The 49,468-nt window shown below is 72.7% G+C and carries 44 protein-coding genes and 1 tRNA gene; 37 read left to right on the top strand and 8 right to left on the bottom strand.

What is annotated here, in order from left to right; translation table 11 throughout:
- Window positions 1-1,971 (bottom strand): hypothetical protein (locus IE321_RS23820; protein ID WP_190224446.1); only part of this gene is annotated, 1,971 nt, incomplete at its 3' end.
- A gap of 80 nt (window positions 1,972-2,051) precedes the next feature.
- Here IE321_RS23820 and IE321_RS23815 point away from each other — a divergent pair.
- The gene (locus IE321_RS23815) at window positions 2,052-2,498 is read left to right on the top strand and encodes an SRPBCC family protein (protein ID WP_190224445.1); all 447 of its coding nucleotides are present in this window, start codon (window positions 2,052-2,054) and stop codon (window positions 2,496-2,498) included.
- A gap of 45 nt (window positions 2,499-2,543) precedes the next feature.
- A tRNA-Val gene (locus IE321_RS23810) sits at window positions 2,544-2,615 on the top strand.
- A 58-nt stretch (window positions 2,616-2,673) separates the two neighbouring features.
- Here the strand turns inward: IE321_RS23810 and IE321_RS23805 are convergent.
- Window positions 2,674-3,402, bottom strand: a complete 729-nt coding sequence (locus IE321_RS23805) for a 3'-5' exonuclease (protein WP_043228036.1) — start codon at window positions 3,400-3,402, stop codon at window positions 2,674-2,676.
- 120 nt (window positions 3,403-3,522) lie between these two features.
- Here IE321_RS23805 and IE321_RS23800 point away from each other — a divergent pair, with 120 nt between their 5' ends.
- The 3 genes from IE321_RS23800 (at window position 3,523) to thrS (ending at window position 7,466) form a co-directional block, all read left to right on the top strand.
- A complete protein-coding gene (locus IE321_RS23800) occupies window positions 3,523-4,089 on the top strand; it encodes a DUF4365 domain-containing protein (RefSeq protein ID WP_043228037.1) in 567 nt (188 codons plus the stop codon).
- Window positions 4,089-5,378: a hypothetical protein gene (locus tag IE321_RS23795; protein WP_190224444.1), complete on the top strand. Its 1,290-nt coding sequence runs from the start codon at window positions 4,089-4,091 to the stop codon at window positions 5,376-5,378. Before IE321_RS23800 ends, IE321_RS23795 begins: the two co-directional genes overlap by 1 nt.
- A 111-nt stretch (window positions 5,379-5,489) precedes the next feature.
- Complete coding sequence (gene thrS, locus IE321_RS23790; protein WP_043228039.1) at window positions 5,490-7,466, top strand: threonine--tRNA ligase; 1,977 nt, start codon at window positions 5,490-5,492, stop codon at window positions 7,464-7,466.
- Between the two features lie 14 nt (window positions 7,467-7,480).
- Here thrS and IE321_RS23785 read toward each other — a convergent pair whose 3' ends face one another.
- Window positions 7,481-8,185, bottom strand: coding sequence for a potassium channel family protein (locus tag IE321_RS23785; protein WP_190224443.1), 705 nt, complete (start codon window positions 8,183-8,185; stop codon window positions 7,481-7,483).
- A gap of 65 nt (window positions 8,186-8,250) precedes the next feature.
- Here IE321_RS23785 and IE321_RS23780 point away from each other — a divergent pair, with 65 nt between their 5' ends.
- Window positions 8,251-8,814: an HIT family protein gene (locus tag IE321_RS23780; RefSeq protein WP_043228041.1), complete on the top strand. Its 564-nt coding sequence runs from the start codon at window positions 8,251-8,253 to the stop codon at window positions 8,812-8,814.
- A gap of 50 nt (window positions 8,815-8,864) precedes the next feature.
- On the opposite strand, the gene IE321_RS23775 is transcribed toward IE321_RS23780, so the two are convergent.
- Both IE321_RS23775 and IE321_RS23770 read right to left on the bottom strand, forming a co-directional pair.
- Window positions 8,865-10,511 carry an AbeC-like domain-containing protein gene (locus tag IE321_RS23775; protein WP_491590491.1) on the bottom strand — a complete coding sequence of 549 codons (1,647 nt, stop codon included), beginning with the start codon at window positions 10,509-10,511 and terminating at the stop codon, window positions 8,865-8,867.
- A 188-nt stretch (window positions 10,512-10,699) separates the two neighbouring features.
- Window positions 10,700-12,907, bottom strand: a complete 2,208-nt coding sequence (locus IE321_RS23770) for an elongation factor G-like protein EF-G2 (protein ID WP_190224441.1) — start codon at window positions 12,905-12,907, stop codon at window positions 10,700-10,702.
- A 264-nt stretch (window positions 12,908-13,171) separates the two neighbouring features.
- Here IE321_RS23770 and pgsA point away from each other — a divergent pair, with 264 nt between their 5' ends.
- From pgsA to IE321_RS23690, 16 genes are all read left to right on the top strand, one after another.
- A complete protein-coding gene (gene pgsA, locus IE321_RS23765) occupies window positions 13,172-13,837 on the top strand; it encodes a phosphatidylinositol phosphate synthase (RefSeq protein WP_043228045.1) in 666 nt (221 codons plus the stop codon).
- Complete coding sequence (locus IE321_RS23760; protein ID WP_043228047.1) at window positions 13,834-14,739, top strand: phosphatidylinositol mannoside acyltransferase; 906 nt, start codon at window positions 13,834-13,836, stop codon at window positions 14,737-14,739. Before pgsA ends, IE321_RS23760 begins: the two co-directional genes overlap by 4 nt.
- On the top strand, window positions 14,736-15,890 hold the full coding sequence (locus IE321_RS23755) for a glycosyltransferase family 4 protein (protein WP_043228048.1): 1,155 nt from the start codon (window positions 14,736-14,738) through the stop codon (window positions 15,888-15,890). Before IE321_RS23760 ends, IE321_RS23755 begins: the two co-directional genes overlap by 4 nt.
- Before the next feature lie 229 nt (window positions 15,891-16,119).
- Window positions 16,120-16,755 (top strand): MBL fold metallo-hydrolase, encoded by a 636-nt coding sequence (locus tag IE321_RS23750; RefSeq protein ID WP_190224440.1) that lies wholly within the window; start codon window positions 16,120-16,122, stop codon window positions 16,753-16,755.
- Window positions 16,756-16,766: 11 nt separating this feature from the next.
- Window positions 16,767-17,309, top strand: a complete 543-nt coding sequence (locus IE321_RS23745; protein ID WP_043228051.1) for a hypothetical protein — start codon at window positions 16,767-16,769, stop codon at window positions 17,307-17,309.
- 135 nt (window positions 17,310-17,444) lie between these two features.
- Window positions 17,445-18,353, top strand: coding sequence for a pyridoxal 5'-phosphate synthase lyase subunit PdxS (gene pdxS, locus IE321_RS23740; protein WP_043228052.1), 909 nt, complete (start codon window positions 17,445-17,447; stop codon window positions 18,351-18,353).
- A 6-nt stretch (window positions 18,354-18,359) separates the two neighbouring features.
- Window positions 18,360-18,950 (top strand): pyridoxal 5'-phosphate synthase glutaminase subunit PdxT, encoded by a 591-nt coding sequence (pdxT, locus tag IE321_RS23735; RefSeq protein WP_190224439.1) that lies wholly within the window; start codon window positions 18,360-18,362, stop codon window positions 18,948-18,950.
- Window positions 18,951-19,013: 63 nt separating this feature from the next.
- A complete protein-coding gene (locus IE321_RS23730) occupies window positions 19,014-19,766 on the top strand; it encodes a YebC/PmpR family DNA-binding transcriptional regulator (protein WP_043228054.1) in 753 nt (250 codons plus the stop codon).
- Between the two features lie 108 nt (window positions 19,767-19,874).
- Window positions 19,875-20,432, top strand: a complete 558-nt coding sequence (ruvC, locus tag IE321_RS23725; protein ID WP_190224438.1) for a crossover junction endodeoxyribonuclease RuvC — start codon at window positions 19,875-19,877, stop codon at window positions 20,430-20,432.
- Window positions 20,429-21,061 carry a Holliday junction branch migration protein RuvA gene (ruvA, locus tag IE321_RS23720; protein WP_043228056.1) on the top strand — a complete coding sequence of 211 codons (633 nt, stop codon included), beginning with the start codon at window positions 20,429-20,431 and terminating at the stop codon, window positions 21,059-21,061. The genes ruvC and ruvA overlap by 4 nt, the downstream gene beginning before the upstream one ends.
- Window positions 21,062-21,099: 38 nt before the next feature.
- A complete protein-coding gene (gene ruvB / locus IE321_RS23715) occupies window positions 21,100-22,179 on the top strand; it encodes a Holliday junction branch migration DNA helicase RuvB (protein WP_043228057.1) in 1,080 nt (359 codons plus the stop codon).
- A 202-nt stretch (window positions 22,180-22,381) separates the two neighbouring features.
- Window positions 22,382-22,822 (top strand): preprotein translocase subunit YajC, encoded by a 441-nt coding sequence (yajC, locus tag IE321_RS23710; protein WP_043228059.1) that lies wholly within the window; start codon window positions 22,382-22,384, stop codon window positions 22,820-22,822.
- A 147-nt stretch (window positions 22,823-22,969) separates the two neighbouring features.
- The gene (secD, locus tag IE321_RS23705; protein WP_079022307.1) at window positions 22,970-24,754 is read left to right on the top strand and encodes a protein translocase subunit SecD; all 1,785 of its coding nucleotides are present in this window, start codon (window positions 22,970-22,972) and stop codon (window positions 24,752-24,754) included.
- 1 nt (window position 24,755) lies between these two features.
- Window positions 24,756-25,829, top strand: coding sequence for a protein translocase subunit SecF (secF, locus tag IE321_RS23700; protein WP_043228060.1), 1,074 nt, complete (start codon window positions 24,756-24,758; stop codon window positions 25,827-25,829).
- Window positions 25,826-26,377 carry an adenine phosphoribosyltransferase gene (locus tag IE321_RS23695; RefSeq protein ID WP_043228061.1) on the top strand — a complete coding sequence of 184 codons (552 nt, stop codon included), beginning with the start codon at window positions 25,826-25,828 and terminating at the stop codon, window positions 26,375-26,377. Before secF ends, IE321_RS23695 begins: the two co-directional genes overlap by 4 nt.
- 242 nt (window positions 26,378-26,619) lie before the next feature.
- The gene (locus tag IE321_RS23690; RefSeq protein WP_043228062.1) at window positions 26,620-29,070 is read left to right on the top strand and encodes a RelA/SpoT family protein; all 2,451 of its coding nucleotides are present in this window, start codon (window positions 26,620-26,622) and stop codon (window positions 29,068-29,070) included.
- Window positions 29,071-29,140: 70 nt separating this feature from the next.
- Here IE321_RS23690 and IE321_RS23685 read toward each other — a convergent pair whose 3' ends face one another.
- Both IE321_RS23685 and IE321_RS23680 read right to left on the bottom strand, forming a co-directional pair.
- Entirely contained in the window at window positions 29,141-30,370 is a 1,230-nt protein-coding gene (locus IE321_RS23685; protein ID WP_190224437.1) for a DUF349 domain-containing protein, read from the bottom strand.
- A 225-nt stretch (window positions 30,371-30,595) separates the two neighbouring features.
- Window positions 30,596-31,345, bottom strand: coding sequence for a peptidylprolyl isomerase (locus IE321_RS23680; RefSeq protein WP_043228064.1), 750 nt, complete (start codon window positions 31,343-31,345; stop codon window positions 30,596-30,598).
- Window positions 31,346-31,499: 154 nt separating this feature from the next.
- Here IE321_RS23680 and IE321_RS23675 point away from each other — a divergent pair, with 154 nt between their 5' ends.
- From IE321_RS23675 to rpsD, 5 genes are all read left to right on the top strand, one after another.
- Window positions 31,500-32,210 carry an MBL fold metallo-hydrolase gene (locus IE321_RS23675; protein WP_043228065.1) on the top strand — a complete coding sequence of 237 codons (711 nt, stop codon included), beginning with the start codon at window positions 31,500-31,502 and terminating at the stop codon, window positions 32,208-32,210.
- A gap of 10 nt (window positions 32,211-32,220) precedes the next feature.
- Window positions 32,221-33,483: a histidine--tRNA ligase gene (gene hisS / locus IE321_RS23670; RefSeq protein ID WP_043228067.1), complete on the top strand. Its 1,263-nt coding sequence runs from the start codon at window positions 32,221-32,223 to the stop codon at window positions 33,481-33,483.
- Window positions 33,484-33,621: 138 nt separating this feature from the next.
- Entirely contained in the window at window positions 33,622-34,236 is a 615-nt protein-coding gene (locus tag IE321_RS23665; protein WP_043228068.1) for a vitamin K epoxide reductase family protein, read from the top strand.
- Window positions 34,237-34,287: 51 nt separating this feature from the next.
- Entirely contained in the window at window positions 34,288-35,640 is a 1,353-nt protein-coding gene (locus tag IE321_RS23660) for a replication-associated recombination protein A (protein WP_190224447.1), read from the top strand.
- Window positions 35,641-35,995: 355 nt separating this feature from the next.
- The gene (gene rpsD / locus IE321_RS23655; protein WP_043228069.1) at window positions 35,996-36,610 is read left to right on the top strand and encodes a 30S ribosomal protein S4; all 615 of its coding nucleotides are present in this window, start codon (window positions 35,996-35,998) and stop codon (window positions 36,608-36,610) included.
- A 60-nt stretch (window positions 36,611-36,670) separates the two neighbouring features.
- Here the strand turns inward: rpsD and IE321_RS23650 are convergent, their stop codons facing one another.
- Window positions 36,671-38,830 carry an ATP-binding protein gene (locus IE321_RS23650; RefSeq protein WP_190224436.1) on the bottom strand — a complete coding sequence of 720 codons (2,160 nt, stop codon included), beginning with the start codon at window positions 38,828-38,830 and terminating at the stop codon, window positions 36,671-36,673.
- Window positions 38,831-38,998: 168 nt separating this feature from the next.
- On the opposite strand from IE321_RS23650, the gene IE321_RS23645 reads away from it, so the two are divergent.
- The 10 genes from IE321_RS23645 (at window position 38,999) to aroQ (ending at window position 49,089) form a co-directional block, all read left to right on the top strand.
- Window positions 38,999-39,442, top strand: coding sequence for a DUF948 domain-containing protein (locus IE321_RS23645; RefSeq protein WP_043228071.1), 444 nt, complete (start codon window positions 38,999-39,001; stop codon window positions 39,440-39,442).
- 5 nt (window positions 39,443-39,447) lie between these two features.
- Window positions 39,448-39,804: a DUF6167 family protein gene (locus IE321_RS23640; protein WP_190224435.1), complete on the top strand. Its 357-nt coding sequence runs from the start codon at window positions 39,448-39,450 to the stop codon at window positions 39,802-39,804.
- Window positions 39,804-42,473, top strand: coding sequence for an alanine--tRNA ligase (alaS, locus tag IE321_RS23635; RefSeq protein WP_043228075.1), 2,670 nt, complete (start codon window positions 39,804-39,806; stop codon window positions 42,471-42,473). The genes IE321_RS23640 and alaS overlap by 1 nt, the downstream gene beginning before the upstream one ends.
- Before the next feature lie 2 nt (window positions 42,474-42,475).
- Entirely contained in the window at window positions 42,476-42,940 is a 465-nt protein-coding gene (gene ruvX, locus IE321_RS23630) for a Holliday junction resolvase RuvX (protein ID WP_063766091.1), read from the top strand.
- 101 nt (window positions 42,941-43,041) lie between these two features.
- Entirely contained in the window at window positions 43,042-44,838 is a 1,797-nt protein-coding gene (gene mltG / locus IE321_RS23625; protein WP_190224434.1) for an endolytic transglycosylase MltG, read from the top strand.
- On the top strand, window positions 44,835-45,662 hold the full coding sequence (locus IE321_RS23620; RefSeq protein WP_190224433.1) for a shikimate dehydrogenase: 828 nt from the start codon (window positions 44,835-44,837) through the stop codon (window positions 45,660-45,662). Before mltG ends, IE321_RS23620 begins: the two co-directional genes overlap by 4 nt.
- A gap of 178 nt (window positions 45,663-45,840) precedes the next feature.
- Window positions 45,841-47,025 carry a chorismate synthase gene (gene aroC, locus IE321_RS23615; protein ID WP_190224432.1) on the top strand — a complete coding sequence of 395 codons (1,185 nt, stop codon included), beginning with the start codon at window positions 45,841-45,843 and terminating at the stop codon, window positions 47,023-47,025.
- The gene (locus IE321_RS23610; RefSeq protein ID WP_043228080.1) at window positions 47,022-47,540 is read left to right on the top strand and encodes a shikimate kinase; all 519 of its coding nucleotides are present in this window, start codon (window positions 47,022-47,024) and stop codon (window positions 47,538-47,540) included. The genes aroC and IE321_RS23610 overlap by 4 nt, the downstream gene beginning before the upstream one ends.
- A complete protein-coding gene (gene aroB / locus IE321_RS23605) occupies window positions 47,537-48,634 on the top strand; it encodes a 3-dehydroquinate synthase (protein ID WP_043228081.1) in 1,098 nt (365 codons plus the stop codon). Before IE321_RS23610 ends, aroB begins: the two co-directional genes overlap by 4 nt.
- On the top strand, window positions 48,631-49,089 hold the full coding sequence (gene aroQ / locus IE321_RS23600) for a type II 3-dehydroquinate dehydratase (protein ID WP_043228082.1): 459 nt from the start codon (window positions 48,631-48,633) through the stop codon (window positions 49,087-49,089). The genes aroB and aroQ overlap by 4 nt, the downstream gene beginning before the upstream one ends.
- Window positions 49,090-49,468: the final 379 nt, after the last annotated feature.

The following is a 49,468-nucleotide window of genomic DNA, read 5'->3' as shown; positions in this document are numbered from 1 at the left end:
GCCCGCCGTCCACGAGGCCGCCCGCCGCCGCTCCGCCCGCAGCGCCGCCGCCGCCGCGATCACCCCGCCCAGCGCCAGCGCCAGGGCGAGCGCCGCCGGACGCGGCACCGTGAGCGCCAGAGCCAGGGCGCCCACCGCCACCCCCGTCACCTCCGCCGCGACCGACCGGACCCGGACCGCCAGGGCCGCCGTCGCCGCCGGGACGATCAGCAGCGCCAGTCCCGCCGCGGCGCCGGACAGCCCGGCCGCCGCGGCCCCGGCCCCCACCAGGCCCGCCGCCGCGAGCAGCGACGCGACCGCCGCCGTCTCGCGGACCGCCCCGCCGCCGAAGACCGACACCGCCGTGAACAGCGCGAGCAGCAGGCCCAGCACCCCGAAGGTCGCCGCCCGCACGTCCAGGGCCAGGAGCAGCGCCGACACCGCCGAGGCCGTACCGGCCGCCGACCCCGTCCACGCGAGCAGCGCACCCGGCGCCACCGGCACCACCGGCCCGGCGGTCACCGCCGTCCAGGACGCGCCCCAGGCACCCTCCGGGCCCGCCGGCACCGGCACCGGCACCGGCACCGGCACCGGCACCGGCTCGGGCTCCGGCCGGTCGTGCGCGGGCCCGCCGGGCCGCACCGCGAGCCCGAGCGCCGCCGCCGTCGCCACCAGCCGGACGGCGATCCCCGCCGCGTACGGCAGCTCCAGGGCGACCGGCAGCGCCATCAGCAGCGACCACCCGAGCACCACCGCGCCCCAGCGGCCCCACGGCCCTCCCGCCGTCGCCGCCGCGACCGCGCCGAGCAGCAGCACCAGGGCCGCCGTCGCCGGATGGTCCGCCAGTACCGGCGCCGCGTGCGTCCCGGACCAGAGCCCGGCGCTCCGGTCCGCCGGCCCCAGCAGCCCCGCCAGTACCGGCGGCAGCGCCCACAGCACGCCCAGGCCCGCGACCACGCCCCCGGCGAGCCCGAACCCGCCCCGTACCGCCTCCGGGATCCACCCGGCGCGGACCGGACGCCACAGCGCCGCCAGGGCCAGCCCGCAGACCACGTACACCGGCACCGCCCACTCCGCCGGCAGCGCGGCCCGCGCGGGCCCGGCCGCGGACGCCACCAGCGCCAGACCGGCCACCGTCGCGAGCGTCGAGGCCGCCGGACGGGCCGCCCCGGCCGCGTACAGGCACAGCGCCGCGCAGACCAGCAGCAGCGCGGCGCCCGTCCACGGGTCCGTCAGCGACAGCCCGGCGCCGGTCAGGAGTGCCCAGGCCGCCAGGACACCCGCCGACACCCCCGCGGTGACCCGCACCTCGCTCCGCGGCGGGCGGCCGAGCAGCAGCACGCCCGCCGCCGCCGTCCGCACCGCCGCCCACGCCACGACCGCCGGACCGCCGCCGGCCGCCAGCGCGCCCAGCGGCAGCGGCAGCTGCGCCGCGACCACCGCCGCGGGCAGCGGCAGCCGCAGCCCCCGCAGCAGCCCGCCGTACCCGCCCCACACACCCGCCAGGACCGCCGCGGCCGCCGCCGTGTAGCCGAGCCCGTCCGTCCCCGGCAGCGCCACCCGGTGCAGGGCGTACGCGTCGAGGACCGTCAGGACCAGGCCGAGGGCGCCCACCGCCTCCGCCGTCGACCCCAGCCCCCGGCGCAGCAGCACCGCCGGCGCCGCCAGCGCCGCCGACGTCACCGCGAGCAGCACCGCCGAACGCCCCGCGATGCCCATCGAGCCCCAGCTCACCAGCGTGAAGGCGAGCGCGGCGACGGCCAGCAGGATCCCGCCCAGCGTCAGCAGCACGTTCTGCGCGCCGCGCGGCGAGGTCTCCGCGGGCGCCGCGACCCCCGGGAACGGCGGGGCCGCCGCCCGGCCCGCGGGCGCGTACAGCACCCCCAGCAGCCAGGCCCGGCGGGCCAGCAACTCGGCACGGCGCGCGTCGAGTCGGGCCAGCTCGGCGTCGACGCGACGCAGCTCCTCGACGGGGGGCGGGTTCATGTCCATGCCCGGAGTGTCGCGCCGCGCCCCCGCCCGGGGAATGCGCGCTGCTACTCAGATCCGGGCCGAGTACCCACACTGGACCCATGGACTGGTGCCGGTACCGCTTCCGCAGCGTCTGGCGGCTCGCCGCCCCGCCCGACCGCGTCTACGCCGCCCTCGCCCGCGCCGAGGACTACCCCCTCTGGTGGCCTCAGGTCCGCGCCGTCGTCCCCCGCGACGACACCAGCGGCACCGCCCGCTTCCGCTCCCTGCTCCCGTACGACATCGAGGTCACCGCCCGCGCCCTGCGCCACGACCCCGACGCCCGGGTCCTGGAGATCCGGCTCGACGGCGACCTGGACGGCTGGGCCCGCTGGACCCTCACCGCCGACGGCACCGGCACCCACGCCCTGTACGAACAGGAGGTGGAGGTCAGGGCCCGGCTGCTGCGGCTCCTCGCCGTCCCCGGCCGCCCCTTCTTCCGCGCCAACCACGCGCTCATGATGCGCGGCGGCCGGCGCGGCCTCGCCGCCCACCTGCGCTCCGAATGAATTTGGAACCCGGACCGGAAGCCCTGTATGGTTCAACCCGTTCCCGGGCGATTAGCTCAGCGGGAGAGCACTTCGTTCACACCGAAGGGGTCACTGGTTCGATCCCAGTATCGCCCACCGGGAGAGGCCGGTCCGTCATCACGACGGACCGGCCTCAGCCATTTCCGGCCGGTCCTCACGCCGCCTTGCGCAGCTCGGGACGGAGCGGCCACGCCGGATCCACCAGCTCCGGCGTGCCCTGCCGCGTGAACCACGCCTGGAGACCCCGCGCCTGCGCCGCGTGCCACACCGCCTGGAGGGTGTGCAGCTCCGCCGGCGACAGCCGCTCCAGCCGGGACGCGAACCGCCGCCCCACCGCGCGCACCACCTCCAGCGCCGCCGTGGCGTCCGCCGCCGCGTCGTGCGCCCCCGCCAGCTCCACCTCGTAGTGCGCGCACAGGTCGGTCAGCGTCCGGCGGCCCTTGCGGTACCGGTCCAGATGCTTGTCCAGGACCCGCGGATCCAGCACGCACAGCGAGGTGTGCTCCAGATACCGGCCCAGCGACGACGCCCGATGGCGCCTCAGCTCCCGGTCCAGGATGGTGAGGTCGAACGGCGCGTTCATCACCACCAGCGGCCGGCCCGCCGCGTTCTGCTCCGCCAGGGCACGCCCCAGCTCCTCCACGACGGGCGACGGCCACCGCCCGTTCCGCTGGAGGTGATCGTCCGTCAGCCCGTGCACCGCCGTGGCGCCTTCCGGCACCGGTATCCCCGGGTTGACCAGCCAGCGGCTCACCCGGGGCCGTGCCCCGGCCGCGTCCTGGACGACGAGCGCGGCGGACACGATCCGGTCCTGCTCGACGTCCACTCCGGTGGTCTCCGTGTCGAAAGCGGCCAGGGGCCCTTCGTACCAGTTCGTCGTCATACCCGAACTCCTCGCACCCGCGCGGCAGATGGCCAACCCCCTGCCCAAAGCGGTGATACCCGGACTGTTTGCGCCGTACGCGGACCGGTCACAACACAGGTGACGGGGAAGGACGTTCACATGGCGCTCGCCCAGCCCGAGTCGGGAGGGCTGCCGCCCCAGCGGGCGGCCCCGGCCCGCGGCTCACTCGCCACCACCGCCTGCATGGAGACCCTCCAGGTGGGATACCTGCACGCCGTCGCCGCCGCGGCGGGCTGCTCGCTCGCGCAGCCCTTCCCGGACAACGGCGTCGACTGGCACGTGAGCCACGGCTCGCCCGGACACACCGTCGACGACGAGGTCACCATCAAGGTGCAGCTCAAGTGCACCTACCAGCTGCCGGCGCGACCGACGGGGAGCACCTTCCCCTTCGTGCTCGACAACGACCACCTGGTGAAACTGGCCCGGTCCCCCGTGGCGGTGCACAAGATCCTGGTCGTGATGATCGTCCCGAGAGACCCGGAGGACTGGCTGAGGGCGAGCCACGACGGGCTCGACCTGCGGCACTGCTGCTACTGGATGAACCTGGCCGGGCACCCGGTCACCGGACGCCGCCGGACCACCGTGCGCGTCCCCACGGCACGGATCTTCGACGACCGGGCGCTCTGCGAGATCATGACCCGGGTCGGCCGGGGAGGGAGACCTTGATGCACCGACCGATCGACGAATCCGGACACGGGGCCGGGGACGGCGCCGGACGCGGTCCCGTCCCGCCGCCCTACCGGCCCCACCCGGTGCCCCCCGTCGACAGCGGCGGCCGGTCGGCGCGGGGCGCCGCCGTGCCCGACCCCGGCCGGGTCGACCCGCGCGTCCTCGGCGCCCTCTTCGCCCGCCACGGCTGGCGGCGCAGGGGCGGCGCCGCGGGACGCTACGGCCGCTGGACGCCGCCCGGGAGCGGACCGGGCGGCGGCACCAGCCTCCTCGTCCCCGACACCCTCGCCTTCCCCGACTGCGAGGACCTGATCGGCGAGGCCCTCACCGCCCTCGCCCGCAGCGGCACGCCCTCCGCCCGCGAGGTCCTCACCGGCCTCGCCGTTCCCAGCGACGAGATCCGCTGGTGGCGCGAGGTGCCCACCGGCCCGGCCGGCACCGTGCCCTGGCCCGTGCAGGAGCAGCTGCGCTCCGCCGCCCGCAAGATCCTCCTCGCCGGGGCCCTCGCCGTGCGCGGCCGGGCCGGCTACCACGGCTCCCGGCACCGGGCCGCCGCCCAGGCCGCCCTCGAACCCGTCGTCGTCGGCACCGACCCCGGCGGCCGCGCCCTCACCGCCTTCCTGCCGGTCCCGCCCGGCCGGCCCGTCGCCGTGCGGCTGTACCACGCCCTGCACGCGGCCCGCGAGGCCGTCGACTACCAGCGCGCCACCGGCGGCATGGACGCCTTCGACTCCGCCGTCGAGGCCGGCGTCAGCCGCGAGCTCACCGAAGGGCTCGTCGCCCTCGTCCGCGGTACGGAGGGTGCCCGCGTCGCCCTCGCCTGGGCACCGGCCGCCGGGGTCCCCGAGGGCTGCGCGGCCCGGCCCGAGCCCGTCGAGTTCTCGCCCGGCGACCTGCCCGCCCTGCGCGAGGCGAGCGCCCGCTACCTCACCGACGAGCCCTCCGTCCCGGTGCGGGTGACCGGCGCCGTCGTCCGGATGCGGCGCTCCGGGCCGCGGGGCGAGGGCCGGGTCAGGCTGCGCGTCCTCGGCGGCGCGGACGTCGGCCACGTCCGGGTCACCCTCGACGAGGAGGCGTACCGCACCGCCGGTCACGCCCACCTCGTCGGCCTGCCCATCCGGGTCGTCGGCCGGCTGGAGAGCCGCGGCGGTTTCCGCCGCCTCACCGGCGCCTCCGGAGTGGTCCCGGTGCAGGTGGACGAGGCCGAGCGGGACCGGCTGATGAAGTCGCTGCACGAGAACCTCGATTTCCTGGAGGAGGCGTGCGAGCCGGAGGAGGAGCGGTGAGCGGGGTGCGGGCGGGCCCGTAAGATCGAGGGGACGCGGCACCTCGTCTCTGCCGCGCGCCACCGGCGCCGGCACCTCGTGCCTGCCGACGCCCCGATGCATGGAGTACCCGTGTCCGAAGTCCGTGTGACCGTCCCGACCGCCTCAGGACCGGAGGAGAGGACGGTGAGCGCGGGCACCACGGCCGGCGCCCTGTTCGCCGACGACCGCACCGTCATCGCCGCCCGTGTCGCGGGCGAGCTGAAGGACCTCTCGTACGAGCTCGCCGAGGGCGATGTCGTCGAGGGCGTCGAGATCGGCTCCGAGGACGGCCTGAACATCCTGCGCCACTCCACCGCGCACGTGATGGCGCAGGCCGTGCAGGAGCTCTTCCCCGAGGCCAAGCTGGGCATCGGCCCGCCGGTCCGTGACGGCTTCTACTACGACTTCGACGTCGAGAAGCCGTTCACGCCCGAGGACCTCAAGGCCATCGAGAAGAAGATGCAGGAGATCCAGAAGCGCGGGCAGCGGTTCGCCCGCCGCGTGGTCTCCGACGAGGACGCCCGCGAGGAGCTGGCCGACGAGCCGTACAAGCTGGAGCTCATCGGCATCAAGGGCTCCGCGTCGACCGACGACGGCGCGAACGTCGAGGTGGGCGGCGGCGAGCTGACCATCTACGACAACCTCGACGCCAAGACCGGCGAGCTGTGCTGGAAGGACCTCTGCCGCGGTCCCCACCTGCCCACCACCCGCAACATCCCGGCGTTCAAGCTGATGCGGAACGCGGCCGCCTACTGGCGCGGCAGCGAGAAGAACCCGATGCTCCAGCGCATCTACGGCACCGCGTGGCCGTCGAAGGACGAGCTGAAGGCCCACCTCGACTTCCTGGCCGAGGCCGAGAAGCGCGACCACCGCAAGCTGGGCAACGAGCTCGACCTCTTCTCCGTCCCGGACGAGATCGGCTCCGGCCTCGCCGTCTTCCACCCCAAGGGCGGCATCATCCGCCGGGTCATGGAGGACTACTCGCGCAGGCGCCACGAGGAGGAGGGCTACGAGTTCGTCTACTCGCCGCACGCCACCAAGGGCAAGCTCTTCGAGAAGTCCGGCCACCTCGACTGGTACGCCGAGGGCATGTACCCGCCCATGCAGCTCGACGAGGGCGTGGACTACTACCTCAAGCCCATGAACTGCCCGATGCACAACCTGATCTTCGACGCGCGCGGGCGCTCCTACCGTGAGCTGCCGCTGCGCCTGTTCGAGTTCGGCACCGTGTACCGGTACGAGAAGTCGGGCGTCGTGCACGGCCTGACCCGGGCCCGCGGCTTCACCCAGGACGACGCGCACATCTACTGCACGCGCGAGCAGATGGCGGACGAGCTCGACCGCACCCTGACCTTCGTCCTGAACCTGCTCCGCGACTACGGTCTGACCGACTTCTACCTGGAGCTGTCGACCAAGGACCCGGAGAAGTTCGTCGGCTCCGACGAGGTGTGGGAGGAGGCCACCGCCGTCCTCCAGCAGGTCGCCGAGAAGCAGGGCCTGCCGCTCACCCCCGACCCGGGCGGCGCCGCCTTCTACGGCCCGAAGATCTCGGTGCAGGCGCGGGACGCCATCGGCCGTACCTGGCAGATGTCGACCGTCCAGCTCGACTTCAACCTGCCGGAGCGCTTCGACCTGGAGTACACCGCCCCGGACGGCACCAAGCAGCGCCCGGTCATGATCCACCGCGCGCTCTTCGGCTCGATCGAGCGCTTCTTCGCGGTGCTCCTGGAGCACTACGCGGGCGCCATGCCGCCGTGGCTGGCCCCCGTCCAGGCGACCGGCATCCCGATCGGGGACGCGCACGTCGACTACCTGCAGGAGTTCGCCGCCAAGGCGAAGAAGCAGGGCCTGCGGGTGGAGGTCGACTCCTCCTCGGACCGGATGCAGAAGAAGATCCGGAACGCGCAGAAGCAGAAGGTCCCCTTCATGATCATCGCGGGTGACGAGGACATGGCCGCCGGCGCCGTCTCCTTCCGCTACCGCGACGGTTCGCAGGAGAACGGCATCCCCGCCGACGAGGCCATCGCCAAGATCGCCAAGATCGTCGAGGAGCGCGTCCAGGTCTGACGGCCGGAGCGTTCTCAGGAGGCCCCCGGGGGATCCCCCCGGGGGCCTTCCCCGTTCCCCGGCTTCTCGTCCTCCCGGGTGAACGCCTGGATCAGCCAGGACGAGAAGGAACCCGTCACCGCGCCCAGCAGGGCCAGGCCGCAGGCCATCAGGCCGACGGCGACGACCCGGCCGATCGGGGTCACCGGGGTCACGTCGCCGTAGCCGACCGTCGCCAGGGTGGCGCAGGCCCACCAGACCGAGTCGCCGAAGGTGACGATCGTGGCGCCGGGGGCGTCGACCTCGTGGTGGTAGACGGTGAGCGCGGCGGTGAAGCCCAGCAGGGAGACGGAGAGGCCGGAGTAGACCATGACCCGGGCGTAGAGGCTGAGGTGGGGCTGGCCCCGGCGGCGCTGGACCCGGTCGTAGATGGCCACCATGCGGACCGGGCGGAGCAGCGGCAGGAGCAGGACGACCGTGTCCACGAGGTGGGTGCGGACGAAGCGGAGCGGGCGCTGGCCGCTGAGCCGGAGCCGTACCGCGTAATCGGCGATGAAGATCGCCCAGGCGCCGAGGACCACCCCGACGCAGAGGTCCACTCCCAGCCGGGGGAGGTGGTCGCGGGCGAGGACCCGGACCGCGTACCCGGCGAGGTAGGCGACGGAGGCCACGGCGAGCGGCAGCTCCATGCGTCGGTCCCAGCGTTCCTGGCGGGGCGGTTTCGGGGGCCTTTCGCTCATCGGATCAGGATCACCCGGGCCGGCTTCCCTCGCCCCGGCGACACGTTCCGAACGGGCGACGCAATATGCTGCACAGCATGACGACTGAGCCGGAACAGCAGATCGGAGTGGGGGCGCCGGACGCGTTCCAGCGCCTGTGGACGCCCCACCGGATGGCGTACATCCAGGGGGAGAACAAGCCGACCGGGCCGGGGGCCGACGACGGCTGTCCGTTCTGCTCGATCCCGGCGAAGTCGGACGAGGACGGGCTGGTGATCGCCCGCGGCGAGAGCGTGTACGCGGTCCTCAACCTGTACCCGTACAACGGCGGGCACCTGATGGTCGTGCCGTACCGGCACGTCGCCGACTACACGGACCTGGACGCGGCGGAGACGGCCGAGCTGGCCGACCTCACCAAGCGCGCGATGATCGCGCTGCGGGCCGCCTCGGGGGCCCACGGCTTCAACATCGGCATGAACCAGGGCGCCGTCGCGGGTGCCGGGATCGCCGCGCACCTGCACCAGCACGTGGTGCCGCGCTGGGGCGGGGACACCAACTTCATGCCGGTCGTCGGCCACACCAAGGTGCTGCCGCAGCTGCTGGCCGACACCCGGGCGATGCTGGCCGACGCCTGGCCGGCGACGGTCTGAGCGGTCCGTCCGGTACGGCCCCGGGGCGCGCGCCCCGGGGCCGTACGGCGTCACGCGTCGTAGACGTCGGCCTTCTTCGGGCCGGGCTCCTGCACGCTGCCGCCGAGCACGAGCGAGCGGTTGGTGAAGCGCTCGGTGTCCACGTTGTGCTCGCCGAGGAAGCGGATCGTCGCGGTGTGCACGGCGCGCAGCACCGGGGTGGCCATGCGGATGGCGTCGTCGGCCATGAACCGGTTCTTCCAGAGCGGGCCGGCCCAGACGTGCCGCAGGCCGAAGGGCTCGGGCAGGCTCATCTTGCCGCCGAGGAAGTCCAGGACCGGCGGGTACCAGGTGAGCGGGGCGCGGACGGCGAGCCGCACGATGTCGTCGGTGCCGAGCAGCGGCTGGGCGATCTCCCGGGTCTCCCAGAAGCGGACGGTCTTGGAGACCTCCCTGGTCTTCCCCTTGGGCTTGGTGGTGAAGAGGCCGTGGACGGGGCCCAGGGCGTGGCCGGTGACCTCGATGCGCAGGGTGTGGTGGAGCGAGGTGACGGTGACCATCATGGTCAGCACCACGTTCCCGTCCCAGAGGGTGAACTGGACGCCGAGGTAGTGGCGGTTGCCCGCGCCGAACTGCTGCTCGTTGCAGATCCGCTGTATCTCGTGCGGCTTCACCTGGTAGTGGACGATGTTGTCGCCCTCGGGGCGGCTGACCTCGTCGGCGCCCTCGCCGACGGGCGAGACGATCCAGTGCTTGACGGTGGGCTTGGGGAAGCCGGTCTTGAGGGAGCCGCGCTCCAGCAGGGTGAGCTGGTCGTGGATCTTGCGGACCAGGTCCCAGGCGCGGAAGTCGTGCATCTCCTGCCCGGCGACGGGCACCAGCTCCTCGGCGAGCGTCCAGCTGCCCCAGCGGGTGCCGAGGCCGAGGATGCCCTTGGGGCCGGCGTAGAAGACCACGTTGGAGTGCTGCTCGGCGGAGAGCTTCTCCAGGTTGAGCCGCAGCTCCTCGGCGGACTTCTCGCCCGGGTCGGTGGGGACCGACTTGGGGACGTGGGCGCCGACCCCGCCGCCGCTGAGCAGGCCGGTCCACCGCTCGCGGAGGTCCACGGCGGTGTTGAGGCAGATCCGGCTCGCCAGGTACCAGCCGACGACCGGGGCGACCATCATCGCCCGCAGGTAGTTGGCCAGCAGGCCGTCGAGGGGGAGCTTGAGGAGGATGAGGACGACGACGATGCCGAACGCCCAGAGCAGGACGGTGCCGAGGACGCTGGACCGCTTGTTCTCCGACCCGGCGGCGATGCGGCGCAGCTGGATGAGGCCGAGCCAGAGCAGCAGTCCGGGCAGGAACAGGACGCCGCAGAAGAAGGTGACCAGGGTCAGCTTGACGTCGCGCCGGCGGCGGATGTGGGTGGCGGCGAGGCAGTGCTCGACGATCGGCTGGGGCTCGGCGCCGAAGGACTGGATGAGGGCCTTGCGCCCGCCGCCGAGCATGCGGACCTGGACGGCGCGGGAGAACGCCTCGCCGAGGTCGGGGCGGAAGAGCTTCGCCCACTTCCCCTTCTTGACGCCGGTCTTGTAGTGCTCGTTGTCGGCTTCCTGGATGGTCTCCAGGGGGCTGTCCCGGTACGCGGCCGAGGCCAGCGCGTTCGTCGCCCCGGTCAGGCCGCTGCCGCCCTGGAGCGGGATCTGTGCCCCCGGTCCGAAACCGTCGATCGCCACTTCCGCCCCCATCACCGCGAGTACCCGTGCGGGCCGTTCCCGACTGTCGTGCCCGGCGACACCCGCCGCACACGGCACCACAGCGTAACCGGGCGGCGTGGTATGCGTCACGGGCTGTGGACAACCGCGGCCGGAACCCGTCCGCCCGGTTCCGGCCGGGCGGACGCGCGCCGCTGTCGCCGCGTCAACTAGGAGCCCTTCCCGGTCCGTTCGCGGAGGCGGGCGGCGAGCTGAGGGGGCATCGGTTCGTGCCGGGCGTAGCTGCGGTCGAAGCGGCCGGTGCCGTGCGAGACGGAGCGCAGGTCGATCGCGTACCGCCCGATCTCGATCTCCGGGACCTCGGCCCGGACGACGGTCCGGCCGGGGTCCGCCTGGTCGGTGCCGACGACCCGGCCGCGCCGGCCCGAGAGGTCGCTCATCACCGCGCCGACGTACTCGTCGGGGACGAGCACCCGTACCTCGGCGACCGGTTCCAGGAGGTGGACCGGCACCTCGGCGGCCGCCTCGCGCAGCGCGAGCGCCCCGGCCGTCTGGAAGGCGGCGTCGGAGGAGTCCACCGAGTGGGCCTTGCCGTCCCTGAGGGTGACCCGGACGTCGACGAGCGGGTGTCCGGCGGCGACGCCGCGCGCGGCCTGGGCGCGGACGCCCTTCTCGACGGAGCCGATGAACGGGCGGGGGACCGCGCCGCCGACCACCTTGTCGACGAACTCGATGCCGCTGCCCGGCGGGAGCGGTTCGACGTCGATCTCGCAGATCGCGAACTGCCCGTGGCCGCCGGACTGTTTGACGTGCCGGCCGCGGCCGGAGGAGGGGGCGCCGAAGGTCTCGCGCAGCGGCACCCGGTACGGGACGGCGTCGACGCGCACGCCGTAGCGGCCGCGCAGCCGTTCCAGGACGACGTCCTGGTGGGCCTCGCCCAGGCACCACAGCACGACCTGGCCGGTGTCCTGGTTCTGTTCGAGGCGGAGGGTCGGGTCCTCGGCGACCAGTTTGGCCAGGCCCTGGGAGAGCCGGTCCTCGTCGGCCTTGCTGTGCGCCTCCACGGCGAGCGGGAGGAGCGGCTCGGGCATGCTCCACGGGGCGATCAGGAGCGGATCGTCCTTGGCCGAGACGGTGTCGCCGGTCTCGGCGCGGCCGAGCCGGGCCACACAGGCGAGGTCGCCGGCGACGCAGTGCGCCACGGGGCGCTGCTGCTTGCCGAAGGGGGAGGTGAGGGCGCCGACGCGTTCGTCGACGTCGTGGTCCTCGTGGCCCCGGTCGGCGAGTCCGTGTCCGGAGACGTGCACGGTCTCGTCGGGGCGCAGGGTGCCGGAGAAGACCCGCACGAGGGAGATCCGGCCCTGGTAGGGGTCGGCGGCGGTCTTCACGACCTCGGCGACCAGCGGCCCCTCGGGGTCGCAGGCGAGCGTCGGGCGGGGCTCGCCGGAGGGGGTGGTGACGGCGGGCGGCTCGTGCTCCAGCGGGGAGGGGAAGCCGCGGGTGATCAGCTCCAGGAGCTCGACGGTGCCGAGGCCCTGGCCGCCCCCGTCGGCGGCGGGGGCGGCGGCGAGCACGGGGTGGAAGCCGCCCCGGGCGACGGCCTTCTCCAGGTCGCCGACGAGGGTCCCGACGTCGATCTCCTCGCCGCCCAGGTAGCGGTCCATGAGGGTCTCGTCCTCGCTCTCCGCGATGATCCCCTCGATGAGCCGGGCCCTGGCCCCGGCGATCGTCTCCCGCTCCGCTTCGTCGGGCTCCCGCTCGGCGCGCTCGCCCGTGGAGTAGTCGTGGACCCGCTGCGAGAGGAGGCCGATCAGGCCGGTGGCGGGGGCGTGCCCGTCGGAGCCCTCGGGGCCGTGCACCGGCAGGTACAGGGGGAGCACGGCGTCGGGGTCGTCGTGGCCGAAGAGCCCGGCGCAGACGCCGGTCAGCTCGTCGAAGCTGGTGCGGGCGGTGTCGAGGTGGGTGACGACGATGGCGCGGGGCATGCCGACGGCCGCGCACTCCTCCCAGACCATCCGGGTGGAGGCGGCGACCGCGTCGGCCTCCTGGGCGGCCGAGACGACGAAGAGGGCCGCGTCCGCCGCGCGCAGACCGGCCCTCAGCTCTCCGACGAAGTCGGCGTACCCGGGGGTGTCGAGCAGGTTGACCTTGAAGCCGTCCCAGCCGACCGGGACGAGGGAGAGCTGGACGGAGCGGTGCTGGCGGTGCTCGATCTCGTCGTGGTCGGAGACGGTCGCGCCGTCCTCGACCCGGCCGGGCCGGCCCAGCGCCCCGGCGGTCTGCGCGAGCGCCTCGACGAGCGTCGTCTTGCCCGCTCCGCTGTGGCCGACCAGCACCACGTTCCGTACCTCCGAGGGCCGGTCGGCCGTCGGTGCCCTGCCGGCGGCTCCGGCGGGGGTGTGCGCCTTGTCGCCCATGGTGTCCTCCCGGCTGCGGGGCGGTGAGGGGTGAGCGGGCGCGGGGGAGCGGCATCGCGGTGCGGCTCCTGCGGTGCCCGCGGCGTGCTCCTTCGAGCTTTGCACCGACGCCGGGACGCGTCCATCCGTCGTACACCGGTGGGCCCCCGGGGGTACGCCGACGCGGCGGGGTGGGTGCGCTCCCGTGCCGCGCCACGCGCGTGGCTACGATGGGTGAGCCGGTGGTCATGGGACCGCGCGGCCCGCCGAAACCTCGGGAAGGCCATGCTGAACAAGTACGCGCGTGCGTTTTTTACGCGTGTCCTCACACCGTTCGCCGCGTTTCTGCTCCGCCGGGGCGTCAGCCCCGACGCCGTGACGCTGATCGGCACGGCGGGAGTGGTCGCCGGAGCGCTGGTCTTCTTCCCCAGGGGCGAGTTCTTCTGGGGCACGATCGTGATCACGCTCTTCGTCTTCTCCGACCTCGTCGACGGCAACATGGCCCGGCAGGCGGGGATCTCCAGCCGCTGGGGCGCCTTCCTCGACTCGACCCTCGACCGGGTCGCCGACGGGGCGATCTTCGGTGGCTTCGCGCTCTGGTACGCGGGCAAGGGCGACGACAACGTGCTCTGCGCGGTGGCGATCTTCTGCCTGGCGAGCGGCCAGGTCGTCTCGTACACCAAGGCGCGTGGCGAATCGATTGGCCTGCCCGTCGCGGTCAACGGCCTGATCGAGCGGGCCGAGCGGCTGGTGATCTCGCTGGTCGCCGCAGGCCTCGCCGGACTGCACGCCTTCGGCGTGCCGGGGATCGACGTGCTGCTGCCGATCGCCCTCTGGATCGTGGCCGTCGGCTCGGCCGTGACCCTGGGACAGCGGGTCGTGACGGTACGCAGGGAATCGGCCGAGGCGGACGCCGCCGCGGCCGCCGGGGGGAGCGGGGCGGCGACGTGAGCACGGTGAAGGACAAGGTGGCCGACGGCCTGTACGGGCTCGGCTGGGCGACCGTCAAGAAGCTCCCGGACCCGGTGGCCAAGGCCCTCGGCCGGAAGATCGCCGACACCGCGTGGAAGCGCCGCGGCAAGGGCGTCCTCCGGCTGGAGGCCAACCTCGCGCGCGTGGTGCCCGACGCCACGCCCGAGCGGCTCGCCGAACTGTCGAAGGCCGGCATGCGCTCGTACATGCGCTACTGGATGGAGTCCTTCCGGCTCCCGACCTGGAGCGCCGAGCGGGCCGCGAACAGCTTCGCGCTCAAGGACGCGCACCACCTCAAGGACGGCCTCGCCTCCGACCGGGGCGTCATCCTCGCCCTGCCCCACATGGGCAACTGGGACCTGGCCGGCGTGTGGGTGACCCGCGCGCTCGGCGTGCCCTTCACCACCGTCGCCGAGCGCCTCAAGCCCGAGTCGCTCTACGACCGCTTCGTCGCCTACCGCGAGTCCCTCGGCATGGAGGTGCTGCCGCACACCGGCGGCGCCGCCTTCGGCACCCTCGCCCGGCGGCTGCGCTCCGGCGGCCTCGTCTGCCTGGTCGCCGACCGGGACCTGTCGGCGTCCGGCGTCGAGGTCTCCTTCTTCGGCGAGCCCACCCGGATGCCCGCGGGACCGGCCATGCTCGCCCTCCAGACCGGCGCGATCCTGCTGCCGGTGACCCTCTGGTACGACGACTCCGACGTCATGCAGGGACAGGTGCACACGCCCGTGGAGGTACCCGAGTCAGGTACCCGGGCCGAAAAGGCGTCCCTCATGACACAGGCCCTCGCCGACACCTTCGCCGGGGCCATCGCGGACCACCCCGAGGACTGGCACATGCTCCAGCGCCTCTGGCTGGCCGACCTGGAGGAGCGCACACCGTGAGGATCGGCATCGTCTGCCCGTACTCCTGGGACGTACCGGGCGGCGTCCAGTTCCACATCCGCGACCTCGCGGAGCACCTGATCAGGCTCGGGCACGAGGTCTCCGTCCTCGCCCCCGCCGACGACGACACCCCGCTGCCGCCGTACGTGGTCTCCGCCGGCCGGGCCGTGCCCGTGTCGTACAACGGCTCGGTGGCGCGGCTCAGCTTCGGCTTCCTGTCCGCCGCGCGGGTGCGGCGCTGGCTGCACGACGGCACCTTCGACGTCGTCCACATCCACGAGCCGACCTCGCCCTCGCTGGGGCTGCTCACCTGCTGGGCGGCGCAGGGCCCGATCGTGGCCACCTTCCACACCTCGAACCCGCGCTCGCGGGCGATGCTCGCCGCCTACCCGATCCTCCAGCCGGCGCTGGAGAAGATCAGCGCCCGGATCGCGGTCAGCGAGTACGCGCGCCGGACCCTGGTGGAGCACCTCGGCGGCGACGCCGTCGTCATCCCCAACGGCGTCGACGTCGACTTCTTCGCCGGCGCGGAGCCGAAGGCGGAGTGGCAGGGCGAGACGCTCGGCTTCATCGGCCGCATCGACGAACCGCGCAAGGGCCTGCCCGTCCTGATGAAGGCGCTGCCCCGGATCCTCACCGAGCGCCCCGGCGCCCGCCTCCTGGTCGCCGGGCGCGGCGACGAGGAGGAGGCGGTGGCCTCGCTGCCGGCCGGGATGCGCTCCCGGGTGGAGTTCCTCGGCATGGTCAGCGACGAGGACAAGGCGCGGCTGCTGCGCAGCGTCGACGTGTACGTGGCGCCCAACACCGGCGGCGAGTCCTTCGGCATCATCCTCGTCGAGGCGCTGTCGGCCGGAGCGCCGGTCCTCGCCGCCGACCTGGACGCCTTCGCGCAGGTCCTCGACCAGGGCGCGGCGGGCGAGCTCTTCGCCAACGAGGACGCGGACGCGCTGGCGGACGCGGCGATCCGGCTGCTCGGCGACGGGGCCCGGCGCGCCGAGCTGAGCGCGCGCGGCTCCGCCCATGTGCGGCGCTTCGACTGGTCGACGGTCGGCGCGGACATCCTGGCCGTGTACGAGACGGTCACGGACGGGGCGGCGGCGGTGGACACGGACGAGAAGGTGGGCGGTCTACGGGCCCGGCTGGGCCTGTAGACCGCCCGGCGCGGGCCGCACCCGTCGTCCTCGCGGTGGGCCCGGGGACGGCGTTCCTGCCGGGTCCGGGCTCTCCGGGCCTGAGCCCGCACACCCGGCGCGACGGCTCCGCGGGGTGCGGGTGCGGGCGGTCGAGGTTCCGCGCGGCGCGGGGTCCCGCTGTGCCCGCCCGTTCCGCCCCGAGCGGAACGCACGCCCACAGCGGGCGGCGGAGGCGCACCCTGGGCGCATGATCAGCGTCCATCGGCTCGACCTGGGTGGCTTCACCCGCCCCGCCCAGGAGTGGGGCGGCCCCCACGCGCGCGTGGAGCACGCCTTCGCCTACCTGGTCCGGCACCCGGGCGGCACCCTCCTCTTCGACACCGGCATGGGCGAGGGGTCGCCGGAGACCGACGCCCACTACCGGATCGTCCGCCGGCCGCTCGCCGTCGCGCCCGGCGAGGTGGACGCGATCGTCAACTGCCACCTCCACTTCGACCACATCGGCGGCAACCAGCGCTTCCCCGGCACCCCCGCCCTGGTCCAGCGTGCCGAACTCGCCACCGCGCGGGCGGGCGCGTACACCATCGACGCGCTCCTGCCCGGCGTCGCCTGGACGGAGATCGACGGGGAGCACGAGCTCGCGCCCGGCGTGCGGATCGTGCCGACGCCCGGCCACGTCGACGGGCACCAGTCGCTCCTCCTCGACCACGGCGACCGTCTGACGCTCCTCGCGGGGCAGGCGTACGACACGGCGGGCGAGTTCGGGACGCCGTACCGGCCCTGGCTCGGCCGGCTCGCGGAGCTGGCGGAGGGGCGGCCGGTCCGCGTCCTGTTCGCCCATGACCGCGACCTTTGGGAAGGTGTGCGGCTGCCGCCCGGGTAGCCTGTGCGCCCGTGACCGAAACCCTGATCTGGACCGTCGTCGCGCTGATCTTCATCGGCGTCTACCTGAGCTGGACCGCCGGACGGCTCGACCGGCTGCACACCCGCATCGACGCCGCCCGCGCCGCGCTCGACGCCCAGCTGCTGCGGCGGGCCTCGGTCACCCAGGAACTGGCCACCTCCGGCGTCCTCGACCCGGCCGCCTCGATCGTCCTGTACGAGGCCGCGCACGCCGCCCGGCAGGCCGAGGAGGACCACCGGGAGGTCGCGGAGAGCGAGCTGAGCCAGGCCCTGCGCGCGGTCTTCGGCGAGCCGGAGCAGGTGGAACTCGTACGGGAGGCGCCCGGCGGCGAGGAGGCGGCGGGGGAGCTGGCCGCGGCCGTCCGCCGCGTCCCCATGGCCCGCCGCTTCCACAACGACGCGGTCCGGGCCGCCCGCGCCCTGCGCCGCCACCGCAAGGTCCGCTGGTTCCGTCTCGCGGGCCACGCGCCCTTCCCGATGGCCTTCGAAATGGACGACGAACCGCCGGTGGCCCTGGCCGATCGTCCCTCCTGAGCCGTTCCGGCCTCGGATTTCCGCGAAAAGGATCCACAGCCTGCGCATTGGCCCTTGCTGTGGACCGCTCGTGGACTGTTTCCTCGCTCTAGTCGTCAACGTCCCGTTGAACCCGTTGTCACGAGTGAGGTTCCCGTGTCCAGCTCCACCACCCCCCAGTCCCCCGAGACCGGCACCGCGCGCGTCAAGCGCGGCATGGCCGAGCAGCTCAAGGGCGGCGTGATCATGGACGTGGTCAACGCCGAGCAGGCGAAGATCGCCGAGGACGCCGGCGCCGTCGCCGTCATGGCCCTGGAGCGGGTCCCCGCGGACATCCGCAAGGACGGCGGCGTGGCCCGCATGTCCGACCCGAACATGATCGAGGAGATCATCGGCGCGGTCTCCATCCCGGTGATGGCCAAGTCCCGCATCGGCCACTTCGTCGAGGCCCAGGTCCTCCAGTCCCTCGGCGTCGACTACATCGACGAGTCCGAGGTCCTCACCCCGGCCGACGAGATCAACCACTCCGACAAGTGGGCCTTCACGACCCCCTTCGTCTGTGGCGCCACCAACCTGGGCGAGGCCCTGCGCCGCATCGCCGAGGGCGCGGCCATGATCCGCTCCAAGGGCGAGGCCGGCACCGGCAACGTCGTCGAGGCCGTCCGCCACCTGCGCCAGATCAAGAACGAGATCGCCAAGCTGCGCGGCTTCGACAACAACGAGCTGTTCGCCGCCGCCAAGGACCTGCGCGCCCCGTACGAGCTCGTCAAGGAGGTCGCCGAGCTCGGCAAGCTCCCCGTGGTCCTGTTCTCCGCCGGTGGCGTCGCCACCCCCGCCGACGCCGCGCTGATGCGCCAGCTCGGCGCCGAGGGCGTCTTCGTCGGCTCCGGCATCTTCAAGTCGGGCGACCCGGCCAAGCGCGCCGCCGCCATCGTGAAGGCCACCACCTTCTACGACGACCCGAAGGTCATCGCGGACGCCTCCCGCAACCTGGGCGAGGCCATGGTCGGCATCAACTGCGACACCCTCCCCGAGTCCGAGCGCTACGCCAACCGGGGCTGGTAAGCACCGATGAGCAGCACCCCCGTGATCGGAGTCCTGGCCCTCCAGGGCGACGTACGGGAGCACCTGATCGCCCTGGCCGCGGCGGACGCCGTGGCCAGGCCGGTCCGGCGTCCCGAAGAACTCGCCGAGGTCGACGGCCTGGTCCTCCCCGGTGGCGAGTCCACCACCATCTCCAAGCTGGCCGTGCTCTTCGGCCTCATGGAGCCGATCCGCGAGCGGATCGCCGCGGGCCTGCCCGTGTACGGCACCTGCGCCGGAATGATCATGCTCGCCGACAAGATCCTCGACCCGCGCTCGGGCCAGGAGACCTTCGGCGGCATCGACATGATCGTCCGCCGGAACGCCTTCGGGCGGCAGAACGAGTCCTTCGAGGCCGGAGTCACCGTCACCGGGATCGACACCCCCGTCGAGGGCGTCTTCATCCGCGCCCCGTGGGTCGAGTCGGTCGGCGCCGGGGTCGAGGTGCTCGCCGAGCACGAGGGCCACGTCGTCGCCGTCCGCCAGGGCAAGGTCCTCGCCACTTCCTTCCACCCCGAACTCACCGGGGACCACCGCATCCACGAGCTCTTCGTGGACATGGTGCGCGCCGAACGGTGACGCGATCCCGGTAGGATCGCTGGGGTTCGTTCAAGAAGTTGGTTACGCGAAGGAGACAGGCAGATGTCCGGCCACTCTAAATGGGCTACGACGAAGCACAAGAAGGCCGTGATCGACGCCAAGCGCGGCAAGCTCTTCGCGAAGCTGATCAAGAACATCGAGGTCGCGGCCCGCACCGGCGGCGCCGACCTGGACGGCAACCCGACGCTCTTCGACGCCGTCCAGAAGGCGAAGAAGCAGTCGGTCCCGAACAAGAACATCGACTCCGCGCTCAAGCGCGGCGCCGGTCTCGAGGCCGGTGGCGCCGACTACGAGACGATCATGTACGAGGGCTACGGCCCGAACGGTGTCGCGGTCCTCATCGAGTGCCTCACCGACAACCGCAACCGCGCCGCCTCCGACGTGCGCGTGGCCATGACCCGCAACGGCGGCTCCATGGCCGACCCGGGCTCCGTCTCTTACCTGTTCAACCGCAAGGGCGTCGTCGTGCTCCCCAAGGGCGAGCGGAGCGAGGACGACGTCCTGGAGGTCGTGCTCGACGCGGGCGCCGAGGAGGTCAACGACCTCGGCGAGTCCTTCGAGGTCATCAGCGAGGCCACCGACCTGGTCGCGGTCCGCACCGCGCTCCAGGAGGCCGGCTTCGACTACGACTCCGCCGACTCCAACTTCGTCCCGACCATGCAGGTCGAGCTCGACGAAGAGGGCGCGCGCAAGATCTTCAAGCTGATCGACGCCCTGGAGGACAGCGACGACGTGCAGAACGTCTTCGCCAACTTCGACGTCAGCGACGAGGTCATGGAGAAGATCGACGCCTGATCGCGACCTTCCGCGCAGCGGGCCGACGGGGACACACCCCGTCGGCCCGCTGCGTTGTCGGTGGCAGCCGATAGCCTGCACGAATAGCCGATCGAACGGAGGGGCGGCGTGCGCGTACTGGGGGTTGACCCGGGGCTGACCCGGTGTGGCGTCGGCGTGGTCGAAGGCGTCGCCGGACGGCCGCTCACCATGCTCGGGGTCGGCGTGGTCCGCACCCCGGCCGACGCCGACATCGGTCCCCGGCTCGTCGGCATCGAGCGCGGCATCGAGGAGTGGATCGACCGCTTCCAGCCCGAACTGGTCGCCGTCGAGCGGGTGTTCAGCCAGCACAACGTGCGGACGGTGATGGGCACCGCCCAGGCCAGCGCCGTCGCCATGCTCTGCGCCTCCCGGCGCGGCATCCCCGTCGCCCTGCACACCCCCAGCGAGGTCAAGGCCGCCGTCACCGGCTCCGGCCGCGCCGACAAGGCCCAGGTCGGTGCCATGGTCACCCGGCTGCTCCGGCTGTCCGCCCCGCCCAAGCCGGCCGACGCCGCCGACGCCCTCGCCCTCGCCATCTGCCACATCTGGCGCGCCCCCGCGCAGAACCGCCTCCAGCAGGCCGTCGCCCAGAACCGCCTCCAGCAGGCCGTCGCCCTGCACGCCCCGAAAGGCCGCACGTCATGATCGCCTTCGTCAGCGGCCCGGTGGCCGCCCTCGCCCCCACGACCGCCGTCGTCGAGGTCGGCGGGGTCGGCATGGCCGTCCAGTGCACGCCGAACACCCTGGCCGGCCTCCGCCTCGGCGAGCACGCCCGGCTCGCCACCTCCCTCGTCGTGCGCGAGGACTCGCTCACCCTCTACGGCTTCGCGGACGACGACGAGCGCCAGGTCTTCGAGCTGCTCCAGACCGCCAGCGGCGTCGGCCCCCGGCTGGCCCAGGCCATGCTCGGCGTGCACAGCCCGGACGCGCTGCGCCTCGCCGTCTCCACCGGCGACGAGAAGGCCCTCACCGCCGTCCCCGGCATCGGCAAGAAGGGCGCCCAGAAACTCCTCCTGGAGCTGAAGGACAAGCTCGGACAGCCGCTCGGCAGCAGCGGCCTCGTCGGCCAGCAGCGCGCCGTCGCCGCCGGACCCGCCCCCTGGACCGAGCAGCTCGCCGCCGCCCTCGTCGGGCTCGGCTACGCGAGCCGCGAGGCCGAGGAGGCCGTCGCCGCCGTCACCCCGCAGGCCGAGGCCGCGCTCGCCGAGACCGGCTCCGCGCCCGTGCCGCAGCTGCTGCGCGCCGCCCTGCAGACGCTCAACCGCGCCCGCTGACCGCCCGCAGCCCCTCCCGTACGAAGGAAGACACCACCGTGAACTGGGACGACGAGACGGCATCCGCCCACGAGGAGCGGATCGTCGGCGCCGCCGCCGAGGGCGACGACCAGGCCGTCGAGGCCGCCCTGCGCCCCAAGGACCTCGGCGAGTTCATCGGCCAGGAGAAGGTCCGCCAGCAGCTCGACCTCGTCCTCAAGGCCGCCCGCCAGCGCGGCGCCACCGCCGACCACGTGCTGCTCTCCGGCGCCCCCGGCCTCGGCAAGACCACCCTGTCGATGATCATCGCCGCGGAGATGAACGCGCCGATCAGGATCACCTCCGGTCCCGCCATCCAGCACGCCGGCGACCTCGCCGCGATCCTCTCCTCCCTCCAGGAGGGCGAGATCCTCTTCCTCGACGAGATCCACCGGATGTCCCGGCCCGCCGAGGAGATGCTCTACATGGCGATGGAGGACTTCCGCGTCGACGTCATCGTCGGCAAGGGCCCCGGCGCCACCGCCATCCCCCTGGACCTGCCGCCCTTCACCCTGGTCGGCGCCACCACCCGGGCCGGCCTGCTGCCGCCCCCGCTCCGCGACCGCTTCGGCTTCACCGCCCACATGGAGTTCTACGAGCCGCACGAGCTGGAGCGGGTCGTCACCCGCTCCGCCGGACTCCTCGACGTGGAGATCGACCCCGCCGGCGCCGCCGAGATCGCCGGCCGCTCCCGCGGCACCCCCCGCATCGCCAACCGGCTGCTGCGCCGCGTCCGCGACTACGCCCAGGTCAGGGCCGACGGAGTGATCACCCGCGAGATCGCGGGCGCCGCCCTCGGGGTGTACGAGGTGGACAGCCGCGGCCTCGACCGCCTCGACCGCGCGGTCCTCGAAGCACTGCTGAAGCTCTTCGGCGGCGGACCGGTCGGCCTCTCCACCCTCGCGGTCGCCGTGGGGGAGGAGCGGGAGACCGTCGAGGAGGTCGCCGAGCCCTTCCTCGTACGGGAGGGACTGCTGGCGCGTACGCCCCGTGGCCGGGTGGCCACTCCGGCGGCATGGGCCCACCTCGGACTGGTTCCGCCGCAGGCAGCGGGCCCGGCGGGGGCGCGATCGGGACAACAGGGGCTCTTCGGCGCCTGAGGCCGCTGTGACGGGTGGGTGACGGCGCGGAGTCTCGCCCGACGAGGAACCACGGTGCCATGCTGGGCGTTGTTCCATCGATGCGGACTCGCCTAGACTCCGCCGATGCCGCCCTTTCTGGTCGGCGTGCCCACCCCCGAAGATCAGGCCGCGGGTTCTCCGTGACCGTGCGAAGGATTTCCGTCCCGTGAATAACATCGGCATGCTCCTCCCCTTCATCGTGCTCATCGGGGCGATGTTCCTGATGACCCGCTCTGCCAAGAAGAAGCAGGCACAGGCGGCGGAGATGCGCAACCAGATGCAGCCCGGCACCGGCGTACGCACGATCGGGGGAATGTACGCCACCGTCAAGGAGATCCAGGACGAGGCCGTCCTGCTGGAGGTCGCGCCCGGCGTTCACGCCGTCTACGCGAAGAACGCCATCGGCGCCGTCCTCGACGACGCCGAGTACAACCGGATCGTCCACGGTGACACCGAGGACGACGGCGCCGCCGACTCCGACGCGGTCGTCCCGGACGACGCCTCCTCGCTGACCGACTCCGCCGACGAGGCCCCCAAGGCCGACCTGACGAAGAAGTCGGACGCGGCCGAGGCCGAGGTCGAGAAGGACGGCAAGACCGACGGCGAGACCGAGGCGAAGTAAGTCGCACCCGGGCACCGCGGCCACGCCCACCGGCGGGGCCGCGGCCGGGAACGGTCGGACGTCTGCGGGGGATGGTCCCCACACATACTTCGTGGCCTCCGTGCGCCCACCCGGCGCCCGGACGGTTTGGACAGGGAGAAACGACAGGTGGCAGCACCGAAGAAGGGCCGAGGGCCGGCGGGGGGACAGAGCCGGCCTGGGCGCGCCCTGGCTTTCATTCTGATCGCCATGGTCGCGCTCACCGGCGGCATGTTCTGGTCGGGGCACACCACCCCGCGCCTCGGCATCGACCTCGCCGGCGGCACGTCGATCACGCTCAAGGCCAAGGCTGAGCCCGGCCAGGAGTCCGCGGTCAACGAGACCAACATGAACACGGCCGTGGGCATCATCGAGCGGCGTGTCAACGGTCTCGGCGTCTCCGAGGCCGAGGTCCAGACGCAGGGCCGCGAGAACATCATCGTCAACATCCCCAAGGGGACGAACGAGAAGCAGGCCCGCGAGCAGGTCGGCACCACCGCCCAGCTCTACTTCCGGCCCGTGCTCACCGTCGCGGCCGCCGCGCCCCAGGAGGCGCCCACCGCCGACTCCTCGGCCGGCACCGGCACGCCGAAGCCCTCCGCGTCCGCCTCCACGGACGGCAAGAAGTCGGCCACGCCGACCGCCACCGCCTCCACCCAGGGCCGCGCGCTCTCCGAGGCCCTCAAGGCCCCGAACGCCACCGGGACGCCCACCCCCACCGGCAGCGCCTCCGGCACGCCGAAGGCGAGCGCCACCCCGAAGGCGAGCGGCACCCCGCAGGCGACCCCGACCCCGGACGCCGCGACCGCCGCCCTCCAGCAGAAGTTCGCCACGCTGAACTGCCTGGACCCGAAGCAGCGCGCCGCCGTCGGCCAGGGCGTCAAGCCGTCCGACACCACCGTGGCCTGCGGCGAGGACGCCCCCGGCGTCTGGTCGAAGTACCTGCTCGGCCCCGCCGAGGTCGAGGGCCGTGACGTCGACGACGCCAAGGGCGTCCTCGACCAGCAGCGCGGCATGTGGATCGTGACCATGGACTTCACGGAGGCCGGGTCGAAGAAGTTCCAGGCCATCACGAGCAAGCTCTCCCAGCAGGCCGACCCGCAGAACCGCTTCGCGATCGTCCTCGACGGAAACGTCGTCTCGGCCCCCTCGGTCCGCCAGACGCTGAGCGCCAGCGCGGAGATCTCGGGCAACTTCAACCAGCAGTCCGCCCAGGACCTCGGCAACATCCTGTCCTACGGCGCCCTCCCGCTCACCTTCGACACCCAGAGCGTCGACACCGTCACCGCCGCCCTCGGCGGCGAGCAGCTGGAGGCCGGTCTGATCGCCGGCGCCATCGGTCTCGCGCTGGTCATCATCTACCTGGTGGTCTACTACCGCGGCCTGTCGTTCATCGCGATCCTCAGCCTCGGCGTCTCCGCCCTGCTCACCTACGTGATCATGGCCCTGCTCGGCCCGGCCATCGGCTTCGCGCTGAACCTGCCGGCCGTCTGCGGCGCCATCGTCGCCATCGGCATCACCGCCGACTCGTTCATCGTGTACTTCGAGCGCATCCGCGACGAGATCCGCGAGGGCCGCACCCTGCGTCCGGCCGTCGAGCGCGCCTGGCCGCGGGCCCGTCGCACCATCCTGGTCTCCGACTTCGTGTCGTTCCTCGCCGCCGCGGTGCTCTTCGTCGTCACCGTCGGCAAGGTCCAGGGCTTCGCGTTCACGCTCGGCCTCACCACCCTGCTCGACGTCGTCGTGGTGTTCCTCTTCACCAAGCCGGTGATGACGCTGCTCGCCCGTACGAAGTTCTTCGGCAACGGCCACAAGTGGTCCGGTCTGGACCCGAAGCGTCTCGGTGCCAAGCCGCCGCTGCGCCGCTCCCGCCGTGCCACCTCCGCCAGCTCCGTCGAACCGAAGGAGGCGTGAGATGTCGAAGCTCGGAGATCTCGGCGCCCGGCTCCACCGCGGTGAGGTCGGCTACGACTTCATCGGCAACCGCAAGATCTGGTACGGCCTGTCCATCCTGATCACCATCACGGCCATCGTCGCGCTGGCCGTCCGTGGTCTGAACATGGGCATCGAGTTCCAGGGCGGCGCCGTCTTCACCACCCCGAAGACGGACGTCTCCGTCAGCCAGGCCACGGAGTACGCGGAAGAGGCCTCCGGCCACGACGCGATCGTCCAGCAGCTCGGCAACGGCTCCCTGCGCATCCAGGTCGGCGGCCTCGACACCGAGCAGTCCGACCAGGTCCGCACCGAGCTGGCCAAGGACCTGAACGTCGCCGAGGACAAGATCGCCGCCGAGCTGGTCGGCCCCAGCTGGGGCGAGCAGATCGCCAACAAGGCGTGGACCGGCCTCGGGATCTTCATGATCCTCGTGGTGATCTACCTGGCCATCGCCTTCGAGTGGAGAATGGCCGTCGCGGCGCTGATCGCGCTGATCCACGACCTCACGATCACGGTGGGCATCTACTCGCTGGTCGGCTTCGAGGTCACGGTCGGCACGGTGATCGGTCTGCTGACCATCCTCGGCTATTCGCTGTACGACACCGTCGTCGTCTTCGACTCCCTCAAGGAGCAGACGAAGGACATCACGAAGCAGACCCGCTTCACCTACAGCGACATGGCCAACCGCTCGATCAACGGCACCCTGGTCCGCTCCATCAACACCACGGTCGTGGCGCTGCTGCCGGTCGCCGGTCTGCTGTTCATCGGCGGCGGCGTCCTCGGCGCCGGCATGCTGAACGACATCTCGCTGTCGCTCTTCGTGGGTCTGGCCGCCGGTGCCTACTCCTCGATCTTCATCGCCACCCCGCTCGTCGCCGACCTCAAGGAGCGCGAGCCGGCGATCAAGGCCCTCAAGAAGCGGGTCCTGGCCAAGCGCGCCTCCTCCTCCGCCCGCGGCGAGGACGGCCTGGACGAGGGCCCGGAGGCCGCCGAGACCGCGGTCGTCGGCCCGCGCGCCGCCCGCCGGGGCCGCGCCGAGGAGCGCCGCGGATGACCGCCGAGGCCCAGGACGTGACCGGCCTGCTGCTCAGCCGGATCCGTGACGTCCCCGACTACCCGAAGCCGGGCGTGCTGTTCAAGGACATCACGCCGCTGCTCGCGGACCCGGAGGCGTTCACGGCCCTCACGGACGCCCTCGCGGGCCTCTGCGCCGCGCAGGGAGCGACGAAGATCGTGGGCCTGGAGGCCCGCGGCTTCATCCTCGCGGCGCCGGTCGCCGTCCGCGCGGGCCTGGGCTTCATCCCGGTCCGCAAGGCCGGCAAGCTGCCCGGGGCCACGCTCCGGCAGGCGTACGAGCTGGAGTACGGCACCGCCGAGATCGAGGTGCACGCCGAGGACCTGGCCGCGGGCGACCGCGTCATGGTCATCGACGACGTCCTCGCCACCGGCGGCACCGCCGAGGCGTCCCTCGAACTGATCCGCCGCGCGGGCGCCGAGGTCGCGGGCGTCGCGGTCCTCATGGAGCTCGGCTTCCTGCCGGGCCGCGCCCGCCTGGAGCCCGCCCTCGGGGGCGCTCCGCTCACCGCGCTCATCACTGTCTGAGCGTCCGCATCGCACGTCCGGAAGAGGTCCATCGACTTCCGGCCAGGGGCGTCCCGGGAATTCCCGGGACGCCCCTGGCGTTTGTCCCGGTATGCCCCTGCCGTGGGGCGGGTACGCGCCGTGCGGGCCGTCTCCCGGCCCCCGTCCGTCACCCGGGCGCGTGAGCACGGGGCGTCGTGGCTCGATACGATGGGCTCTCCGGGCCTGCCCGGGGGACCCGGTACCTGTACGAGGAGCGCTCTTTGCCAGACGAGGCCCAGTCACTCTCCGCCGCGCAGCCCGACCCCGAGGCCGACCAGGCCGCGCAGGGAACCGGCACGCCCCAGGACAAGCCCGCGGAGACCAGGCCGAAGCCTGCTGCGCCCGCTCCCGCACCGGCCCCCGCGCCCGCCCGCTCCGGCGGCTCCTCGAACCGGGTCCGCGCCCGCCTCGCCCGGCTCGGCGTGCAGCGCTCGTCGCCGTACAACCCGGTCCTCGAACCCCTGCTGCGGATCGTCCGCTCCAACGACCCCAAGATCGAAACGGCGACTTTGCGCCAGATCGAGCGGGCCTACCAGGTGGCGGAGCGCTGGCACCGCGGCCAGAAGCGCAAGAGCGGCGACCCGTACATCACCCACCCGCTCGCCGTCACCACCATCCTCGCCGAGCTCGGCATGGACCCGGCGACGCTGATGGCCGGCCTCCTGCACGACACCGTGGAGGACACCGAGTACGGCCTCGACACCCTCCGGCGCGACTTCGGCGACCAGGTCGCCCTCCTCGTCGACGGCGTCACCAAGCTCGACAAGGTCAAGTTCGGCGAGGCAGCGCAGGCCGAGACCGTCCGCAAGATGGTCGTCGCCATGGCCAAGGACCCCCGGGTCCTCGTCATCAAGCTCGCCGACCGCCTGCACAACATGCGCACCATGCGCTACCTCAAGCGGGAGAAGCAGGAGAAGAAGGCCCGCGAGACGCTGGAGATCTACGCCCCGCTGGCGCACCGGCTGGGCATGAACACCATCAAGTGGGAGCTGGAGGACCTCGCCTTCGCGATCCTCTACCCCAAGATGTACGACGAGATCGTCCGGCTCGTCGCCGAGCGCGCCCCCAAGCGGGACGAGTACCTCGCCATAGTGACCGACGAGGTCCAGACCGACCTCCGCGCCGCCCGCATCAAGGCGACCGTCACCGGCCGCCCCAAGCACTACTACAGCGTCTACCAGAAGATGATCGTCCGCGGCCGTGACTTCGCGGAGATCTACGACCTGGTCGGCATCCGCGTCCTCGTGGACACCGTCCGCGACTGCTACGCGGCCCTCGGCACCGTCCACGCGCGATGGAACCCGGTCCCCGGCCGGTTCAAGGACTACATCGCGATGCCGAAGTTCAACATGTACCAGTCGCTGCACACGACGGTCATCGGCCCCAACGGCAAGCCCGTCGAGCTGCAGATCCGCACCTTCGACATGCACCGCCGCGCCGAGTACGGCATCGCCGCGCACTGGAAGTACAAGCAGGAGGCCGTCGCCGGCGCCTCAAAGGTGCGCACCGACGTGCCGAAGAACGCGGGCAAGGACGACCACCTCAACGACATGGCGTGGCTGCGCCAGCTGCTCGACTGGCAGAAGGAGACCGAGGACCCGGGCGAGTTCCTGGAGTCCCTCCGCTTCGACCTCTCCCGCAACGAGGTCTTCGTCTTCACGCCCAAGGGCGACGTCATCGCGCTGCCCGCGGGCGCCACCCCGGTCGACTTCTCCTACGCCGTCCACACCGAGGTCGGCCACCGCACGATAGGAGCCCGGGTGAACGGGCGGCTCGTGCCGCTCGAATCCACCCTCGACAACGGCGACCTGGTGGAGGTCTTCACCTCCAAGGCGGCCGGCGCCGGCCCGTCCCGCGACTGGCTCGGCTTCGTCAAGTCCCCGCGCGCCCGCAACAAGATCCGCGCCTGGTTCTCCAAGGAGCGCCGGGACGAGGCCATCGAGCAGGGCAAGGACGCCATCGCGCGGGCCATGCGCAAGCAGAACCTGCCGATCCAGCGGATCCTCACCGGCGACTCCCTCGTCACCCTCGCCCACGAGCTGCGCTACACCGACATCTCCTCGCTGTACGCGGCGATCGGCGAGGGCCACGTCACCGCCCAGTCCATCGTGCAGAAGCTGGTGCAGGCGCTCGGCGGCGAGGAGGCCGCCACCGAGGACATCGAGGAGGTCGCCCCGCCGGCCCGCGGCCGCTCCAAGCGCCGCTCCAACGCCGACCCCGGTGTCGTCGTCAAGGGCGTCGAGGACGTCTGGGTCAAGCTGGCCCGCTGCTGCACCCCGGTGCCCGGCGACCCGATCATCGGCTTCGTCACCCGCGGCAGCGGCGTCTCCGTCCACCGCAGCGACTGCGTCAACGTGGACTCGCTCTCCCGCGAACCGGAGCGGATCCTGGAGGTCGAGTGGGCCCCGACCCAGTCCTCGGTCTTCCTGGTCGCCATCCAGGTCGAGGCGCTGGACCGCTCCCGGCTCCTCTCCGACGTCACCCGGGTCCTCTCGGACCAGCACGTCAACATCCTCTCGGCGGCCGTCCAGACCTCCCGGGACCGGGTGGCCACCTCCCGCTTCACCTTCGAGATGGGCGACCCCAAGCACCTGGGCCACGTCCTCAAGGCGGTCCGGGGCGTGGAGGGCGTGTACGACGTCTACCGCGTGACCAGCGCCCGCAGGCCGTAGCCGCCGCAGGCACGAGGAAGGGCCCCCGGCACGCGCCGGGGGCCCTTCCCTCGTCCGTACGACGGCGAGGTCAGCCGCCGAACTCCTCCAGGCCCTTCAGGGCCTGGTCGAGGAGGGCCTGACGGCCCTCCAGCTCCTTGGAGAGCTTGTCGGCCTTGGCGTCGTTGCCCGCCGCCCGGGCCGCGTCGATCTGCTTGCGCAGCTTCTCGACGGCGTCCTGGAGCTGGCCGGTCAGACCCGCGGCACGCGCGCGCGCCTCCGGGTTCGTCCGGCGCCACTCGGCCTCCTCGGCCTCCTGGATCGCCCGCTCCACCGCGTGCATCCGGCCCTCGACCTTCGGCCGGGCGTCGCGCGGCACGTGGCCGATGGCCTCCCAGCGCTCGTTGAGGGTCCGGAAGGCGGCGCGCGCGGCCTTCAGGTCCGTCACCGGCACCAGCTTCTCGGCCTCGTCGGCGAGCTCCTCCTTGGCCGTGAGGTTCTCGGTCTGCTCCGCGTCCCGCTCGGCGAAGACCCCGGACCGGGCCGCGAAGAAGACGTCCTGGGCGCCGCGGAAGCGGTTCCACAGGTCGTCCTCGTGCTCGCGCTGCGCCCGGCCGGCGGCCTTCCAGTCGGCCATCAGCTCGCGGTAGCGGGCCGCGGTCGCACCCCAGTCGGTGGAGTTCTGCAGCGCCTCGGCCTCGGCGACCAGACGCTCCTTGGCCTTCCTGGCGTCCTCGCGCTGCGCGTCGAGCTGGGCGAAGTGCGCCTTGCGGCGCTTGGAGAAGGCCGAGCGGGCGTGCGAGAAGCGGTGCCACAGCTCGTCGTCCGACTTCCGGTCGAGCCGGGGCAGGCCCTTCCAGGTGTCCACCAGCGCCCGCAGCCGCTCGCCGGCCGACCGCCACTGCTCGCTCTGCGCCAGCTCCTCGGCCTCGGTGACCAGGGCCTCCTTGGCGGAGCGCGCCTCGTCGGCCTGCTTGGCCTTCTGCGCCTTGCGCTCCTCGCGGCGCGAGTCCACCGTCGCCACGAGCTTGTCCAGGCGGGCGGAGAGCGCGGCCAGGTCGCCGACGACGTGGTGCTCGTCGACCTGGTGCCGGATGTGCTCGATCGCCGTCTGGGCGTCCTTCGCCGAGAGGTCGGTGGTCTTCACCCGCTTCTCGAGGAGGCCGATCTCGACAACCAGGCCCTCGTACTTGCGCTCGAAGTAGGCGAGCGCCTCCTCGGGAGTGCCCGCCTGCCAGGATCCGACGACCTTCTCACCCTCGGCCGTCCGCACGTACACGGTGCCCGTCTCGTCGACGCGGCCCCACGGGTCGCTGCTCACAGCGCCTCCTCACCATGATGCCCTCGTGGGTGGTGACCCCCGGGCATCGTCCACAGTTCCTGGGCGGGCCTCGCCCGCCTCCGCGGCGCGACCGACGGATCGGACCGCACCGCACAACGCCAATCTAGGCGAACGGCGGCCCGGCTGTCCGCACTCAGCGCGACCGAAATTCCACGGTCACGTGGGTGCCGACCTCCTGGCCGCCGTCCTCGGGAGCGCCCCGCCTCACTTCGCGGAGACGGTCGCCTTCTCGATCGTGACCGGCTTCTTCGGGGCGCCGTCGCCCTGCCCGCCCTCGGCGCCGGCGGCGCCGACCTTCTGCACCGCGGCCAGACCGGCCGCGTCGATGGTGCCGAAGGGGGTGTACTGCGGCGGCAGCTTCGAGTCCTTGTAGACGAGGAAGAACTGCGAGCCGCCGGTGCCCGGCTGCCCGGTGTTGGCCATGGCGACCGTGCCCGCCTTGTACGTGACCTTGCCGTCGGCGCCCGCCTTGCCGAGGGCGTCGAGGTTCTCGTCCGGGATGGTGTAGCCGGGGCCGCCCATGCCGCTGCCCTCGGGGTCGCCGCACTGGAGCACGAAGATCCCGGCGGTGGTGAGCCGGTGGCACTTCGTGCCGTCGAAGTACTTCTTGTCGGCGAGGTGCTTGAAGGAGTTCACCGTGCGCGGGGTCTTCGCCGCGTCCATGGTGATCGTGATGTCCCCCTCGTTGGTCCCGAGGGAGAAGGCGTACGCGCCCTTGGCCTCGATGGCCATCTTCGGCTCGCCGCTCGCCGTCTCCTCGGTGTTCTTGGCGTCGTCGCCGAGGAACTGCACGGAGGCGTACACCGCCCCGCCGGCGGCGAGCACCACCGCGAGGGAGGCCGCGATCACGGTCGTGCGGCGCTTCGCCTTGCGCTGCGCCTCCGCCCGTCGCTGCTGCTGGCGTGCGTACTTGTCCCTGGCGAGCTGCCGCCGCCGCTGATCGCTGGTGACCACCGGGTCCGCTCCTTGTCGGTCGTGTGTTCCTGTCCTGGCCGGATGTGCCCGTACCGTATACGGGTTGGCTGTGGAATACGCAGCGCCGGTAGGCTCTGATCTGCTGCATTCCGCAAGACCGCAGTCATCTGCCGGACGACACAGAAGGACGATCGTGCTGATTGCCGGGTTCCCCGCCGGGGCCTGGGGCACCAACTGTTACGTGGTTGCCCCCGCCGCGGGCGAGGAGTGCGTCATCATCGACCCGGGCCACCAGGCCGCCCAGGGAGTCGAGGAGACGCTCAGGAAGCATCGGCTCAAGCCCGTCGCGGTGGTCCTCACCCATGGCCACATCGACCACGTCGCCTCCGTCGTCCCGGTCTGCGGCGCCCATGACGTACCCGCGTGGATCCACCCCGCCGACCGGTACATGATGAGCGACCCGGAGAAGGCCCTCGGCCGCTCCATCGGGATGCCGCTCATGGGCGAGCTGACCGTGGGCGAGCCGGACGCCGTGCACGAGCTCACCGACGGCGCCGAGCTGAAGCTCGCCGGCATGGACTTCTCCGTCGCGCACGCGCCCGGTCATACCAAGGGGTCGGTGACCTTCCGGACGCCGGAGACCTCGGAGATCCCCTCCGTGTTCTTCTCCGGCGACCTGCTGTTCGCCGGCTCCATCGGACGCACCGACCTGCCCGGCGGTGACATGGCCGAGATGCTCGAATCGCTGACCCGCGTGGTCCTGCCGCTCGACAACTCGACCGTCGTCCTGTCCGGCCACGGTCCCCAGACGACCATCGGCCAGGAGCGCGCCACCAACCCGTATCTGCGGCAGGTGGCCTCCGGCCTCGGGAGCGATCCGCAGGCTCCCCGACGAGGAATGTGACGAGACCTTCGTGAGCACCTTTCAGGCCCCCAAGGGCACGTACGACCTGATCCCCCCGCGCTCCGCCGTCTTCCTGGCGGTCCGCGACACGATCGCCACCCAGGTGAGGAACGCCGGCTACGGCTACGTCGAGACCCCCGGCTTCGAGGACGTGAACCTCTTCGCCCGCGGCGTCGGCGAGTCCACCGACATCGTCACCAAGGAGATGTACACCCTCACCACCAAGGGCGGCGACCAGCTCGCCCTGCGCCCCGAGGGCACCGCCTCGGTGCTGCGCGCGGCCCTCCAGGCCAACCTGCACAAGCAGGGCAACCTCCCGGTCAAGCTCTGGTACTCCGGCTCGTACTACCGCTACGAGCGGGCCCAGGCGGGCCGCTACCGCCACTTCTCGCAGGTCGGCGCCGAGGCGATCGGCGCCGAGGACCCGGCGCTCGACGCCGAGCTGATCATCCTGGCCGACCAGGCGTACCGCGCCCTCGGCCTGCGCCAGTACCGCATCCTGCTGAACTCGCTGGGCGACAAGGAGTGCCGCCCCGTCTACCGCGAGGCCCTGCAGACCTTCCTGCGCGGTCTCGACCTCGACGAGGAGACGCTGCGCCGCGCCGAGATCAACCCGCTGCGGGTCCTCGACGACAAGCGCGCCGACGTGCAGAAGCAGCTCGTCGACGCGCCGCTGCTCCGCGACTACCTGTGCGACGCCTGCAAGGCGTACCACGAGCAGGTCCGCGAGCTGATCACCGCCGCGGGCGTGGTCTTCGAGGACGACCTCAAGCTGGTCCGCGGCCTCGACTACTACACCCGGACCACCTTCGAGTTCGTCCACGACGGCCTCGGCTCGCAGTCCGCGGTGGGCGGCGGCGGCCGGTACGACGGCCTCTCCGAGATGATCGGCGGCCCCGCGCTGCCGTCCGTCGGCTGGGCGCTCGGCGTGGACCGCACCGTCCTCGCGCTGGAGGCCGAGGGCGTGACCCTCGACCTGCCCGCACCGACCAGCGTCTTCGCGGTGGCCCTCGGCGAGGAGGCGCGCCGCGTCCTCTTCGGCAAGGTGACCGAGCTGCGCCGGGCCGGGATCGCGGCCGACTTCTCCTTCGGCGGCAAGGGCCTCAAGGGCTCGATGAAGGACGCCAACCGCTCCGGCGCCCGCCTCACGCTCGTCGCCGGCGAGCGCGACCTCGCCGAGGGCGTCGTCCAGCTCAAGGACATGGAGTCCGGCGAGCAGCGCGCGGTCGCCCTGGACGAGGTCCTGGAGGCCGTCCGGGCGCAGCTCGCCTGACGGTCCGCAGCGCGGGCGAGGGCCCGGTCCGCCCCGTGCGGCCGGGCCCTTCCTTATGCCCCGCGAACGGCCGATGGCGTACGCCTTGTTGCAGAATGGCCGGGGCCAGCGGGCCCGCGAGCGAGGGAAAAGGACAGCATGACGAAAGCCGCCACGGAGACGACGCAGACGCCGGGGACCATCGGCGCGAGCAAGGGCCTCGCCTGGCTCCTGGTGATCACCGGGGCGGCCGGTCTGCTCGCCGCCTGGGTCATCACCCTCGACAAGATCAAGCTCCTGGAGGACCCGAACTTCGTCCCGGGGTGCAGCCTCAACCCCATCGTGTCCTGCGGGAACATCATGAAGAGCGAGCAGGCCTCGGTCTTCGGCTTCCCCAACCCGATGCTCGGCCTGGTCACCTACGCCATGGTGATCGCCATCGGCGTCGCCCTGCTCGCCGGCGCCCGCTACCGCCGCTGGTACTGGCTCGGCCTCAACGCCGGCACCCTCTTCGGCGTCGGCTTCTGCACCTGGCTGATGCAGCAGTCCCTGTACGAGATCAACTCGCTCTGCCTGTGGTGCTGCCTCGCCTGGGTCGCCACCATCGTCATGTTCTGGTACGTGACCTCGCACAACGTCCGCCACGGCGTCATCCCCGCCCCGCCCGTCCTGCGGACCTTCTTCGCCGAGTTCACCTGGGTCCTGCCGGTCCTGCACGTCGGCATCATCGGCATGCTGGTCCTGACCCGCTGGTGGGACTTCTGGACGAGCTGACCACCGCCGCCCCGCCCGGACTGTCGGTGGCGTGACCTAGGCTTCATGGACGTGGAGCCCGACCTCTTTACCGCAGCCGCCGAAGAACGCCAGGAGAAGGACCCGGCCAGCAGCCCGCTGGCGGTCCGGATGCGCCCCCGCACCCTCGACGAGGTGGTGGGCCAGCGGCACCTGCTCAAGCCCGGCTCGCCGCTCCGGCGGCTCGTCGGGGAGGGCGGCGGCGGTCCCGCCGGGCCCTCCTCGGTGATCCTCTGGGGCCCGCCCGGCATCGGCAAGACCACCCTGGCGTACGTGGTCTCCAAGGCCACCAACAAGCGCTTCGTCGAGCTCTCCGCGATCACCGCCGGCGTCAAGGAGGTCCGGGCCGTCATCGACGGCGCCCGCCGCGCCTCCGGCGGCTACGGCAAGGAGACCGTCCTCTTCCTCGACGAGATCCACCGCTTCTCCAAGGCCCAGCAGGACTCCCTGCTCCCCGCCGTCGAGAACCGCTGGGTCACCCTCATCGCCGCCACCACCGAGAACCCGTACTTCTCGGTGATCTCCCCGCTCCTCTCCCGCTCGCTGCTCCTCACCCTGGAGTCGCTGACCGACGAGGACCTCAGCGGCCTCATGGACCGGGCCGTCACCGAGGAGCGCGGCCTCGGCGGCGCCGTCGAGCTCGCCGACGACGCCCGCGCCCATCTGCTGCGGATCGCCGGCGGCGACGCCCGGCGCGCCCTCACCGCGCTGGAGGCCGCCGCGGGCGGCGCCCTCGCCAAGGGGGAGCGGGAGATCACCCTCCAGACGGTCGAGGAGGCCGTCGACCGGGCCGCCGTGACGTACGACCGGGACGGCGACCAGCACTACGACGTCGCCAGCGCCCTCATCAAGTCCATCCGGGGCTCCGACGTCGACGCGGCCCTGCACTACCTGGCCCGCATGATCGAGGCGGGGGAGGACCCCCGCTTCATCGCCCGCCGCCTGATGATCTCCGCCAGCGAGGACATCGGCCTCGCCGACCCGCAGGCCCTGCCGCTCGCCGTCGCCGCCGCCCAGGCCGTCGCCATGATCGGCTTCCCCGAGGCGGCCCTCACCCTGAGCCACGCCACCATCGCCCTCGCCCTGGCCCCCAAGTCCAACGCGGCGACCAACGCGATCTTCGCCGCCCGCGAGGACGTCAGGAACGGCCTCGCCGGCCCCGTCCCGGCCCACCTGCGCGACGGCCACTACAAGGGCGCCGCCAAGCTCGGCCACGCCCAGGGGTACGTCTACCCGCACGACGTGCCCGGCGCGATCGCGAGCCAGCAGTACGCCCCCGACGTCCTGCACGGCAGGCACTACTACGAGCCCACCCGCTACGGCGCCGAGGCCCGCTACGCCGACGTGGTGGAGCGGGTCCGCGAGCGGCTCAAGGGCGACGGCTGAGCGGACCGGAGCCCCCGGGCGGCCGCGCTCCGCGGAGCCGGTACACTGGTCGGGATCGCTGCGTCCCGTGTCCGGCTCCGGCCGGCGCCACCAGAGCGGGACGGTCAGCAGGAGACCCGGCCTCCGGGCAGGGTTTCCAGGAGCGTCGCGCACCTTCGAAGGTGTCGCGTGCCACCCACCACCCCCCGGGTTCCCGGGACAGGCGGTGGGTCGTTCGCGTGCTGCACGTACGTGCCCAGACCGGGAAGCGGCTGCCCGACAGGTCCCTCGCGGACCCGAAGGGTTTTCCCGGCTGCGGATGCGACCTCCCTAACCACTGGTGAAGCCGTATTCGTTCAGACAGAGAGGTTGGTTCATGCCGAACCAGGCCCGCCCCAAGGTCAAGAAGTCGCGTGCGCTCGGTATCGCGCTGACGCCGAAGGCCGTCAAGTACTTCGAGGCCCGTCCCTACCCGCCGGGCGAGCACGGCCGTGGCCGCAAGCAGAACTCGGACTACAAGGTCCGTCTGCTCGAGAAGCAGCGTCTGCGTGCCCAGTACGACATCAGCGAGCGCCAGATGGCGCGCGCCTACGACCGCGCCAAGAAGGCCGAGGGCAAGACGGGCGAGGCGCTGGTCGTCGAGCTCGAGCGCCGTCTCGACGCCCTGGTCCTGCGTTCGGGCATCGCCCGCACCATCTACCAGGCCCGTCAGATGGTCGTCCACGGCCACATCCAGGTCAACGGTGGCAAGGTCGACAAGCCGTCCTTCCGCGTCCGTCCCGACGACGTCGTGATGGTCCGCGAGAAGTCCCGCGCGAAGACCCTCTTCCAGGTCGCCCGCGAGGGTGGCTTCGCCCCCGACGGCGAGACCCCGCGCTACCTCCAGGTCAACCTGAAGGCCCTGGCCTTCCGCCTGGACCGCGAGCCGAACCGCAAGGAGATCCCGGTCATCTGCGACGAGCAGCTGGTCGTCGAGTACTACGCCCGCTGATCCAGCGGACGTAGGGGGCACCTCCCGGCGGCAGCGCCGGGAGACCCACCCCCGCGGTACTCAGCCCGCCGCTTCCCCGCCCTTGCCGGTGGGGGAGCCGGCGGGCTTCCGCGTTCCCGGCACCACCGCGGGACGCGCGGTGCGGAACGGCCGTGGCGCCGCCGCCCCCGCCCGGCCCGGCCCGGCCGCCTCCGCACGGTCCGCCACCGCCCGGTCCGCCGTCTCGTCCAGCGACAGGCCCTGGCCGAGCCGGAACGCCTCCTCGTACCGCTCAGGCCCCAGCTCCTCCACCGCCCGCCCCGCGCACAGCGCCCGCGGCCCGTCGAAGGAACCCGATCCGAAGAGCTGGATCCCCACCGCGTTCCACACCGACAGCGCCGCCCCCTGGAGCACCGCCGCCTCCACCGCGTCGCCCTCGTCCACCGTGACCAGCGCCAGCAGCTCCACCGCCAGCACCACCCCCACCAGGTCGCGGAAGAGGTGGTTGATCGTCACGCACTCCACCAGCAGCTCCCGCGCCTCCGGGAGCGCGCCGCGGGTCCACGCCGAGTACGCGAGCACGTACAGCGCATAGGCCCGCGACCACCGCTCCCCGCGCTCCTCGCAGACCTCCCGCACCTCCCGGCAGATCGCCGTCGCGCCCTCCAGGTCGCCCCGGAAGGCCCGCGCCATCGCCAGCTCCACCTGGCCCATCAGCACGTTGCTGTTCAGCTCGCCCAGCTCGCCGTACGCGTCCAGGGCCCGGCCCAGCAGCTCCTCGGCGCGCGGGAAGTCGTCCGAGAGCAGCGCCAGACACCCCATCCGGTGCGTCGCGTACGCCTCCGCCAGCCGGTTCCGCGAGGCCCTGGCCCGCTCCCGGCAGGAGTGCAGCGCCGCCACCGCGGCCGTCGCGTCGCCCTGGAGCACCGCCACGTAGCCCAGCACCCACAGCGCCTTCAGCCGCGCCTCCTCGTGCCCCGACTCCAGCGCCAGCGCCCGGTCCAGCCAGTGCCGCCCCTCCGACAGCCGGCCGCACCCCACCCAGGCGAACCAGAGCGTCCCCGCCAGGTGCTGCGCCAGGTGCGCGTCGTCCGGCAGCTCCAGGCACAGGTCGAGCGCCGCCCGCAGATTGGGGAGCGCCGCCGCCGTCCGGGCCGCCACCTCCGCCTGCCGGGCGCTGAACCACTCCAGTTCGCACCAGGTCGCCAGGCCCATGTACCAGTCCCGGTGCCGCCGCCGCATCCGCTCGGTGTCGCCGAGCGCCGCCAGCCACTCCGCCCCGTACGCCGCCACCGTGTCCAGCATCCGGTAGCCCGGCCCCGCCGCCGTGTCCTCCCGGGTGATCAGCGACTGGGACAGCAGACCGCCCAGCAGGTCGAGCACCGTCTCCTGCGGCAGACCGGGGCCCCCGCACACGTACTCCACGGCCTCCAGGTCGAAGGGACCGGCGAAGACCGAGAGCCGTGCCCACAGCAGCCGTTCCCGCGGCGTGCACAGTTCGTGGCTCCAGCCGATCGCGGTGCGCAGCGCCCGGTGGCGGGACGGGACCCCGCGCCCGCCGTCGCCGAGCAGCCGGAAGCGGTCGTCCAGGCGGACCAGGAGCTGCTCCACCGACAGCAGCGGCAGGCGCCCGGCGGCCAGTTCGAGCGCGAGCGGGATGCCGTCGAGCCGCCGGCACAGCTCCCGCACCGTCTCGTCGTCGGGGAGGGCGGGCGCGCCGGCGAGGGCCGCCCGGTCGGCGAGCAGCGCGAGCGCGTCCGGCTCGTCCATCGGCGCCAGCGTCAGCACCGCCTCGCCCGGCAGCCGCAGCGGGCGGCGGCCGGCGGCCAGCACGGTCAGCCCCGGGGCGGCCGCGAGCAGCTCGTGGACGAGCGCGGCGCACGCCTCCACCAGGTGCTCGAAGCCGTCGAGGACGAGCAGCAGCCGGCGGTCGGCGAGGTGCTCCGTCAGCACCTCGCGGGGCGCGCGGAGCGTGTGGTCGGTGAGGCCGAGCGCCTCCACGAGGGCGTGCTCGACGAGGCCGGGGTCGCGCAGCGGCGCCAGCTCGACGAGCCGGACCTCCTCGCCGTAGCGTTTCTGCACCGCCGCCGCGGCCTTGAGGGCCAGCCGGGTCTTGCCCACCCCGCCCACGCCGAGGACGGTGACGAGACGGGACTCGCCCAGGAGCGCGGCCAGTTCGGCCCGCTCCCCGGCCCGTCCCACGAACCGGTTGGGCTCCGCCGGGAGATTGCTGCGTCGCATGGGACACGGAGCGTACTCATCCGCGCGCGCTCCGTACAATCTGATCGCGCAACTCCCGCCCCGCGGGCGGTAATGCGGTACGGCGTCCCAGCCCCGGCGCGATAGGCTCGGGGGACGACTTTTCGCAGGACCCCAACGAACGATGACGACAGCAGAGAGCGGTGCTCAGTGACCGGTGGAGAGGTTGCCGGGATCCTGGTGGCCGTGTTCTGGGCGATCCTCGTCTCCTTCCTCGCCGTGGTGCTGGCGAGGCTGGCGCAGACGCTCAGGGCGACCACCAGGCTCGTGGCGGACGTGACCGAACAGGCCGTGCCCCTGCTCGCCGACGCGTCGGCGACCGTCCGCTCGGCACAGACCCAGCTGGACCGGGTCGACGCGATCGCGTCCGACGTCCAGGAGGTCACCGCCAACGCCTCCGCGCTCTCGACGACCGTCGCTTCCACCTTCGGCGGCCCGCTCGTCAAGGTGGCCGCGTTCGGCTACGGGGTCCGCAGGGCGCTGGGCGGCCGGGGCCGTGACCGCGAGGACGTGCCGCCCGCGACCGCTCGACGTACTGTGATCGTCGGCCGTACCGTGCCGCTGGCACGGCGCCGGAAGCAGAAGGGCCGATAGCCGCGATGTTCCGCCGCACGTTCTGGTTCACGGCCGGCGCAGCCGCCGGTGTCTGGGCCACCACCAAGGTCAACCGCAAGATCCAGCAGCTGACCCCCGAGAGCCTCGCGGCGCAGGCCGCGAACAAGGCGATCGAGGCGGGCCACCGGCTCAAGGACTTCGCCCTCGACGTGAGGGCGGGCATGGTCCAGCGGGAGGCCGAGCTGGGCGAGGCGCTCGGCCTCGACGCCCCGCCTCCCGGGGACCGGGAGCTCCCGGAGCCCCGCCGGGCCGCCCTAGGCCCCACCCCGCACAAGACCACGACCACGTTCTCGGCGCGTCCGACGCGCCCGATCTCGTACAACCGGAATGAGGACCACTGATGGAGTCGGCTGAAATCCGCCGCCGCTGGCTGAGCTTCTTCGAGGAGCGCGGGCACACCGTCGTCCCTTCGGCGTCGCTCATCGCGGACGACCCGACTCTGCTTCTCGTCCCCGCCGGCATGGTGCCCTTCAAGCCCTACTTCCTGGGTGAGGTCAAGCCGCCCTTCACCCGCGCCTCCAGCGTGCAGAAGTGCGTGCGCACGCCGGACATCGAGGAGGTCGGCAAGACCACCCGGCACGGCACCTTCTTCCAGATGTGCGGCAACTTCTCCTTCGGCGACTACTTCAAGGAAGGCGCCATCAAGCTCGCCTGGGAGCTGCTGACCTCCCCGGTGGAGCACGGCGGCTACGGGCTGGAGCCGGAGAAGCTCTGGATCACCGTCTACCTGGAGGACGACGAGGCCGAGCGCATCTGGCGCGACGTCGTCGGCGTCCCGGCCGAGCGGATCCAGCGCCTCGGCAAGAAGGACAACTACTGGTCCATGGGCGTCCCCGGCCCGTGCGGCCCGTGCTCCGAGATCAACTACGACCGCGGCCCCGAGTTCGGCGTCGAGGGCGGCCCGGCCGTCAACGACGAGCGGTACGTGGAGATCTGGAACCTCGTCTTCATGCAGTACGAGCGCGGGGAGGGCTCCGGCAAGGAGGACTTCCCGATCCTCGGCGAGCTGCCGTCGAAGAACATCGACACGGGCCTCGGCCTGGAGCGCCTGGCGATGATCCTCCAGGGCGTCCAGAACATGTACGAGACGGACACCCTCAAGGTCGTCATCGACAAGGCCACCGAGCTGACCGGCGTCGCCTACGGCAAGACCCACGACAGCGACGTCTCGCTGCGCGTGGTCGCCGACCACATGCGCACCTCCGTGATGCTCATCGGCGACGGCGTCACCCCGGGCAACGAGGGCCGCGGCTACGTGCTCCGCCGCATCATGCGCCGCGCCGTCCGCAACATGCGCCTGCTCGGCGCCACCGGCCCGGTCGTCGGCGCGCTCGTCGACACGGTCATCAAGACGATGGGCGAGCAGTACCCGGAGCTGGAGACCGACCGCAAGCGGATCGAGACGGTCGCCCTCGCCGAGGAGGCCGCGTTCCTCAAGGCCCTCAAGGGCGGCACCAACATCCTGGACACCGCCGTCACCGAGACCAAGGCCGCCGGCGGCACGATCCTGGCCGGTGAGAAGGCCTTCCTGCTCCACGACACCTGGGGCTTCCCGATCGACCTCACCCTGGAGATGGCCGCCGAGCAGGGCCTCTCCGTGGACGAGGACGGCTTCCGCCGCCTGATGAAGGAGCAGCGGGACCGGGCCAAGGCCGACGCCAAGGCCAAGAAGACCGGCCACGCCGACGTCTCCGCCTACCGCGAGATCGCCGACGCCTCCGGCGCCACCCGGTTCACCGGCTACACCAACACCGAGGGCGAGTCCACGGTCGTCGGCCTGCTGGTGAACGGCGTCCCGTCGCCGGCCGCCTCCGAGGGCGACGACGTCGAGGTCGTCCTCGACCGCACCCCCTTCTACGCCGAGGGCGGCGGCCAGATCGCCGACCAGGGCCGCATCCGCCTGCACTCCGGCGCCGTGATCGAGATCCGTGACGTGCAGCAGCCCGTCCCGGGCGTCTCGGTGCACAAGGGTTCGGTGCAGGTCGGCGAGGTGACCGTGGGCTCCACCGCCTACGCCACCATCGACGTCCGCCGCCGGCAGGCCATCGCCCGCGCCCACTCGGCCACCCACCTGACCCACCAGGCACTGCGCGACGCCCTCGGCCCGACGGCCGCCCAGGCCGGTTCGGAGAACCAGCCCGGCCGCTTCCGCTTCGACTTCGGCTCGCCGAACGCCGTCCCCGGCACGGTCCTCATGGACGTCGAGCAGAAGATCAACGAGGTCCTCGCGCGCGAGCTGGAGGTGCACGCCGAGGTCATGCCGATCGACGAGGCCAAGCGGCAGGGCGCCATCGCCGAGTTCGGCGAGAAGTACGGCGAGCAGGTCCGCGTCGTCACCATCGGCGACTTCTCCAAGGAGCTGTGCGGCGGCACGCACGTCAAGAACACCTCGGCCCTGGGCCTGGTGAAGCTGCTCGGCGAGTCCTCCATCGGTTCCGGCGTGCGCCGCATCGAGGCCCTGGTCGGCGTCGACGCGTACAACTTCCTCGCCAAGGAGCACACGGTCGTCGCCCAGCTCCAGGAGCTGGTCAAGGGCCGCTCCGAGGAGCTGCCGGAGAAGATCGCCGCCATGCTCGGCAAGCTGAAGGACGCCGAGAAGGAGATCGAGAAGTTCCGCGCGGAGAAGGTCCTCCAGGCCGCCGCCGGTCTGGTCGACTCCGCCAAGGACATCCGCGGTCTCGCCCTGGTCACCGGCCAGGTCCCGGACGGCACCGGCGCCGACGACCTGCGCAAGCTGGTCCTCGACGTGCGCGGCCGCATCCCGTCCGACCGCCCGGCCGTCGTCGCCCTGTTCACCACGGCCAACGGCAAGCCGCTCACGGTCATCGCCACCAATGAGGCCGCCCGCGAGCGCGGTCTCAAGGCCGGCGAGCTGGTCCGCACGGCCGCCAAGACCCTCGGTGGCGGTGGCGGCGGCAAGCCGGACGTCGCCCAGGGCGGCGGCCAGAACCCGGAGGCCGTCGGCGAGGCCATCGCCGCCGTCGAGCGCCTCGTGGTGGAGACGGCGTGACGATGCGTCGCGGCCGCCGCATCGCGGTCGACGTCGGGGACGCCCGGATCGGGGTCGCCTCGTGCGACCCCGACGGGGTCCTCGCCACGCCGGTGGAGACCGTGCCGGGGCGTGACGTCCCGGCCGCCCACCGGCGGCTCCGCCAGATCGTCGAGGAGTACGAGCCGATCGAGGTCGTCGTGGGCCTGCCCCGCTCGCTCAGCGGGCGGGAGGGCCCCGCGGCCACCAAGGTCCGGGCCTTCGCGAAGGAGATGGCGAAGGGCGTGGCCCCGGTGCCGGTCCGGCTGGTCGACGAGCGGATGACCACGGTGACGGCCACGCAGGGGCTGCGGGCCTCCGGCGTGAAGTCCAAGAAGGGGCGGTCCGTCATCGACCAGGCCGCCGCTGTGATCATCCTTCAGAACGCTCTTGAGTCCGAACGGGTATCAGGTAATCCGCCCGGCGAGGGCGTCGAAGTGGTCATCTGATCGCGATACGGTAACGTTCCGCGCGATGCGGCGGTGTTCGAACAGCTGCCGCACTACGTAGAGGCGGATCGTCCGGAAGCCTCGCGGCTGTTTGGGGATCGATGACTGAGTATGGCCGGGGCCCGGGCTCCGAACCGTGGCACCCCACGGACCCCCTCTACGGGGACCAGGGGTGGGAAGGTCAGCAGCAGTACCACCAGCAGCCGCAGCATCCGCAGCAGGCGACGCCGTACGAGCAGGGTGGCCAGACGTACCAGGACCCGTACGCCCAGCAGGGCTACGGGACCGACCCGTACCAGCAGCAGGCCGCCTACCAGCAGTACCCGCAGCAGGGGTACGTCGACCCGCAGCAGGCACAGGCGCAGGCGTACGGACAGGCCGGCTGGGACCAGGGGTACCAGGGCCACCCGGGGCAGGGGTACGACACGCCCGGGCATCCCGGACAGACGTACGACGGCACCTATGACGGCAACTGGGAGACCGGTCAGGCCGCCATGGCCTACAACGCGCCGCCCGCCGATCCGTACGGCGGCCAGCAGCCCGACCTCTACGGCACGCCCGAGGCGTACCCGCCGCCGCAGCCCCCCGGCCACAGACAGCAGCCGCCGGAGCCGGTCGTCGACTGGGCCCCGGAGCCCGAGCCGGAGCCCGTACGTCACGAGCCGGAGCCCGAGGAGTCGCACCCCTTCTTCACGGGGGGCGACGACGAGGACGGCTACGAGGACGACGAGCCGGCCCCCCGCCGGGGCCGGGGCGGCCGCGGCGACGACCGCGACCGCGAGCGCCGCGGCAAGGAGAAGAAGCGCAAGGGCAAGAACGGCGTCGCCTGCCTCGTCGTCGCCGCGGTCCTGGTCGGCGGCGTCGGCGGCATCGGCTACTTCGGCTACCAGTTCTGGCAGGGCCAGTTCGGCGAGGACCCCGACTTCGTGGGCACCGGCAGCGGCGAGGTCCAGGTCGAGATCCCCAAGGGCGCCTTCGGCAACGAGATCGGCAACATCCTCAAGCAGGCCGGCGTCGTGAAGAGCGTCGACGCCTTCGTCGCGGCGCAGAACAAGAACGCCAAGGGCCGTTCCATCCAGGCCGGCGCCTACACCCTGAAGAAGGAGATGTCGGCGGAGAGCGCGGTCGCGCTCATGCTGGACCCGGCGAGCCAGGCCAACCTGATCATCCCCGAGGGCAAGCGCAACGCCTGGGTGTACGAGCAGATCGACACCCGCCTCGACCTCGCGCCCGGCAGCACGAAGGAGATCGCCGTCGAACAGGCGGACTCCCTGGGCCTGCCGGACTGGGCGAAGGGCCACAAGAACGTCAAGGACCCGCTCGAAGGCTTCCTCTTCCCGGCGAGCTACCCGGTGGCCAAGGGCACCAAGCCCGAGGACGCGCTCAAGAAGATGGTCAGCCGCGCGAACCAGGAGTACACGAAGCTGGACCTGGAGGGGAAGGCGTCCGCGCAGGGCCTCAAGGGGCCGTGGGAACTGCTGACGGTCGCGAGCCTCGTACAGGTCGAGGGCAAGTACAAGCACGACTTCGACAAGGTCGCGCGGGTGGTCTACAACCGGCTCCAGCCGGACAACACGCAGACCGCCGGCCGGCTGGAGTTCGACTCCACGGTGAACTACCTCAAGGGCACGAGCACCCTCGACGTCGGAAGCGTCGAGAAGATGCGCGCGATCAAGGACCCGTACAACACCTACTCGTACGACGTGAAGGGCCTCACCCCGGGCCCCATCAGCAACCCCGGCGTCGAGGCGCTGAACTCGGCGATGGCTCCCGCCGACGGCCCGTGGTACTACTTCGTGTCGATCAACGAGAACAAGACGGTCTTCTCCGTGACCCTCAAGGAACACAACCAGAACGTCGCGGAGTACGAGAAGGAACGGGAGAAGTCCGGCCAGTGAGCACGCAGCGCCGCGCCGCCGTCCTCGGTTCGCCCATCGCCCACTCGCTCTCCCCGGTCCTGCATCGGGCCGCGTACGCGGAGCTGGGACTGGACGACTGGTCCTACGAACGGTTCGAGATCGACGAGGCGGCCCTGCCGGGCTTCGTCGCGGAGCTCGACGGCTCGTGGGCCGGCCTGTCGCTGACCATGCCGCTCAAGCGGGCGATCATCCCGCTGCTCGACGAGGTCAGCGAGACGGCGGCCTCGGTGGAGGCGGTGAACACGGTGGTCCTCCGCGAGGACGGCCGCCGGATCGGCGACAACACCGACATCCCCGGCATGATCGCCGCCCTGCGCGAGCGGGGCGTCGAGAAGGCCGAGTCCGCGGCGATCCTCGGCGCGGGCGCCACCGCCTCCTCGGCCCTCGCCGCACTGGCCCGCGTCTGCGCGGGCCCGGTCACGGCGTACGTCCGCAGCGAGGCGCGGGCGGCCGAGATGCGCGGCTGGGGCGAGCGCCTCGGCGTGGACGTGCGGACCGCCGGCTGGGACGACGCGGCACGGGCCCTGGAGGCCCCGCTGGTGATCGCCACCACCCCGGCCGGCGCCACGGACGCCCTGGCGGCGTCGGTCCCCGCCCGCCCCGGCACCCTCTTCGACGTCCTGTACGACCCCTGGCCCACCGCCCTCGCGGCCGCCTGGTCCGACCGGGGCGGCGAGATCGTCGGCGGTCTGGACCTCCTGGTCCACCAGGCGGTCCTCCAGGTCGAGCAGATGACGGGCGTCCCCCGGGCGCCGCTGGCCGCGATGCGCGCCGCCGGCGAGGCGGCCCTCGCCGCCCGCTGAGCCCCTCCCCGGACCCGTACGACCGCGCCGCGCCGTCCGCCCAGGCGGGGCGCGCGTCCGATAGCTGGACCGGAGGCCGGGGTGCGGCCCCGGACGTGGGAGGATCGGGGGTGGCGGGTCAGGGCCGCGCGCCCGGTCCTGCCGTCGCAGTGCCCAGGCGCGAGCATGAGGAGCATCGTTGAGCAGGTTGCGTTGGCTGACCGCTGGGGAATCCCACGGACCCGCGCTGGTCGCGACGCTGGAGGGTCTTCCCGCCGGCGTCCCGGTCACCACTGAGCTGGTGGCGGACCACCTCGCGCGGCGGCGCCTCGGCTATGGGCGCGGCGCCCGGATGAAGTTCGAGCAGGACGAGGTCACCTTCCTCAGCGGCGTCCGGCACGGGCTGTCGCTGGGTTCGCCGATCGCCGTGATGGTCGGGAACACCGAGTGGCCCAAGTGGGAGAAGGTCATGTCGGCCGACCCGGTCGACCCCTCGGAGCTCAAGGAGACCGGCCGCAACGCGCCGCTCACCCGGCCCCGCCCCGGCCACGCCGACCTCGCCGGCATGCAGAAGTACGGCTTCGACGAGGCCCGGCCGATCCTGGAGCGCGCCAGCGCCCGGGAGACCGCCGCCCGCGTCGCGCTCGGCGCCGTCGCCCGGTCCTTCCTCAAGGAGGCCGCCGGCATCGAGATCGTCTCGCACGTGACCGAGCTGGCCGCCGCCAAGGCCCCGTACGGCCTCTACCCGACCCCCGCCGACGTCGAGAAGCTCGACGCCGACCCGGTCCGCTGCCTCGACGCCGACGCGTCGAAGGCGATGGTCGCCGAGATCGACCAGGCCCACAAGGACGGCGACACCCTCGGCGGCGTCGTCGAGGTCCTGGCCTACGGCGTGCCCGTCGGCCTGGGTTCGCACGTCCACTGGGACCGCCGCCTCGACGCCCGGCTCGCCGCCGCGCTCATGGGCATCCAGGCCATCAAGGGCGTCGAGGTCGGCGACGGTTTCGACCTCGCCCGGGTGCCCGGCTCCCAGGCCCACGACGAGATCGTGCGGACCGACGAGGGCATCAGGCGCACCTCCGGCCGCTCCGGCGGCACCGAGGGCGGTCTGACCACCGGCGAGCTGCTGCGCGTCCGCGCCGCCATGAAGCCGATCGCGACCGTGCCCCGCGCGCTCGCCACCGTCGACGTCGCCACCGGCGAGGCCGCGGCCGCCCACCACCAGCGCTCCGACGTCTGCGCCGTCCCGGCCGCCGGCATCGTCGCCGAGGCCATGGTCGCCCTCGTCCTCGCCGACGCCGTCCTGGAGAAGTTCGGCGGCGACTCGGTCCCCGAGACCCGCCGCAACGTCCAGGGCTACGTCGACAACCTGCGCATCCGGTGACCGGCGGCCCCCTGGTCGTCCTCGTCGGCCCGATGGGCTCCGGCAAGTCCACGGTGGGCGCGCTCCTGGCCGAACGGCTCGGCGCGCCCTACCGGGACACCGACGCCGACATCGTCGCCGCCGAGGGCCGCGAGATCTCCGACATCTTCGTCGAGGACGGAGAGGAGCGCTTCCGCGCCCTGGAGAAGGCGGCCGTCGCGAAGGCCGTCGCCGAGCACGAGGGCGTCCTCGCCCTCGGCGGCGGCGCGGTCCTCGACGCCGACACCCGCGCCCTGCTGGCCGGCCGGCCCGTCGCGTACCTCTCGATGGACGTCGAGGAGGCCGTGCGACGGGTCGGGCTCGGCGCGGCCCGGCCGCTGCTCGCGGTCAACCCGCGCCGCCAGTGGCGGGAGCTGATGGACGCCCGCCGCCCCCTGTACGAAGAAGTCGCGCGCGTCGTGGTCGCCACCGACGCCCGCACCCCCGAAGAGGTCGCCGCGGCGGTCCTCGACGCACTGGAGCTGAAGGACGCATGAGCACGGACCAGGAAGTGACCCGCATCCACGTCGGCGGCAGCGCGGGCACGGATCCGTACGAGGTGCTGGTCGGCCGGCAGCTGCTCGGCGAACTGCCCGCCCTCATCGGCGGCACGGCCAAGCGCGTCGCCGTCATCCACCCCGAGGCGCTCGCCGAGACCGGTGAGGCGCTGCGCGAGGACCTCGCCGCGCAGGGGTACGAGGCCGTCGCCATCCAGGTGCCGAACGCCGAGGAGGCGAAGACCGCCGAGGTCGCCGCCTACTGCTGGAAGGCGCTCGGCCAGACCGGCTTCACCCGCACCGACGTCATCGTCGGCGTCGGTGGCGGCGCCACCACCGACCTGGCCGGCTTCGTCGCCGCGACCTGGCTGCGCGGCGTCCGCTGGGTCGCCGTGCCCACCACCGTGCTCGGCATGGTCGACGCGGCCGTCGGCGGCAAGACCGGCATCAACACCGCCGAGGGCAAGAACCTCGTCGGCGCCTTCCACCCGCCGGCCGGGGTCATCTGCGACCTCGCCGCGCTGGACTCGCTGCCCGTCCACGACTTCGTCAGCGGCCTCGCCGAGATCATCAAGACCGGCTTCATCGCCGACCCGGTGATCCTCGACCTCATCGAGGAGGACCCGCAGGCGGCCCGCACGCCCGCCGGCCCGCACACCGCCGAGCTGATCGTCCGCTCCATCCGGGTCAAGGCCGACGTCGTCTCCGGCGACCTCAAGGAGTCCGGCCGCCGCGAGATCCTGAACTACGGCCACACCCTCGCGCACGCCATCGAGAAGAACGAGCGGTACAAGTGGCGCCACGGCGCCGCCGTCTCCGTCGGCATGGTCTTCGCCGCCGAGCTGGGCCGCCTCGCCGGCCGTCTCGACGACGCCACCGCCGACCGGCACCGCGCCGTCCTGGAGTCCGTCGGCCTGCCGCTCACCTACCGCGGCGACCAGTGGCCCAAGCTCCTGGAGACGATGAAGGTGGACAAGAAGTCCCGCGGCGACCTGCTGCGCTTCATCGTCCTCGACGGGCTCGCCAAGCCGTCGGTCCTGGAGGGCCCCGACCCGGCCGTCCTCATCGCCGCCTACGGGGAGCTCTCCGCGTGAGCGGGGCCCGCCGCGTCCTGGTCCTGAACGGGCCGAACCTCGGCCGGCTCGGCTCGCGCGAGCCCGACATCTACGGCGCCACCTCCTACAAGGGGCTCGTCGAGTCCTGCGGGGAGCTCGGCGCCGAGCTCGGCTTCGACGTCGAGGTCCGTGAGACCAACGACGAGGGCGAGATGATCCGCTGGCTCCACGAGGCGGCCGACGGACGGGTGCCGGTGGTGCTCAACCCGGGCGCCTTCACGCACTACTCGTACGGGATGCGGGACGCGGCCGCGCAGCGCACCGCCCCGCTGATCGAGGTGCACATCTCGAACCCGTACACCCGCGAGGAGTTCCGCCACACCTCGGTGGTGGCCGCCGTGGCGACCGGCACGATCGCCGGCTTCGGCATCGGCTCCTACCGGCTCGCCCTGCGCGCGCTGGCCGAGGAGATCGCCGCCGACGCCCGGGGCTGAGAACAACCGCGCGAGGGAGCCGGGGCGGCCGCCGCCCCGGCTCCCTCGCGCCTCCGCGTCCCGTGCGGCCGTGTTCCGGCGGGGCGGGCACTTTCGGTAGGGTCCGGCCCGTTCCCCGAGCGGGGGGACGGGGCGGTAACGTTTTGGCATCCCCGGGCGACCGCCGCGGGGGCCGACGGCGGCACCGGACCGGCCGCCCTCACCGACCTACGCGGCCGACGAGACGGAGTGGCACCGGATGCAGCACGCAGTGGGGGGACCGCTGCCCTCGCCCGAGCAGCCGGGCCGGGCGCCCGGCCCGGTCCCGGCGGGCGGGCACGGCCCCGTACCCCCGCCCCCGCAGGCCGCGCCCTACCCGGTGCCGCCGTCCGGCGCGCCC

Origin of the sequence: Streptomyces hydrogenans, assembly GCF_014656075.1 — a bacterium.
In the GTDB taxonomy this organism is placed as follows: Bacteria; Actinomycetota; Actinomycetes; order Streptomycetales; family Streptomycetaceae; genus Streptomyces; species Streptomyces hydrogenans.
This window is presented reverse-complemented; position numbering and strand designations above follow the sequence as displayed.

Bases quoted from the DNA above. Each gene is read 5' to 3' on its own strand.
- IE321_RS23815 (WP_190224445.1), top strand. From the start codon at position 2,052: ATGGACTGGTGCCGGTACCGCTTCCGCAGCGTCTGGCGGCTCGCCGCC.
- IE321_RS23805 (WP_043228036.1), bottom strand. From the start codon at position 3,402: ATGACGACGAACTGGTACGAAGGGCCCCTGGCCGCTTTCGACACGGAG.
- IE321_RS23800 (WP_043228037.1), top strand. From the start codon at position 3,523: ATGGCGCTCGCCCAGCCCGAGTCGGGAGGGCTGCCGCCCCAGCGGGCG.
- IE321_RS23795 (WP_190224444.1), top strand. From the start codon at position 4,089: ATGCACCGACCGATCGACGAATCCGGACACGGGGCCGGGGACGGCGCC.
- IE321_RS23785 (WP_190224443.1), bottom strand. From the start codon at position 8,185: ATGAGCGAAAGGCCCCCGAAACCGCCCCGCCAGGAACGCTGGGACCGA.
- IE321_RS23780 (WP_043228041.1), top strand. From the start codon at position 8,251: ATGCTGCACAGCATGACGACTGAGCCGGAACAGCAGATCGGAGTGGGG.
- IE321_RS23770 (WP_190224441.1), bottom strand. From the start codon at position 12,907: ATGGGCGACAAGGCGCACACCCCCGCCGGAGCCGCCGGCAGGGCACCG.
- pgsA (WP_043228045.1), top strand. From the start codon at position 13,172: ATGCTGAACAAGTACGCGCGTGCGTTTTTTACGCGTGTCCTCACACCG.
- IE321_RS23750 (WP_190224440.1), top strand. From the start codon at position 16,120: ATGATCAGCGTCCATCGGCTCGACCTGGGTGGCTTCACCCGCCCCGCC.
- pdxT (WP_190224439.1), top strand. From the start codon at position 18,360: ATGAGCAGCACCCCCGTGATCGGAGTCCTGGCCCTCCAGGGCGACGTA.
- IE321_RS23730 (WP_043228054.1), top strand. From the start codon at position 19,014: ATGTCCGGCCACTCTAAATGGGCTACGACGAAGCACAAGAAGGCCGTG.
- ruvA (WP_043228056.1), top strand. From the start codon at position 20,429: ATGATCGCCTTCGTCAGCGGCCCGGTGGCCGCCCTCGCCCCCACGACC.
- yajC (WP_043228059.1), top strand. From the start codon at position 22,382: ATGCTCCTCCCCTTCATCGTGCTCATCGGGGCGATGTTCCTGATGACC.
- secF (WP_043228060.1), top strand. From the start codon at position 24,756: ATGTCGAAGCTCGGAGATCTCGGCGCCCGGCTCCACCGCGGTGAGGTC.
- IE321_RS23695 (WP_043228061.1), top strand. From the start codon at position 25,826: ATGACCGCCGAGGCCCAGGACGTGACCGGCCTGCTGCTCAGCCGGATC.
- IE321_RS23665 (WP_043228068.1), top strand. From the start codon at position 33,622: ATGACGAAAGCCGCCACGGAGACGACGCAGACGCCGGGGACCATCGGC.
- rpsD (WP_043228069.1), top strand. From the start codon at position 35,996: ATGCCGAACCAGGCCCGCCCCAAGGTCAAGAAGTCGCGTGCGCTCGGT.
- IE321_RS23650 (WP_190224436.1), bottom strand. From the start codon at position 38,830: ATGCGACGCAGCAATCTCCCGGCGGAGCCCAACCGGTTCGTGGGACGG.
- IE321_RS23640 (WP_190224435.1), top strand. From the start codon at position 39,448: ATGTTCCGCCGCACGTTCTGGTTCACGGCCGGCGCAGCCGCCGGTGTC.
- alaS (WP_043228075.1), top strand. From the start codon at position 39,804: ATGGAGTCGGCTGAAATCCGCCGCCGCTGGCTGAGCTTCTTCGAGGAG.
- ruvX (WP_063766091.1), top strand. From the start codon at position 42,476: ATGCGTCGCGGCCGCCGCATCGCGGTCGACGTCGGGGACGCCCGGATC.
- mltG (WP_190224434.1), top strand. From the start codon at position 43,042: ATGACTGAGTATGGCCGGGGCCCGGGCTCCGAACCGTGGCACCCCACG.
- aroB (WP_043228081.1), top strand. From the start codon at position 47,537: ATGAGCACGGACCAGGAAGTGACCCGCATCCACGTCGGCGGCAGCGCG.